This window comes from Candidatus Manganitrophaceae bacterium (assembly GCA_016200325.1).
Lineage (GTDB): Bacteria > Nitrospirota > Nitrospiria > SBBL01 > Manganitrophaceae > Manganitrophus.
In genome coordinates this window covers 402,017-459,687 of sequence record JACQEZ010000020.1, presented here as the reverse complement: position 1 = coordinate 459,687, position 57,671 = coordinate 402,017, and the positions used below count along the sequence as shown (strand labels likewise).

At 53.0% G+C, this 57,671-nt stretch carries 53 protein-coding genes (2 of these 53 running past the window's edge); 12 read left to right on the top strand and 41 right to left on the bottom strand.

Annotated elements, in window-relative coordinates:
* The 4 genes from kdpB to HY282_19225 form a co-directional block, all read right to left on the bottom strand.
* Positions 1-50: the beginning of a potassium-transporting ATPase subunit KdpB gene (kdpB, locus tag HY282_19240; protein MBI3805895.1), read on the bottom strand. The gene continues 2,035 nt to the left of window position 1, outside the view; only the first 50 of its 2,085 coding nucleotides appear in the window; its start codon is at positions 48-50; the stop codon falls past the left edge of the window.
* Between the two features lies 1 nt (position 51).
* Positions 52-1,854: a potassium-transporting ATPase subunit KdpA gene (gene kdpA / locus HY282_19235; GenBank protein ID MBI3805894.1), complete on the bottom strand. Its 1,803-nt coding sequence runs from the start codon at positions 1,852-1,854 to the stop codon at positions 52-54.
* The gene (gene kdpF, locus HY282_19230; protein MBI3805893.1) at positions 1,854-1,943 is read right to left on the bottom strand and encodes a K(+)-transporting ATPase subunit F; all 90 of its coding nucleotides are present in this window, start codon (positions 1,941-1,943) and stop codon (positions 1,854-1,856) included. Before kdpF ends, kdpA begins: the two co-directional genes overlap by 1 nt.
* Before the next feature lie 294 nt (positions 1,944-2,237).
* Positions 2,238-3,809: a peptide ABC transporter substrate-binding protein gene (locus HY282_19225; GenBank protein ID MBI3805892.1), complete on the bottom strand. Its 1,572-nt coding sequence runs from the start codon at positions 3,807-3,809 to the stop codon at positions 2,238-2,240.
* 623 nt (positions 3,810-4,432) lie between these two features.
* Between HY282_19225 and HY282_19220 the strand changes: the two genes are divergently transcribed.
* From HY282_19220 to HY282_19210, 3 genes are read left to right on the top strand one after another with little or no spacing between them, the layout of a single operon-like run.
* Complete coding sequence (locus HY282_19220; GenBank protein ID MBI3805891.1) at positions 4,433-5,392, top strand: D-glycerate dehydrogenase; 960 nt, start codon at positions 4,433-4,435, stop codon at positions 5,390-5,392.
* Between the two features lie 44 nt (positions 5,393-5,436).
* Positions 5,437-5,943: a hypothetical protein gene (locus HY282_19215; GenBank protein MBI3805890.1), complete on the top strand. Its 507-nt coding sequence runs from the start codon at positions 5,437-5,439 to the stop codon at positions 5,941-5,943.
* A gap of 5 nt (positions 5,944-5,948) precedes the next feature.
* A complete protein-coding gene (locus HY282_19210) occupies positions 5,949-7,883 on the top strand; it encodes an Ig-like domain-containing protein (GenBank protein ID MBI3805889.1) in 1,935 nt (644 codons plus the stop codon).
* A 91-nt stretch (positions 7,884-7,974) separates the two neighbouring features.
* Here the strand turns inward: HY282_19210 and HY282_19205 are convergent, their stop codons facing one another.
* From HY282_19205 to HY282_19135, 15 genes are all read right to left on the bottom strand, one after another.
* A complete protein-coding gene (locus HY282_19205) occupies positions 7,975-8,940 on the bottom strand; it encodes a metal ABC transporter permease (protein ID MBI3805888.1) in 966 nt (321 codons plus the stop codon).
* The gene (locus HY282_19200; protein MBI3805887.1) at positions 8,937-9,773 is read right to left on the bottom strand and encodes a metal ABC transporter ATP-binding protein; all 837 of its coding nucleotides are present in this window, start codon (positions 9,771-9,773) and stop codon (positions 8,937-8,939) included. Before HY282_19200 ends, HY282_19205 begins: the two co-directional genes overlap by 4 nt.
* A gap of 1 nt (position 9,774) precedes the next feature.
* The gene (gene nikR, locus HY282_19195) at positions 9,775-10,191 is read right to left on the bottom strand and encodes a nickel-responsive transcriptional regulator NikR (protein MBI3805886.1); all 417 of its coding nucleotides are present in this window, start codon (positions 10,189-10,191) and stop codon (positions 9,775-9,777) included.
* A gap of 80 nt (positions 10,192-10,271) precedes the next feature.
* Positions 10,272-11,309: a zinc ABC transporter substrate-binding protein gene (locus tag HY282_19190; protein ID MBI3805885.1), complete on the bottom strand. Its 1,038-nt coding sequence runs from the start codon at positions 11,307-11,309 to the stop codon at positions 10,272-10,274.
* Positions 11,310-12,169: 860 nt separating this feature from the next.
* Positions 12,170-12,466 (bottom strand): CooT family nickel-binding protein, encoded by a 297-nt coding sequence (locus HY282_19185; GenBank protein MBI3805884.1) that lies wholly within the window; start codon positions 12,464-12,466, stop codon positions 12,170-12,172.
* Between the two features lie 405 nt (positions 12,467-12,871).
* Entirely contained in the window at positions 12,872-14,902 is a 2,031-nt protein-coding gene (locus HY282_19180) for a TonB-dependent receptor (protein ID MBI3805883.1), read from the bottom strand.
* A 623-nt stretch (positions 14,903-15,525) separates the two neighbouring features.
* Complete coding sequence (locus HY282_19175) at positions 15,526-15,975, bottom strand: biopolymer transporter ExbD (GenBank protein MBI3805882.1); 450 nt, start codon at positions 15,973-15,975, stop codon at positions 15,526-15,528.
* Positions 15,976-15,977: 2 nt separating this feature from the next.
* Complete coding sequence (locus HY282_19170; GenBank protein ID MBI3805881.1) at positions 15,978-16,673, bottom strand: MotA/TolQ/ExbB proton channel family protein; 696 nt, start codon at positions 16,671-16,673, stop codon at positions 15,978-15,980.
* 18 nt (positions 16,674-16,691) lie between these two features.
* Positions 16,692-17,537, bottom strand: coding sequence for an energy transducer TonB (locus tag HY282_19165; GenBank protein ID MBI3805880.1), 846 nt, complete (start codon positions 17,535-17,537; stop codon positions 16,692-16,694).
* A 171-nt stretch (positions 17,538-17,708) separates the two neighbouring features.
* The gene (locus tag HY282_19160) at positions 17,709-21,623 is read right to left on the bottom strand and encodes a VCBS repeat-containing protein (protein MBI3805879.1); all 3,915 of its coding nucleotides are present in this window, start codon (positions 21,621-21,623) and stop codon (positions 17,709-17,711) included.
* Positions 21,624-21,629: 6 nt separating this feature from the next.
* Complete coding sequence (locus HY282_19155) at positions 21,630-23,243, bottom strand: hypothetical protein (protein MBI3805878.1); 1,614 nt, start codon at positions 23,241-23,243, stop codon at positions 21,630-21,632.
* A gap of 83 nt (positions 23,244-23,326) precedes the next feature.
* Entirely contained in the window at positions 23,327-26,656 is a 3,330-nt protein-coding gene (locus HY282_19150; protein ID MBI3805877.1) for a tetratricopeptide repeat protein, read from the bottom strand.
* A 121-nt stretch (positions 26,657-26,777) separates the two neighbouring features.
* Complete coding sequence (tsaD, locus tag HY282_19145; protein MBI3805876.1) at positions 26,778-27,791, bottom strand: tRNA (adenosine(37)-N6)-threonylcarbamoyltransferase complex transferase subunit TsaD; 1,014 nt, start codon at positions 27,789-27,791, stop codon at positions 26,778-26,780.
* The gene (locus HY282_19140; protein ID MBI3805875.1) at positions 27,792-28,598 is read right to left on the bottom strand and encodes a tetratricopeptide repeat protein; all 807 of its coding nucleotides are present in this window, start codon (positions 28,596-28,598) and stop codon (positions 27,792-27,794) included.
* Between the two features lie 107 nt (positions 28,599-28,705).
* Positions 28,706-31,135: an ATP-dependent Clp protease ATP-binding subunit gene (locus HY282_19135; GenBank protein MBI3805874.1), complete on the bottom strand. Its 2,430-nt coding sequence runs from the start codon at positions 31,133-31,135 to the stop codon at positions 28,706-28,708.
* 184 nt (positions 31,136-31,319) lie between these two features.
* Between HY282_19135 and bioF the strand changes: the two genes are divergently transcribed.
* The 3 genes from bioF to bioD are packed head-to-tail and all read left to right on the top strand — an operon-like array spanning position 31,320 to position 33,993.
* Entirely contained in the window at positions 31,320-32,486 is a 1,167-nt protein-coding gene (gene bioF, locus HY282_19130) for an 8-amino-7-oxononanoate synthase (GenBank protein MBI3805873.1), read from the top strand.
* Between the two features lie 3 nt (positions 32,487-32,489).
* Entirely contained in the window at positions 32,490-33,215 is a 726-nt protein-coding gene (locus HY282_19125; protein MBI3805872.1) for an SDR family NAD(P)-dependent oxidoreductase, read from the top strand.
* Positions 33,216-33,219: 4 nt separating this feature from the next.
* On the top strand, positions 33,220-33,993 hold the full coding sequence (gene bioD, locus HY282_19120; GenBank protein MBI3805871.1) for a dethiobiotin synthase: 774 nt from the start codon (positions 33,220-33,222) through the stop codon (positions 33,991-33,993).
* On the opposite strand, the gene HY282_19115 is transcribed toward bioD, so the two are convergent.
* The 18 genes from HY282_19115 to HY282_19030 all read right to left on the bottom strand — a co-directional run bounded on the left by HY282_19115 (position 33,947) and on the right by HY282_19030 (position 48,060).
* Positions 33,947-35,416 (bottom strand): response regulator, encoded by a 1,470-nt coding sequence (locus tag HY282_19115; protein MBI3805870.1) that lies wholly within the window; start codon positions 35,414-35,416, stop codon positions 33,947-33,949. The two genes, bioD and HY282_19115, sit on opposite strands and share 47 nt — an antisense overlap.
* Positions 35,417-35,466: 50 nt before the next feature.
* Entirely contained in the window at positions 35,467-35,682 is a 216-nt protein-coding gene (locus HY282_19110; GenBank protein MBI3805869.1) for a DUF3553 domain-containing protein, read from the bottom strand.
* Between the two features lie 45 nt (positions 35,683-35,727).
* Entirely contained in the window at positions 35,728-36,399 is a 672-nt protein-coding gene (gene thiE, locus HY282_19105; protein ID MBI3805868.1) for a thiamine phosphate synthase, read from the bottom strand.
* A gap of 3 nt (positions 36,400-36,402) precedes the next feature.
* A complete protein-coding gene (gene accC / locus HY282_19100) occupies positions 36,403-37,761 on the bottom strand; it encodes an acetyl-CoA carboxylase biotin carboxylase subunit (GenBank protein ID MBI3805867.1) in 1,359 nt (452 codons plus the stop codon).
* Positions 37,762-37,926: 165 nt separating this feature from the next.
* On the bottom strand, positions 37,927-38,373 hold the full coding sequence (accB, locus tag HY282_19095) for an acetyl-CoA carboxylase biotin carboxyl carrier protein (protein ID MBI3805866.1): 447 nt from the start codon (positions 38,371-38,373) through the stop codon (positions 37,927-37,929).
* A gap of 64 nt (positions 38,374-38,437) precedes the next feature.
* Positions 38,438-38,998, bottom strand: coding sequence for an elongation factor P (efp, locus tag HY282_19090; protein ID MBI3805865.1), 561 nt, complete (start codon positions 38,996-38,998; stop codon positions 38,438-38,440).
* Positions 38,995-39,474 (bottom strand): type II 3-dehydroquinate dehydratase, encoded by a 480-nt coding sequence (gene aroQ, locus HY282_19085; protein MBI3805864.1) that lies wholly within the window; start codon positions 39,472-39,474, stop codon positions 38,995-38,997. The genes efp and aroQ overlap by 4 nt, the downstream gene beginning before the upstream one ends.
* A complete protein-coding gene (locus tag HY282_19080; GenBank protein ID MBI3805863.1) occupies positions 39,474-39,833 on the bottom strand; it encodes a roadblock/LC7 domain-containing protein in 360 nt (119 codons plus the stop codon). The genes aroQ and HY282_19080 overlap by 1 nt, the downstream gene beginning before the upstream one ends.
* Entirely contained in the window at positions 39,830-41,032 is a 1,203-nt protein-coding gene (locus HY282_19075; protein ID MBI3805862.1) for a tetratricopeptide repeat protein, read from the bottom strand. The genes HY282_19080 and HY282_19075 overlap by 4 nt, the downstream gene beginning before the upstream one ends.
* Before the next feature lie 50 nt (positions 41,033-41,082).
* Entirely contained in the window at positions 41,083-42,279 is a 1,197-nt protein-coding gene (gene coaBC / locus HY282_19070; protein MBI3805861.1) for a bifunctional phosphopantothenoylcysteine decarboxylase/phosphopantothenate--cysteine ligase CoaBC, read from the bottom strand.
* A gap of 52 nt (positions 42,280-42,331) precedes the next feature.
* The gene (rpoZ, locus tag HY282_19065; GenBank protein ID MBI3805860.1) at positions 42,332-42,742 is read right to left on the bottom strand and encodes a DNA-directed RNA polymerase subunit omega; all 411 of its coding nucleotides are present in this window, start codon (positions 42,740-42,742) and stop codon (positions 42,332-42,334) included.
* Positions 42,743-42,777: 35 nt separating this feature from the next.
* Positions 42,778-43,407 (bottom strand): guanylate kinase, encoded by a 630-nt coding sequence (gene gmk, locus HY282_19060; GenBank protein MBI3805859.1) that lies wholly within the window; start codon positions 43,405-43,407, stop codon positions 42,778-42,780.
* A complete protein-coding gene (locus tag HY282_19055) occupies positions 43,400-43,732 on the bottom strand; it encodes a DUF370 domain-containing protein (protein ID MBI3805858.1) in 333 nt (110 codons plus the stop codon). The genes gmk and HY282_19055 overlap by 8 nt, the downstream gene beginning before the upstream one ends.
* A gap of 19 nt (positions 43,733-43,751) precedes the next feature.
* Positions 43,752-44,630, bottom strand: coding sequence for a YicC family protein (locus HY282_19050; protein ID MBI3805857.1), 879 nt, complete (start codon positions 44,628-44,630; stop codon positions 43,752-43,754).
* 144 nt (positions 44,631-44,774) lie between these two features.
* Positions 44,775-45,053: a Fe(2+)-trafficking protein gene (locus HY282_19045; protein ID MBI3805856.1), complete on the bottom strand. Its 279-nt coding sequence runs from the start codon at positions 45,051-45,053 to the stop codon at positions 44,775-44,777.
* Between the two features lie 12 nt (positions 45,054-45,065).
* Positions 45,066-45,917, bottom strand: a complete 852-nt coding sequence (locus HY282_19040) for an SHOCT domain-containing protein (GenBank protein ID MBI3805855.1) — start codon at positions 45,915-45,917, stop codon at positions 45,066-45,068.
* Entirely contained in the window at positions 45,914-46,534 is a 621-nt protein-coding gene (locus HY282_19035; GenBank protein MBI3805854.1) for a CoA pyrophosphatase, read from the bottom strand. The genes HY282_19040 and HY282_19035 overlap by 4 nt, the downstream gene beginning before the upstream one ends.
* On the bottom strand, positions 46,531-48,060 hold the full coding sequence (locus HY282_19030; protein MBI3805853.1) for a SagB/ThcOx family dehydrogenase: 1,530 nt from the start codon (positions 48,058-48,060) through the stop codon (positions 46,531-46,533). Before HY282_19030 ends, HY282_19035 begins: the two co-directional genes overlap by 4 nt.
* 193 nt (positions 48,061-48,253) lie before the next feature.
* Between HY282_19030 and serB the strand changes: the two genes are divergently transcribed.
* Positions 48,254-49,480, top strand: coding sequence for a phosphoserine phosphatase SerB (gene serB, locus HY282_19025; protein MBI3805852.1), 1,227 nt, complete (start codon positions 48,254-48,256; stop codon positions 49,478-49,480).
* A 128-nt stretch (positions 49,481-49,608) separates the two neighbouring features.
* Positions 49,609-49,956, top strand: a complete 348-nt coding sequence (locus tag HY282_19020) for a DUF2203 domain-containing protein (GenBank protein MBI3805851.1) — start codon at positions 49,609-49,611, stop codon at positions 49,954-49,956.
* Between the two features lie 12 nt (positions 49,957-49,968).
* Here the strand turns inward: HY282_19020 and HY282_19015 are convergent, their stop codons facing one another.
* From HY282_19015 to HY282_19000, 4 genes are all read right to left on the bottom strand, one after another.
* On the bottom strand, positions 49,969-50,913 hold the full coding sequence (locus HY282_19015; protein ID MBI3805850.1) for a histone deacetylase: 945 nt from the start codon (positions 50,911-50,913) through the stop codon (positions 49,969-49,971).
* Positions 50,910-51,104 (bottom strand): hypothetical protein, encoded by a 195-nt coding sequence (locus tag HY282_19010; GenBank protein MBI3805849.1) that lies wholly within the window; start codon positions 51,102-51,104, stop codon positions 50,910-50,912. Before HY282_19010 ends, HY282_19015 begins: the two co-directional genes overlap by 4 nt.
* 60 nt (positions 51,105-51,164) lie before the next feature.
* Complete coding sequence (locus HY282_19005; protein ID MBI3805848.1) at positions 51,165-51,788, bottom strand: MBL fold metallo-hydrolase; 624 nt, start codon at positions 51,786-51,788, stop codon at positions 51,165-51,167.
* 121 nt (positions 51,789-51,909) lie between these two features.
* The gene (locus HY282_19000) at positions 51,910-53,466 is read right to left on the bottom strand and encodes an FAD-dependent thymidylate synthase (protein ID MBI3805847.1); all 1,557 of its coding nucleotides are present in this window, start codon (positions 53,464-53,466) and stop codon (positions 51,910-51,912) included.
* A gap of 239 nt (positions 53,467-53,705) precedes the next feature.
* On the opposite strand from HY282_19000, the gene HY282_18995 reads away from it, so the two are divergent.
* The 4 genes from HY282_18995 to HY282_18980 form a co-directional block, all read left to right on the top strand.
* Positions 53,706-54,848 carry an NAD(P)/FAD-dependent oxidoreductase gene (locus tag HY282_18995; protein MBI3805846.1) on the top strand — a complete coding sequence of 381 codons (1,143 nt, stop codon included), beginning with the start codon at positions 53,706-53,708 and terminating at the stop codon, positions 54,846-54,848.
* Positions 54,845-55,696, top strand: a complete 852-nt coding sequence (locus HY282_18990; GenBank protein MBI3805845.1) for a squalene/phytoene synthase family protein — start codon at positions 54,845-54,847, stop codon at positions 55,694-55,696. Before HY282_18995 ends, HY282_18990 begins: the two co-directional genes overlap by 4 nt.
* A gap of 240 nt (positions 55,697-55,936) precedes the next feature.
* Positions 55,937-57,520: a glucose dehydrogenase gene (locus tag HY282_18985; GenBank protein MBI3805844.1), complete on the top strand. Its 1,584-nt coding sequence runs from the start codon at positions 55,937-55,939 to the stop codon at positions 57,518-57,520.
* Positions 57,521-57,561: 41 nt separating this feature from the next.
* Positions 57,562-57,671: the 5' end (the start) of a cytochrome c gene (locus HY282_18980; protein ID MBI3805843.1), read on the top strand. Its footprint extends 208 nt past the window's final position; only the first 110 of its 318 coding nucleotides appear in the window; it begins with the start codon at positions 57,562-57,564; the stop codon falls past the right edge of the window.

Genomic DNA, 57,671 nt, shown 5'->3' with positions numbered 1-57,671 from the left:
CGATCAAAGAGCGGTCGGCTTTTTTTGGTTTCCTTCAGGGTCGAATCCATTTTAAACCCCTCCTTGAAAATATTCTGCGATTGGGCCGAGCGCCAGGGCCGGGAAAAAGGTCAGCGCGCCAACGATGATCACGATCGCAACCAGCCAGGAGATGAAGAGCGGCGTATGGGTCGGAAGGGTCCCCGGGCCGACCGGCACCTTGTTCTTTCGGACGAGCGATCCGGCCAAGGCCAACGTCGGGACGGCGATCCAGAATCGCCCGATCAACATGACGAGCGCGCCGGTGAGATTGTAAAACGGCGTGTTCGCGTTGAGTCCGGCGAAGGCGCTGCCGTTGTTGTTTCCCATCGAGCTATAGGCATAAAGCGCCTCGCTGAAGCCGTGCGCGCCCGGATTGGCCATCGAAGAGACGCCGGCCGTCGTCACCGCCGCCATTGCCGTAAAGAGGAGGACGATGATCGGCATAACAAGGATCGCCAGCGACGCCATCTTCATCTCATACGCCTCGATCTTCTTGCCGAGATACTCGGGGGTCCGGCCGACCATGAGCCCTGCGATGAAAACGGCAATCACCGCAAAGATGAGCATCCCGTAGAGTCCGGAGCCGACCCCGCCGAAGATCACCTCTCCGAGTTGAATCAGCCAGAGAGGGATTAATCCCCCGAGGGGGGTGAAGGAGTCGTGCATCGCGTTGACCGAGCCGTTTGAAGCGGCGGTGGTCGCCGTGGCCCACAGCGCGGAGTTGATGATCCCGAATCGGACCTCTTTTCCCTCCATGTTGCCCCCCGCCTGCAGCGCGCCGGCGGCCTGGTCGACGCCGAGGGTTGCGAAAGCCGGATTGCCGTTCTGCTCGCTCCAGGCGCAGAGGAAGGTGAGCGGGATTAAGACGACCAGCATGGCGGTGAGCAGCGCCCAACCCTGCCGCGTGTCGCCGACCATCGCGCCGAAGGTATAGCAGAGGGCCGCCGGGATCAACAGAATCGCCAGCAGCTCCAGAAAATTGGTCAGCGGGGTCGGGTTCTCGAAGGGATGGGCTGAGTTGACGTTGAAAAAGCCGCCGCCGTTGGTGCCGAGCTGTTTGATCGCCAGTTGCGAGGCAACCGGCCCGACCGCCACCGACTGTTCGGTGAGAGAAACCTTCTCTGTCTTCGGCTGACCTTTTTCGTCGAGCACCGGCTTTCCGCTCGGATCGATCACCGGATTGTCGTAGCTCGTCGGCTGCAGCAGCTTCACGCTTTTATCGCTGCTAAACGTCTGAGGGACCCCTTGCCACACCAAGACCAACGCAAAAACGACGGAGAGCGGAAGGAGGAGATAAAGGGTCGACCGGGTCAGATCGACCCAGAAGTTGCCGAGCCCCTGGGCGGAACGGCGGGCAAAACCCCGCACAAGCGCGAGCAGGATCGCAATGCCGGTGGCCGCCGACATGAAATTGTGAACCGCCAACCCGAGCATCTGGGTCAGGTAGCTCATCGTCGACTCGCCGCCATATCCCTGCCAGTTTGTGTTGGTGGTAAAGCTGACCGCCGTGTTGAGGGCCGAGTCAGGTGACACCGCGCCCAGCTTTTGCGGGTTGAGCGGCAAGAGCCCTTGGAGTCGCTGCTGGAGATAGAGGACAATGAACCCGACGACGCTGAAGAGGAGCATCGCCACCGTGTAGCGCTGCCAGTTCATCTCCTCTTCCTCACGGACCCCGCAGAGCCGGTAGATCCGCCGCTCGATCGGTTGTAATAGACGGTTGAGGCCGGCCGGTTTCCCTTCAAACACCTGGGCCATGTACCACCCAAGCGGCTTGACCAGAGCGACCAAGGCCAAAAAATAAAGGGTGATTTGTAAAACGCCATTGGCTGTCATTAGAATTTCTCCGGTTTCAAAAGCGCATACAGGAGATAAACCAGCAGACCGATTGCAACGAGTCCGCCGATCAGATACATCGAATTCATCGCTTTCCTCCCCTTTTAAGGTCGCTTATAGCTTTTCCAAGCCGCGCAAGAGCGCCCCGGTCAGCCAAAAGAACAGGAGCGCGCTCATTAAATAAATTATGTCCCAGACGATTTCCATCGGGTCCTCCCCAGTGAATAGAACGATCTTAGCGAAGAAGGTATAAAAACGGGATAAAAGAGAGGGAGGTTCGTATAAAAATCTTATAAAAATGATGGAGTAATGAATTATGGAGGGTTTGGGTGTTTCAAGAAGGAGTTCAGAAGGAATTTAGATGGAATCGATCGGAGGAGATCCTATTTCGCCCGCTTCGCTTCCTTAAGGTAAAGGAGATCCATGGCATTGACCTGGAGCCCTTGAATTTCCGGCTTGATCAAGAGATTCTGCGCCGCGAAGAAAAGGGGGATCATCGGGGCCGCACGCTCGGTCAAGATCCGCTGTGTTTCATCATAGAGGTTGCGGCGCTTTGTTTCGTCCGGCTCGCTCGCCGCCTCCGAAATCAGCCGGTCATAATCGGCATTTTTCCAGTGGGAATAATTGTTTCCGCTCGTGGAGGTAAAGAGGTTCATGAAATTATCCGGGTCGGGATAGTCGGCCCCCCAACCGAGACGAAAAATCTGCGGCGTCTCTTCTTTCAGCCGCTTCAGGTAGACCTTCCACTCCATATTATCGAGTTCGATCGAGACGCCCAAATTCCGCTTCCACTGCGCCTGGATGTTCTCCGCGATCAGCCGGTTGGTTGGATCGGTGTTGAAGGCCAAGGTGATCGTCGGCAGCCCCGCCCCGCTGGGATGGCCCGCTTCCGCCAGGAGCGCTTTTGCTCTTTCCGGGTCGAAGCCGAGCCCGATCTTCGGATTGTATCCGAACATTCCCTCCGGAATCCAAGAGGTGGCGGGGATCTCTCCCCCTTTTAAAATTTTGGGAATTTCATTCCGGTCGATTGCCAGGGCGAACGCCCGTCGGACCCGAACGTCGTTGAAAGGGGCTCTCTCGATATTGAACCCATAATAATAGCCCCTCAAGAACGGCGCATGGATATAGTCGGGATGGTGTTGATAGCGGGGAATGGCGACCGGCGGGAGCGCCACCCGATCGAGGTGGTCGGTCTCATAGAGGGTCAGCGCGGTCGTCTCCTCCTCGACGACATAGAAGACCAGCCGATCGAGCGCCGGACGGCCGCCGTAATACCGATCGTTGGCATCGAGGGTCAACCGATACTCGTGCCGCCATTCATTGAGGCGGAACGGCCCGCAGGTGATCAGGTGCGCCGGCTCGGTCCATCGCTCTCCATATTGCTCGATCAGATCCCGCCGGAGAGGAAAGGTCGCCGTAAAGGTGGTGATCGAAGGGAAATAGACCGCCGGTTTTTTGAGATCGACCTGGAGGGTCTTCTCGTCGAGCGCTTTCACCCCGACCCGATCGGGATCTTTCGTCTCGCCGGCGTTGTATTCCGCCGCTCCCCGAAGGTCATATAAAAAATAAGCATATTCCGAGGCGGTTTTTGGATCGAGGAGGCGCTTCCACGAATATTCAAAATCGCCCGCAGTCACCCGCTTTCCGTCGGTCCAGAAAACATCCTCCCGAAGGTGAAAGAGATAGCGGAGCCCGTCGGGGGAAACCTCCCAGCTCTGGGCGATCGCCGGCCGGGGGCGAAGTTGCGGATCGTATTCCGCCAAGCCTTCCATTAAGTTTTCGATGACGCGGATCGAGACGTTATCGGTGGCGAGCGACCAGTCGAGGGTCGGCGGCTCCGAGGTGAGGTTCATCCGAAAGGTCGATTTTGGATCGGCTCTCTTTGCGGGGCCTCTCTCGAAGAAGAAAAGAATCGAGAAGAGAAGGAGCAATACCAAAGCGAAGATTTTCTTCATAAGGTTTTATGATAGGCAAATTCCATCGACATGTAAAGGGTTGATGAATGGCGGGGTCGATCTGATTTTAAAGTTCTGGAAGGCCCCTAAAACTGAATCGACGCGCGGAGAACCTCTGATTGCTTCACCTCGTACCGTTTTATTCTCCTCCTTTGCCTGCATCCCAGAGGGTGTAAGGAGGGGTAAGGGGAGGTAGAAGGATTAGAATTGAGAACATTGGAGCGGGGCTTCGCCCCACGCCCCACCGCGGGGGCTGCGTGCCCAGCCCCCTTCGGCTTCCCAGGGCACCGGGGGAGACCCCCGGACCCCACGGTCACAACTTGCACCACGCGCGGGAGTGCACCGCGGATGGTGCTTCGACAAGGTGACCTGCATTGGAAGGTAGTATGAGACGTCTGATTGGGGACGCGGGGTATAGCGGGCACAGCACGCCCTTGACGCGCAGTCGCTTACGACAAAATCAGATCAACAGCAATGAACTTGAAGCTTTTACCTCTTTAGCTGACTGCTGAGAGCTAAACGCTGATCGCTCTCTTTTCCCTCACTCCGCACTTCGCAATCCGCATTCCGCAATCGAAAGCCCCTTCTTGTCAAAGGTCATAAACTCCGCTATGATCTTTTTGATGATGCCGACTGTTTTTCTCACCCGGGTTCTTCCTGATTTGATCATGGAAAAGATCCGGCGTCATTTTCGCCTTCGATTCAACCGCGCCGACCGGCCCCTTTCGAAAAAGGAGATTCTCGCCGGAATAAAAATGGCCGATGGCTTGATCTCGATGTTGAGCGATCCGATTGACCGGGAGGTCATTGATGCCGCGCCCCGGCTTCGAATCATCGCCAACTACGCGGTCGGCTATAACAATATCGACCTAAAGGCGGCGGCCGAGCGGGGGATCGCCGTCACCAACACGCCGGGGGTCTTGACCGAGACGACCGCCGATCTGACCTGGGCGTTGATTTTTGCCGTCGCGCGGCGGCTTCCCGAAGCGGAGCGTCTCGCCCGGTCGGGAAAGTGGACCGGCTGGGCCCCGACCCAACTCCTCGGAAGCGACGTCTTTGGAAAGACCCTGGGGATCGTCGGGATCGGCCGGATCGGCCAGGCGGTCGCCCGGCGCGCCGCCGGCTTTTCGATGCGGCTCCTCTACCACAGCCGTAAGTCGCTGCCGCGCCGGGACGAAGCCGCGCTCAACGTCTCGTTCGTTCCGTTCTCCCGGCTTCTGAAAGAATCCGATTTCATCTCGCTCCATCTTCCCCTGACAAACGAATCGCACCACTTAATCGACCGAAGGGCGCTCGCGTCGATGAAGCCGACTGCCTTCCTCATCAACACCGCCCGGGGTCCGATTGTCGACGAAAAAGCATTGATTCGCGCCTTGCGGACGGGACATCTTGCCGGGGCCGGACTCGATGTGTTCGAAGACGAACCCTCTCTTTCGCCGGCGCTGCGGAAGCTCAACAATGTGGTCCTCCTCCCCCACGTCGGATCGGCCTCGCTGGAGACGCGGATTCGGATGGGAGAGCGGGTCTTGGAAAATCTGCTCGCCGGCCTCAGCGGGAAGCGGCCGCCGAATGTGATAGAATAAAGCGACTCTGATCTCGTGCATTTTTTAGGGAGGAAGCGTCGCCGATGAAAATTAAAGTTTTTCTTGAGATCTGTTCCGTCTCCATTTTCATCTTCCTTTTAGTGATTGCCCTGCCGGCCTGGGCGGTGAAGCCGCGTCCTCCGCTTCAACTCTCTCTGCAACAATCGTCTGTCTCGGAGCGGGAGAATCGGTTGACGATGGTCGCCAAGGCGAACGTCGATATCCGCGATGCGGTCCTCTCACTGGAACTCCCTTCCGGCCTCCGTCTGATCCAAGGGGCGGAGGATGGGTGGGAGGGATCCCTCAAAAAAGGGGAGATGCAGCAACTCGACTGGACCGTCCGAAGCGGCGATACGTTGCCCCGACAGGTGGTTGGAAAGGCGGTCATTCGACTGAATACCGGAGAAGAGTTCACCGAGAGAAGCGTCTTGACGCTCCACGAAGAAAAGAAAGACGAAAAGAAAGAAGAAGATAAAGACGAGCGGACCCGCTCCCCTTCCGTCAAGCGGAAACAAGGGGGAGAAAACATCCTCGAATTCAAAGGAAAATAACGAAGATGCTCGAACGTGTCTGCCTCGGGATCGTGCTGGGGCTCTCTCTTCTTTTGTCTTCCTGCGGCGGCGGAGGGGGCGGTTCAAAGACCATCGCACAGATCGAAATTACCCCGCAGCAGGGAAATGTCGTCCTGCAAACCACCCTCCCCTTTTCGGCGACCGCCAAGACCGCCTCCGGAGAGGTCGTCGACAATGTCTCGTTTGTTTGGCAGTCGCTCGATCCTTCCATCGCCAGCATCGATCCGAACAGCGGCGTGGCGACCGGACATGGGATCGGGGTCGCCACCCTCGTCGCGACGACGGGGACCTTCCAGGGAAGCGCTTCGATCGGCGTGGTGGCGGCCCAGTCGGGTCAGGGGAACCTTCACCTCTCCGGCACGGTCCGCTATGAGGACAAGCCCTATACCCTCAACGGGTTTACCGGCGAGATTCAACCGAAGGCCGTCCGCGGCGCCGCCATCAATGTGGTTGCCATCGATGGATTTACCACAATTTTTACCGGCGCCACCGATGCGGAGGGGAACTTCGATTTTACCGGCGTCAACAACACCGGCCGGCGAAGCGGGATCTACCTTCAGGTCTTGGCCAAGACCGAGCCGAACAATCCGACCCAGGTAGAAATCCGGAACAATCTAACCGATAAAGCCCTTTTCTCGCTCGCCTCCAATGCGATGGACGACAGCGGCGGAAGCGACTTTACCGGACTCGATGTGACCGCGGCCGCATCTTCCGGAGCGGGCGGCGCCTTTAATATCCTCGACGTCTTCTCGACCGCCAGCGAATTGATTCAGCGAAGCGGCGGCCCCTGTTCACCCCCTGCGACCGCCCCATGCGTCCCTCCCCTCCTCACCGCCTACTGGGAGCCGGGAAGCGCGCAAGGGACCTACTTCGACGATCAGCTTGATGCGATCTTTATCCTCGGCGGGGGCGACCCTCAAGGGGACACCGACGAGTACGACGATGCGGTGATCGCCCATGAGTATGGACACTTTGCGGTCCATCACTTCTCAAAAGACGACTCGCTCGGCGGGGAGCATTTCATCACCGACCATGATCAGGATGTTCGATTGGCCTGGTCGGAAGGATGGGGAAATTTTTTCTCGAGCGCCGTCCGGAAAAATCCGATTTATGTCGATACGGCATCCAAGGGGGCGACCTTCTCCTTTAATTTGGAGACGTATGCTTCACCCCAGACGTCGGCCTTGAAGAGCGCCGCCGTTTATACCACCAGCGAGATTGCGGTCGCGGGGGTGTTGTGGGATCTTTTCGACGATCCGACCCTGGCCGCCACGGTGACCGAACCGCACGACACGCTGGCGCTCGGGCTGGAACCGATCTGGCAGACCCTCCGCCGATTTACTTCCGGCATCCCCGCGACGATGGAATCGTTTGTGACCGAATTTACCGCGGTCGATCCCGGCTCCGCCGGCGGACTTCAAGCGATCCTTCAAGAACGAAAAATGGAGCTTTTACCCGACAGCTTCGAGTCGAATGAAGCGGCCACGTTTCTCGTCGCCAATGATGCGGACCGCCAGCTTCAGCATCACACCCTCTATCAAGCGGCTCCGGTCCCCCCGGAGAACGACGAAGATATCATCCCGTTCGATGTCGCCGGAGGGGTCCGGTACACGCTGGAGACGTTTACTTATAATGGCGCCGACACCCTCCTTTTCCTGAACGACCAGCCCGGCTCAGGCGCCCCGCTCAATGGCCTTCAGAACGACAACCGAGATGGCGGCGATTATCACAATTGCGGAATGAACACCTTGACGGGAAAGAGCAGCTGCCCCGACAACAATCGACTTACCCTCTCTTCTTCCCTCAGCTGGACCCCGACCGCTTCGGCGAGGCTCTATGCCCATGTGCAGCGCTCCCCCAATGCCCCGCCGTCGGCGGGACAATTCGGCTCGTATGACATTCGCCTGAGCAGCCCGTAAGAGGATGGATTTTAAATTTCGCCTTTGATGTTGCGCTAAGACGGCCGGCACAAGCGAGTGCCTCAGGGAATGCGCTGCAATTCAGCGCCGATCAGCGCGGCTCGGACGGTTCGCCTTTGTGGTGGGTCGTCGGTTCGGGGTGGGCATGTTCGTGGACATGATGGAGGCCGGCATGGTCATGCGGATGCTCATGCGTCGGCATCGGCTCGATCGGCGCGGAAACCTCTTCCCGGGCCGGCAGGCCGCTCTCCCGAGCGAGGTGATAAAGATAAGCAACCATGAAGAGCCCGGCGGCGACCAGGACGATCGTCGCGCCGGAGGAGACATTGAAATAGAAGCTGGCATACATGCCGATCACGCCGCAGAGGAGCCCGGTCAGCGTTGAGAGAAAGATCATCTTATTGAAGCTGTCGGTCACCAGGCGGGCGGCAACGGCGGGGATCACAATCGCCGCGGCGATCATCGTCACCCCCATCACCTGCATCGAGACGATGATCGTCGCCGCCAGGATCAGCGAGAAGAGCGATTCGACCCATCCCGACGGAACCCCGTAAATCCGCGCCACCTCGGCATCGAAGGTCGTGAAGAGAAACTGCCGATAGAAAATAAAGATCAGCAATCCGGAGATCACCGTCACCGCCCCGATCGCCCAGAGGTCCTGCGTCGAGACCCCCAGAATATTTCCGAAGAGCGCCGCCTCAAAATTCTTTGTAAAGCGGCGATACTGGCTGATGATCGCGACGCCGACGGCGAAGCTCGCCGTGGTCACGACACCGATGGCGGCGTCGGCGCCGATCTTCTTTTTCCGGGTGACGAAGTTGATCAACAGTGCCGAGAGAAATCCCCACAACCCGGCGCCGAGATAAAAATTCCAACTCATTACATAGCTGACGACCGCGCCGCCGAAGACGGCGTGGGAGAGACCATGACCGATATAGCTCATCCGCCTTAAAACAATGTAGACGCCGAGCAGGCCGCAGATCGCCCCAACCATCGAGGCGGCGATCAGGCCATGAACGAAGAATTCATATTGAAGGGGAGCCGTTAAGAAGTTCAATTCGATCCTTGCGTGGAAGAGGGGTGGAGATGCTTCTTGAAATGTAGGCCGGCCTTGGGGCTGTCGTCAACAAGGATGACCTCTCCTTGGCGAACCACCGACATCTCCGATTCGTAGGTGCGGGAAAGGGTGGCAGAGGTAAAAATCTCTTCGGGATGTCCTTGCGCGATGATGGTCTGATTGAAGCAGATCACCCAAGGAAGGTGCCGTGCGACCGCGTTCAAATCGTGCGTTGTCAATAAGATCGTCACCCCGCGCCGGTTTAATTCTCCGAGGAGGTGGAGGATCGCATGTTGGGTCTTCAGGTCGACGCCGGAGGTCGGCTCGTCCAGAATCAGAAGCTGCGGATTGCCGATCAACGCCCGCGCCAGGAAGACCCGCTGCTGCTCCCCGCCCGAGAGCGCTTTGATATGGCGCTGCGCATAATCGCCGATTCCCAGCTGATCGAGAAGGCCGCGGATTCGGGTTCGCTCCTCCCCGCTCAGCCAGGGAAGGCGCTTCGATTGGCGATAAAGCCCCATCGCCACCACCTGCTCGACCGTCACCGGGAAATCCCAATCGACCGTCTCGATTTGGGGGACGTAGCCGATCGAGGCGGGGGTCTCCTGAGAGACCTGGTTTCCGGAGACGATGACCTGTCCGGAGAGGGCCGGGACCACACCGAGGATCACCTTGAGGAGAGTCGATTTGCCGGTGCCGCTCGGGCCGACCAATCCGGCAAACTGGCCCGGATAAATCTGAAGGGAGAGGTTGCGGAAGACAACTTTCTTCTGATAACCGCAGGTGACCTGTTGAAGAGAAACCAGCGGTCTTTTTTCGGAGACAACCGCCATCTTAATCGAGGTCCTTCCCGGTCGTCGTGGCGGTCAGCTTCCCATGTTTGACCCCTTTGGTCGAAATCAACGAATCGGCGATTTTTTTGATCTCCCCGCTCCGCCCCCGGACCACCAGCACTTCGAGGCAGCGGTGCTCGTCGAGGTGGATGTGGAGGGTCGAGCGAATTAATTTCGAATAGTGATGCTGCAGGTCGGTGAGCTTCTCCATCAGCTCGTGGACCCCATGGTCGTAGACGATGGTGATCGTCCCGATCGTCTCTTTGTTTTCATCCCACTCCTGCTCGACGAGGTGATCGCGGATCAGATCGCGCAGCGCTTCGGAGCGGTTCGTGTACTTTTTCTCTTCGATCAAAACGTCAAATTGCTTTAAAAGCCCTTCGTCCATCGAAACGCCGAATCGGACCAATTTCGCCACGGAAAAACCCCCTTCAGAAAGATAACACCTTTTTTATAAGTGTGCTATAAGGCGTTTGAATTGTCAAGGTTTTTGATGCGCTAAGGGAGGTTTTTCGGGTCGATACCGGTCAACGCTTCGCCCTTTCCCCCCAAGACCGTCGCCATCGTCTTCACATCCTCTACCATCATCCCGATGTAGGTATGCTCGGGCGCTTCGGCGGCGCCGGGGAGGTCATCGTCACGGAGGGTGGAGACATACTTCACCCCGGCTTCTTTGCCGATCTGGTCGAGGATTTTGCTCGGAAAGACCTCAGATCCGAAGATTGCCGGGACCTTTTCGGCCTTCAGCTGATCGATCAGGCGGGCCATCTCCCGGGGGGAGGGCTCCGAGAAGCTCGACGGCTGGATGGCGCCGACCACTTTGCAGCCATAGCGGGGACAGAAATAGGCCCAGGAATCGTGGTAGGTCAGCAGCTTTCTATTTTGGGGCGGGATCGTTTCCATTGTCTTCAAGACCGCCTCATCCAACTTCTTCAGTCGCGCCAGATAGTCCGTCGTCCGCTGGTCGTAATACGGCTTGCCGGCGGGGTCGAGCGAGATCAGGGCGTCGCGGACCAGCTCCGCATACCGGATCGCGTGCGCCACACTCAGCCAGAGATGGGGATTGGGATTTCCATCCGACTCCGGAAAGCTGAAATCGAAGACCCACTCTTTCTTGCTGACCGTATTGTCGCCCAGCTTGAGGACCTTGGCTCCCTTCTTCCGGTTTGCTTTCGCCAACGTCTCCGTCGGCGTTTCCAAATTCAAGCCGTTGAAGATCAGCAGGTCGGCTTGGGAAAGGAATTTGATGTCCGACGGCGCCGGCTCGAAGGTGTGAGAGTCGGTCCCCTCCGGGATCACTCCATGCAGATCGATCCGGTTTCCGCCGACGTTCTTTACGATGTTGGTGAGGGGGGCCACGGTGGTCACGACTTTTAAGCTCCCCGCTGCTCGCGCCGCTGGTATAAATGCGATGTGTAAAATCAGCAGGAAGACAAAAAGAAGCCGGATCCGCTGTCTGCCTCGGCAACTGCGCCTTACCTTCGACGCCTTCGTCGTCGACGAACCGCTTTCAAAAGGGTTAGATCCCTTGGACATGGTTCCTCCCTCTATATAAATGAACTAAAATGACGATCTTCATCAGGCGGGCTTATTCTACCCTCTCTTTGCTTTTGAGGGAAGGGCCCTCCTTAAAAAGGAAAAAAATGATCTGGAGGTTCACTGGTCCAAGTTGGGGAAGGGTTTTAGGTCGTGCTCAGGAAGTGGTACGCGGCGTAGCGACACCTTTAATATGCTTTATGAGAGTTCCAATCCCTTTAGTGCATTTTTCTTTAGGACCGTTCGGACGGTCTCATGACAAATCGATTTTGCCAGACCTCGCTGTACCACCTCCTCCGCCAAAGCCGCAACGTCCAGCGGGGGTATCCCTGGGGCGCTGGAATTAGAGGCATACCTAACCTTCCTTCTATAAAGATCTCTTTAACTCCTAAGGTATCGTTTTAGGTTGCTTCGCCCTCTGGTATTCCTGGTGACAGGGTGGTACAATCTCACCTGAGGCAAAAAAGTCACCCACGACAAAAAAGCCAATTTAGAAAAACCGATCTCTCACACTTTACAAAGGAGAGTGACATGAAAGAGGATTCACATCAGCACAAGCCTTTAAAGCACAGTCATCCTCACAAACAGGATGAACATCATAAGCACGATCAAGAAAAGGGTGAGCATGCGCACGACCATGAACACAAGCCGGAGTCTCACAGCCACCCCCATGACCACAAAGAGGAACACCATCAACACTAATATAATAGCTGATTGAAGGAGACCCGGTTGCCGCTGGGTCTCCTTCTCTTCGCCCGGCAAGCCGACCCGCGCAGCCGGACGACCCGCCCCTACTGCAATTCAAATCGAAGTGCCAACTGAAAAAATCTTCTTCCTCGTCCGTAATTGAACGCTTGTTTCTATTTCATTTGAAGAATGAAACCGCTCTCCCGAAGGGTCACCCGGGTCCATTCGGTCTGAAGAATCAGGCGCTCTCCTAGGACGGTTTGAAAGAGGATCTTCCCTTCTCGGAATTCAATTCCGGTAACCCCTTCTAACAGAATTTTCTCTCTGCCGTCGTTCTCCAGCCAGATCTCGGTTCCGACAAGACGATGGGGACCCGACCAGATTTCGTCGGAGACCGTCTTGCCTTTGGGTTGGAAAATCGCGCCGATTTTATTTTGAAGACCTTTCTGGATATGTTGATCAGATGACATATCAACCTCCCCAAAAGAAAAAAGCCGCAACGGGAGAGAGGTCACTCTCCTCGTCGCGGCTTTTTTGTCTTAAACGACTTCTTTGCCTGCTTCGAGTTATCTCGATACTATACCGCCGCCCGTTCCGGACAGTACCGCAGCGGCACGATTAGCCACTGCTTACACTTCGGACACTTCGCAACGGTTCTCTTTGTCTTGAGATCCGTTTTAATGACGGCCGCCTTAATGACGGCCGAAGTCCCCTCTTCCAAAACATGGATTTGGTATCGACAAAAAGAGCAACGGCCTTGCGGGGTTAATGCCGCAGCATTTCCCTCCGGACCTATCAAACGATCTATCAACTGACCGGCCTCAATATCTCTTTTTGTGTCCCCTCTTAACCTTTGTTTCGCATCCCGGACGGCGCTAGAATCGGGCGGTTAAGGTGACCCGGAATTCACGCGGGTTCATCGGATGTAAATGGATATCATTGTATCCGCCATCATCCGAGCCGGGCGCTTCTCCTTGAAGCCGGGAGGGATAATAATATTCAATGTCACTTACCTTGGAATTGAACACGTTGAACACATCCAGTGCCAGCACCCAGTCTTTGGTGAATTCATATCCGACTCGGGTATCGACCGTCGTCGCAGAATCCGATCGGATGTTATTGTCTTCCGTCAGTGGACGGGGTCCGAAGTAGCGTAGCCGTGCCCCTCCCATAAATCCGGCCAAGTTATTGACAAAAATTCCGGCCGATGCAATTCCTTCAGGAGATTCCGGAATGTAGTGGCCGCCGGGATTATCGACAAAATATGACCAAGAGTAAGCAAAGTCGGCATCGAGAGTGAGCCACGGAGTCGGGGTATAATAATTTGCAAACTCGACCCCTCTTCGGTGACTCGGAGGACCTGCTTCCGTCCCGCCCGCATCTCCGACGAACGTCAATTCGGAGTCGAGGTTTAACACCCAGATCGTCAGCTCGGTCTGCAAGTGGGGAATAATCGCCGTGCGCGTTCCGATTTCGGCTCCCTTCGCGCGGACTAACCCATCGACTTTTTTAGCCGGTTCCCCTGTCGACGGATCAACGGAAATCGTGGTGCCCCGCCCGTCGTTGCTATGAAATCCATAACCGGCATTGACATAAAACTCTGTTTTTGCCCAGGGACCAACGATCATGCTCAGCTTGGGACTGACGATGGAGTCGCTGGCATTACCGGAATTCAACTCATTGTTGCTGATGACATGCCATTGATAAAAATCGGCCCGGACCCCGGCAATGGTCCGTAACTTTTCCATCCACTGGAATCGGTTCTGGAAGTAAACCGCTTCGCTCGTTTGCCGGACATGATCCTGGGAGACGGTGTCGAGGATCTGTCGCGCCACGGTGTGATAAAGTCCTACCTTGGCGATGTTGTCATTGCGGAGTTGAAGACCGATCGTATTGTCCATTTCATGATCGCCGATCTTCCCAAACCAGGTTTGGCTCGTTCTCAGGCCGGTGACCATTCGTCGGTCGGATTGCTGGATTTGATCGCCATTGATCGGGTCATTTAGAAAGTAGGTGAAATCGGACCAGAGATCCAAGCCGTAATCAATTGCATAGAGGTTGGCTCGGGTCACCGAGTTTCCTGCGGTTCGCTGCCACTCGCCCGCGGCACTGTATCGATAAGACTTTCCACCGTCGCTCGGATCCAGCGAGCCGAAGCGATCGATCAACGCGCATCCCCCGACGATACGGCATTGGACGGTGCCGATCGCCCGCTTGGCAATCTGATCGGTCGAATCCCAGTTTCCATGGTATCCCATCACAGTCATCGCAAACTGATTTTCCGCTCCCCCCCAGCTATAACGGAGCAGCCCATTGAGCTTTCGATAGTTGTCCGGATGTTCCCAAGGCCCATCATTGTAGAACCCTTCGAATGCGTAGAGGAGATCGCCCCTTCCGACATGAACAGAACCGGCCAGAAGGGCACGGCGATAGCCATCGGTCCCTGCTTCAAGCTTGAAAATCTGTTTTGGAAACACATTTGCACAAGGCATATTGGCCGCGCCGGCGGCGGAAAAGTCCCCGTTCTCCGCATAATAAGGACCTTTCATATATTGGATGCCGCTAATGACTTCCGGGATCATAAAGTTTAGATCGGAGTAGCCTTGGCCGTGGGCATGCGTCGGCATATTGACCGGCTCGCCACAAACGGTGGTGGCAAAGTCGGTTCCATGGTCAAGTTGAAAACCTCGCAGATAATATTGATTCGCCTTTCCTTCGCCGCTGTGCTGACTGACCTCCAGACCGGGAACCAGCTCCAAGACCTCTCCCGTGCGAGAGAAGGGGCGCTCTTCTATTTGCTTGGGAGTGATGGTCCCCTCGTTCGACGAGTCGGCACTGCCGACCAGATTCTCGGCGGAGTCTGTAACCTCTACCGTGTCCAGCGTCTGCACCCCACCGGCAAACACTTCCGGTACAAATGGATTACCTGCAAAAATCGAGACTCCAGTTACCAATTGGAGGAGGATTCTTTTTATTTTTTTAGCGGATGTAGCATTGCGTGACAAGAGTGTGTCTCCTTATCAGAATGTTTTTATTTTAAGTGCCTGGGTGGAACGCTCTAACTTCTCCGTTCCTTTTCCTTCTTTTCAGTTTCTATTGGATTGTCTCCGCTCAATGGATGGAGTGCGTTGTGGGAGACGGGGTGTTCATGTTCAATCGCCTCATGGGTATATTCATGTGCATGCTCACCCGGTTCTCGGAGTGAGCAGGGTGGTGGTGCATGTCTTTCGTGTGAGGATGGCTGTGTGTGATCTTTTTGTGAAAATGCCGGTGGTATGCTTCGTCACAGGCCATCATTATCCGCAATTTTGTATAATATTTAGGTGTTACTTGAAAAAATTTATTATCTGAATTGTATTACTTTTTTTAAAATAATAACACGATCAGATAAAAAGTCAAACTAAAAAATTAATCTATGGATTTATTGATACAGATAATTATCAGACGAAATCGAAGTGGGTCCTGGAGCGACATGGTCGCTTACTAGAAATGAGGGCACATTAAAAAGCTGGATTAAGTACGGGTGACATCAGGGAGTTGAAAGGGAAGCTGCGGATGTCTCTTCTCCCTTGGCAGGTTCTGTGACAAATGAAATTTTGGTTATACCGGTATTCTGGATCAACGCCATCAGCCGTACAACATGCTGATACGCCAGATCCCCATCCGCGCGCAGTTCCACGGTAGGCGGCTCCCCTCGTGATACTTGCTGTCGCAAGGCAAATTCCAGCTCGTGCCGAGTGATACTTTTACCGTCCAAATAAATTTCTGCGTCTCGAGCGAGACTAATCTTGATTGGATTTTGGATGCTTGATGCCGTGGTCTGTGCTTTAGGCAGGTTTATTTTTACATTGTGCGTTAACAAAGGGGCTGTGACAATGAAGATGATCAACAAGACCAGCATGACATCGACTAAGGGTGTCATGTTGATTTCACTCATTGGCTGGGGAGACCCTCCGCGCTCCAACTGACCAAATGCCATGGCTATCTCCTCTCCGCCGAGACGAGCGATCTCTCGGCAGCTTCGGAAGAAAGACGGATCAATACGTCATGGGCAAATCCATCCATTCCATTTCCAAGTACGCGAAGACGACGAACAAAACTGTTATAAGCGATGACTGCAGGAATCGCACAGGCAAGGCCGGCGGCAGTGGCAATGAGCGCCTCTCCAATCGGGCCTGCAACCACATCTAAACCGGCTGCCCCACTCTGAGAAATCCCTTTTAGGGCCGACATAATTCCGACGACGGTACCAAACAATCCGATAAAAGGAGCTGTATTCCCGACCGTTGCAAGGAGCCCGATCCCCGACTCCAAGCGTGTTGTACAATCTTGGATCGATTGACGTAACACCCGGGTCAATACGTCAGATAAAGATCCCTTAATTTCAGAAGGTCCATCAGGGTATTTTTGATAGTGCTGCAGTGCCTCCAAACCCTTTGCGGTAATAAATGCGAAGGGACCCCCCGCGTCGGATATCTTATTCCCCTCTTTCAAAATATCAAAGTCATCTTGCCAAAACTGCTGCGCATAGAGCTTATTTGCACGGCCCGCCCGCCAAAGCTCTAATGCCTTATAGATGATGATGGACCATGTGAGAACCGATAATGCGACCAGGAGATATAAAACACCGAGGACCAGCGGATCGGAATGCTGTAGACTTTCAAACCATTGAGACATTGCTATTCCTTATCTAAATTAATTAAGCCGAAATCGAATCGGCACGTCGACCCAGGCCGATACCGGCTTACTTCCTTCTCTTGCCGGCACGAAGGACCAGTCTTTAACCGCTTTCAGTGCGGCACCATCCAAAACCGATGCCCCGGAGCTTTGTGCAAGCTGAATAATTTCAGGCTTGCCTTGGGAATTAACCAGTACTCTGACAATAACGGTTCCTTGCAATTTTAACTTCCGGGCAGCCGATGGATAGGGAGGGATCGGATTCTTCAGGTAGTCTGCATCAAAAATAGGACCGGTCAGTTCTCCAGCATTTCCTTGGACCAGACTCGATACCGTATTACTTGATGCATTACCCGAATGTTCGCTCGGGACCCCTTGAGTAGAAGGTTCTGCAGCCGTTCCTTCTTTATTGGGACTAATAAATGGACCTGTCTCCTCCGACTGGGGAAAAAGAGGAACCGACTGAGAGGACTTGGTTTTGGCCTCCTCGATCTCGGCCGGCTTCACAGGCTCTCTCATTGTTTCCGGTTTCGGCGCCTCCTGTGGTTTTACTGTTGGTTTGGGCGCAGGCGCTTCTTTGACGGCGACTTTTGGCTTCGGCTGGGGAGAAATCGTACGCGGAACGGGTGAAATGGGAAGCGGTTGTGGCGGTGTGACTATTGGTTCCGGCGGCTTAACAAGATTGAACTCAAGAGGCCGTCGTGGAACATGGATCTTAATATCTCTTATGATTTGCAAGGCATACCAGCCTAAAACCAGATGGATAGAGAGTGAAGATAGAAGCGCTGCCAAAACAAAAGGATTTCTTTTGATCTGGCCCCCATCGGCACTGGCCAAGCTATTTTCGTATAAGGAAAAGCTCATTTGTTAACACATATTTTTTATTGTGATGCAGAAGGTAATATCTTTTTAAAAAAGATAGCACTACCTGATTCCTCTGTCAAGAAATAAATGAAGACCTGGATAAAAGATACTTTACATGTAATTTCAATTATTTAGCTTAGGTGTGAATGGGATAAATGACGTGATGATGGACTACCTTGAAAGATCCCAGAATAGCCTGATGATATACTCCCCGTTCGCATCGACGTTGAACGAATAATTCCCTGTCATTCTGTCAGACCTTGTTTGAACATCCATACCCAAGAGTTGAATATTCACTAATCCGACAGGAACACCGGCAGGTGGAGGACCGACCGGATCGTAGGTGACGCCGCTGATCGGGATGAAGAACGGTTGTAGCGAGATGCTTCTCAATTTTGTGTATGAGACCGCATCCGCATAGACGTCCACGATGCTATTCCCGGAGCCGCCGCCGGTACTTCGTACGATGAGTATTCCCGGCGGGACATTAAGGATCATAAACTTGCCATTCGACGTGGTGGTCGTTGCGTTGGGTAGGACGTGGCCTCCGGCGTCGAGATAACGGACTGTCCCCACCCGCGTTCCCTCCAAATCTCTCGCCTCTACACTAACACCCCCCGTCGAATTTTCTCGCCCCAACAGGTTTGCTACGTGTGAGCCGATAACCGTCAGATCAAAAAATCCGTCCCGATCCAGATCAGAGATCATCACGGCTTGAGGTGCGGTAAAATTAACTTCCCGGGTACCATCTCCATCGGTATCCCCGAGCAGAAGCGGCGTGGCCGCTGTGAATGTTCCATCCCCATTTCCAAAGAGAGGGAGCAGGGTACTGTCCCCTTGATTTACAACCGCTAAATCGATCCTCCCATCCCCATTAAATTCACCGATACTAATACTGGAGGGGTTGTTTCCAACAGGAATAGAAGGAATCGAATTGTGATTTGCATCCGTGAGCCGATCGAAACCACCGCTGGTATTTCCTGCTAATATCGTCAGGCTATTCTGAGATTTATTTAATACGGCCAGGTCCAAGCGTCCGTCCGAATTAAAGTCAGCCAATGTCATCGCCTCGGGATCCGTTCCTGCAGCAATAACGAGGGGCGATCCGGTGTTCGGGTCACTCAATGGCTGAAATGTTCCATCGGTGCTCCCCAACAAGACAGTAATCGTGCCGCTCCCTGAATTGGAAATGGCCATATCGAGACGTTGATCTTGATTAAAATCTCCGGCGACGATTGCCTTGGGCGAGCTTTCCACCCCATGTCGAACGATGCTGCTGTTCTGATAGATTGGATGGAATGATCCATTCCCATTTCCCAAAAGGACGATGACGGAGTTGTCTCCTTCATTGACGATGGCAAGGTCGGCAATATTATCGGAATCAAAAAATCCAACGGCCAATGCAACAGGATTATTCAGGGGGCTTGGGGCAAGTGGCTGCGGTTGTGGATCTGCATTTACAATGGGGGAAGCAACCGGTGTAAAGTTTCCATTCTTATCCCCAAGAAAAATGGCCAGCATCGGATCGTTCACATTACCTCCTTGGTAGACCACGGCCAAGTCGGCACTGCCGTTTCCATCGAAATCACCCACAGCAATCCCGGTCGGATTTCCCCCTATCGTTAATGGAGGCTTGGTATTCACAAAACTACCGTTTTCATCTCCGACTCCGAACAAAAGAGTCACCGTTCCAGCTGTTTTATTGGTCACGGCCACATCGACAAAGGTGTCTTTATTAAAGTATCCGAGGGCCGCCGCGTGCGTATCTGTTGCGAGACAGGTGCCGCAGATCTTTTGCATAAAGCTGCTTCGAACGGTGGTACCCGTAATGATCCCCTTCGTCCGGTCAAGGCTGACCCCGGTCTCCGCCGCGGCTGTATCAGTTTGACTGCGCGATACCGAGAAAAGGTCGAGGCTCGTCAGCGTATTAATCACACCGGAACGCGGAAAGAAATTATAGGTGTCATGGAATCCCTCTTTCTCCGCCTTAATAATAAATCGTCCGAATGTCTCCAGATTTCCTTGGTATGTCCCATTCCCGGCTACAGAGACAACGTCATTTCTTCCTAGAATTTTTAACCGAGACTGGTCGACCGAAGCGGCTGCCAGATCTGTTACGCTCCCCGACACCGAGATTTGAGCCGGAATCACCTTCGTCATACCGAACTCCAGATAAGTGACGCCGTTTTCAAAGACCTGAACCGTTGTATTCCCAGAGTCATCACCGGAGACGACTGAAAGGTTGATAATCCCTTTCGGAAGGTTAGAAACCCTAAACGTCCCGTCTGCTGAAGTGACTTCACCGCCCGCAAGTGGATTACCATTGAGATCGGTTACCCGCAATGTCACGTTCTGGGCTGTTTGTCCCGTCGTCTGATCGGTCAGTATTCCAAAGACCTCCCCCTTGCTGGAATCTGTGATGCCGGAGGTCGAAAGAATTAAAAGATTCTGTTTGGTCTCTTTATCAAGCATATTTACAATTTGATAGGTATCCGGAAATCCGGCTTTTGATAACTTAACCCGATATGGTATTCCTCCAATTAGAGGATAGCGATCATTGCTGTCCGAATTTTGAGGAATAGTATATTTTGCCGACGAATCACTTTTGGCGTCACTAACAAGGTCAAACGTGTTCTGTCCGTTCTGATTATATGGATATGTTCGAGGAGGGACACCTAGAAAGGTCAACCGTACATCTGTGGACTGATGATCACCTTCATCCGTAACGATGCCAGAGAGTGCCTGAGAAAGTCCGCTTCCTGTATTGAAGATATCTTGGACAAAAACAACACCGGGGAAAGAAGGCGCGACCACCCCTCCGCTGGAAACGCTGACCGTCGCACCCGCTCCGGTGGCAACGCTGCTGAGATAATTGACGGAGAGCTCTCCCTCGGGGAGGTTATATATGAAAAAAAGACCATTCGTGGCGGTCTGGTTCTTATCCGTTGGATCGGCGCAACTTCCCCGTGAACCGTCGACGTAAACGAGAACCGCTCCACCGGAAGCCACGAGGTCGTTTCCATTTCTATCTCTTACAGAAATTTTGGCGCAATGTTGCGGTGTTCCGTCTCCTGCCTTGATCCGTCCGGTGATAATGCCGAGATTCGGATTCACCGAAACTCCTCCACGCGAGCCAATTTCGGCCACATAACTACTGGAGTAACTCTCAACCGTCCGTGTGACATCCTGAATATTGCTCGCCGCCTGAAAAGGGGTGGTATTCAACGATTGGTAAGAGTCCCAATGGCCTGCTTTGCTGACTTTTATGAGGTAGTTGCCATTGGTGCCGATGGAGACGAGGGAGTAGAGTCCATTTGCATCGCTGGTTGTTCTTAATCCGGGGTCGTTGGTGCCCAAGATGGTTAAGGTCGCCTGGGGTACGGCAGTCGATTCATCCTTGGCTTCAATCACGCTTCCAGTCACACCGGCGGTCGAGATCGAAATGGGAACCACTTGAAGTTTTCCAACAGAAATCTTATCTGCAAAAACTTTGATCCGGCCATTTCCTCGGCCGCCGCGAGAAGCCCAGAGGTAAACATCTCCCGGGGGGAGATTGAAGACCGTATATGACCCCGCCACCGAGGTACCCTTATTATTCGAAAAATCCGGAACACCGCCCGGGCTGTTATAATAGATGCTCCCTTTAATACAAATATTATCAAGCGAGACACTCTCCGCCGGACAGACCAGACCATCCGGAAGGACCAGGTTATTGCCGACCCTCTTCCCTTCCATCCGAATGGCCAGGAGGTTCCCCGCTGCATCGGTTATTTTTAATGCGACATCTTGGACCGGGCTTCCATTGAATAATATTTGACCGCTGATAACACCGAGGCCGAGCCGCTGACTGTCTTGGGCGGCAGCCAGGAGGGTGAGCAGATCTGCTGAGGAGATAATTTGAAGATTTCCATCTGGATTGTCCCTTGTAATCGGTCCTGCGCCGGTCTTAAAGTCGAAAAGGTAAGTTTCTGAGAATGGAACATCCCTGACACCGCTTGAACTGGGCCCCCCCGGAAAAGTCTGGGAATTACAACCAGTAAAAAATAGCAGTAAAAGGACTGCGATATATACAACCGACTTCCTCATATAATTTCAGAAGCTGTAGGTTACATCCCAGAAGATGCGATCATTGTTATCGAAGAAGCCGACAAAATGAAATTCGCCTGGGAGACCCGTTCCTATTTTCCCTTCAAAAATGTCGACTCCAAATGAGACACGAAGGCGATCGGTAATGTTATAAATAGTTTTGGGCCTGATAAGCCAATCTTTATCGTTTAAAAAATAGAGGAGAAGCAGATTCGCAGACCAGACGTTATGAATAAATTCTTTGCGAACGAAAAGTGCCCCGACGGTATCTATCTTGTCTTGAATAATTTCATTTTGATAACCGAGGATATACTGTTGGATGGCAGCAGGAGAAACATCCATCCCTAAAAAATAGAGATCCATTCCAACCGCATACTTAACATAGTCTCTCTGCACCTCTCCTTCATTTGTTAATACGCCATCTCCGAGCCGAGCCCCAAAAACCTTACCGCTCACATAAGCGGCCTCCGCATTTAAAACAAACCCAGGGAATGTCTTAGAAAAAGTGGTTCCATAGATACGAAGACGGTTATACTTTGGCCTAAAATCGACGGAAGGCGAAAGCGCAAACTCTCCAGATCCTGCAATGGATCGGAATGAAGATGGAAAATCATCCCAGGTATAAAAATAACTGGCTGAGAGCTCAAAACCTGAGAACACACGCGTATATTTCAGTGCAACCTCGGTATTTTCAATGTTTTTCGGAAAATCGCTATAAGGCTGTTTCGGTTTTTCTAGGTCGGGAAGAAATCTAAACTGCTCCCATTCACTGGCGCGGGGTGCTGGACGATGCCCTCGCACCTCTGGAATGATGATCCCCTCGAACGTATTCGATCCTAAATAAAGATCTCCTTTAATCATAAAAAGAGGAATATATCGGTCATCGATGTCTCTTAATATCAATTCATAGAAATCGAGTGGGTTAATTTCATCTGTAACACGGGCTCCCTCAACGACGCCCCAGCGGACAATCTGCCTTCCGATGCGGAGGTCGAAGTTTTGAAAATTCATATCGAGATAGAGTTCCTTCAGCTCAACTCGATCCTTGACAATTTCAACGTCTCGAACGTTGTTGCTGTCCAGTTTGGAGACTTGCTCAGGGGACAATTGATCAAGCAAGATCGTCTCGGGCCCCTTTCTAGGACTAACGACGTCGACACTTTCTACGTCATATACCGCGTCGTAAAACGCGCGAATCCTTCCGGAAAGTTGGATTTTGGGAGCAATGCGATAGTGTCCTTCCAAGTGGAGAATGTTCAAAATCTTATCGAAGCCGGTGGGGGTCACGACCCGGAAGGCCGTCTCATTGCGCAGATACCCTCCCCATGTTAGATCACTGTTTAAATTTTCCCAAATTCGATTAAAAAGGGGGGAAGGCGGAGCGGGTTTATTTTCCGGGCCAGGTTGAACTTCGTGTTCCTTCCTGGGTGAGGGAGTTTCCTTCTGTTCAGGGGTTTTGATACTTGGGAAGATATCCTCCACATCCTGCCCAAATGCTGCTCCGTAAGACAGAATTATCAAGGATAGAAAACAAGCGTAAAAAAGTGAGCTTACATGGATGGAATCGTCCTGCCGGGTTGTCTTGGGATAGAATTCTTTTCCTAATGGCGAGAAGGGCATTTTTCACTCGAGGGTATACTTCAAAGGTATCAGACGACTTAAATGCTGTCAACATTTTAAGCCCTTGTTATTATTGGCTAATTTCAAAATGACCAATTCAAAAAGAGATTAATCAGTCTCTGGCTATAATCACCTAGAGAAGAGGCTTGTCCGGATAGCCTTTGCTCTACGGTTACCGCCCCCGATGTCAGATTTGAATAATTTCTCTGTTCTGTGTAACTTGCACCAATGGTCAGGTCGCTTTGTAGAGAATAGGACAGACTTAGATTTAAGCTATGAAAGAAGTTTTCGCGATGAATGAACTTCCCTTGTAATAACAATGCAAGTGAGTCAGGATTCGTGAATTGAACCCGCTCCAGATTGTACGAGACAGTCCCCCTTACATTGGATGTGAAGCTTCGATTATAAGAGATTCCCAGACCATGGGTGCTTGACGCCTGGTCCTTCAGCCTTGCATCATTACTGAGAAATCGATACGATAATGTAGAGCTGCTTATTCCCCAATCCTGTGTCATACCTAAACGGATACTTTGTCTAATCGCATTGAAGTTTTGATTTCCATACGATGCGAAATCATCATAGCTGTAGTCGAAACTCATCGTCGACGGAAAACTCCCTCTCTTAACAAGGTTGAAAAGGACCACTTGATCTAAACCGGTCGGACCACCCCGCGCAACTCCGAGGCTGGCATTGTAACCAAAAGAGAGAGAATACGGTAATCGATGAGAGACCGAAGTGATCGAAAAGGTTTCGTTGCTATAGATCGTATTCGATCGATAGAAAAAAGTGTTTTGGGTGCTTAACCCAATCGGCAATTGGTACCGTTGATCTTTCTTTAAATAATAGGTTAGAGAAACGCCCAGGTTTGATGAGAGGTCTCCCTGAGGCTTTGACGATCCGGCCGGATTGCTATTATAGCTAAGGACCACTTGGTTCAAGACGACATAGAGCCGTTTTGCGAGGGGGGTCAGCCGTTCCTTTATCCAGATCGACTCTGGAGAATCTTCCTTTCCGAGCAAGGATAGGCTTCCTTGGTAGATTCCTATCGCAACTTCGGTCTCTCCCATTTTCTCGTAAACCAACCCGAGGTGTTGGTTCGCTTGGATATGGGACGGGTTGATTTCTAAAACCCGTTTATAATATCGAAGCGCTTCTTTTTCATTTCCAAGATTTTCATAAGAATAACCGATCAAATAAAGGCTATTTATGTCGGATGGGTAAAAGCGGATGACTCTTTCCAACGATTCAATCGCCGCATTGTAATCCTGTTCGGCCATGTAGCGGGTGCCTCGGTTAAAATATCTTTTTGAATCCTTTTCATTTCGCATTTTTAATTTGACCCGTTCCAATTCGGACTGCGCATTTAGTCGAAGGGGGTCCGGAAGGGTATTTGTGGCCATTGCTGATTCAAATGCTTTTTTTGCATCCTCCCATTGGGAGGCAGAAGAATAGAGAAAACCCAATCGATATTGTGCCTCGCCATCCTCGGGATCTTGCAAAGAGATCGTGTTAAATTCAGCAAATGCCTCCGTCGTATCCCCGTTTTTCACGTAAAGAACACCGAGCCTCATTCGTATCTGAGTATTATCGGGTGCCAAGGAAAGCGCTTGCTTTAAGAGGTCGATCGCAGCCATCCATCGACCACTTTCTGTTTCCTTGTCCCCCTTTTTTATAATGGGAGTTGTCTTTTGTTCAATGCCAAAAATCTTCTCAGAAAGTTGCTTAAGCTGATCTCGAATCTCTTCGGTTGGATGGAGCGCATCTGCCTGTTTCAACCTTTTAAAAGCTTGATAGAGGTATCCCCTTTCCTCATATAGTAAACCGAGACGTTGATGAGCCAGTGCAAACTTGGAATCAAATTCAATGGTCCCAAGTAGCTCATTGATGGCCAAATCGATTTTACTGTTTTGATAGTACAATTCACTCAGACGATAATGTAATTCAGACTTCTCTGGATAAATGGCCACCGCTTGTTGTAGAAAAGAAAGCGCTTCCTCATTCTTCCCTTCATTTAAAGAGATCTGACTCCGCCGGTAGGCCTCTTCAGCATTAGATTGCGCTACGCTTTCAATCTGTCCTGCTCTGAAAATCAACTGCTCAAGCTCTCTACGAAACGGATCTCCTTTACCTAAAAGATCCCTGGCTTTTTCATACTCCGTTTTCGCGCGGCTGTAGTAACGGATCAGCTCATAAATCTGGCCAAGCCGTTGATGTGCCGCCGCATAATTTGGATCATTCTCAATTGCCTTTTTAAAAGAGATTTCGGCCAGATCCAGTCGATTCTTTTGTGCCCAGAGATTGCCCAAATTAAAATAAGCAAGACGCTGATTGGGATTGAGTTTAATCAATCCTTGAAGCGCTATAATGGCCGCATCAATGTTATTCTTTTCCATTTCTTTAAGACTTCTCTCCAGAAATGGTTTTTCTTCCAACTGATCTTCGACGGCATTTAGCTTTTCTTCGAGAGATTGCGCCTCCGATCCCTCTCTGTCCTCCAGAAAAAAAAGGGCCCTTTCCAACTCCGTTCTCGCTTCTGGGAGATCTCCTTTTAATTGATAAAGTTCTGCAAGTCGAATACGAGAATCGGTCAGACCCGGTTTAATGCGAAGCGATTCTTTAAAACTGTTTGTCGCTTCATCGAAGCGATTCTGAATCCCCAACACAACACCGAGTAAGTTGTATGTTTGTGCGTTGTTTGGTTCTATCGAAAGCATCTCTCGAAATGCGGCCTCCGCCTCTAAAAAGCTGCCTTTCCGAAGCGCCGACATTCCCCTCTCTGAACTCTCTTTGAAGAGGAGTGTATTTTCGAGATTTTCAATCCGTGTTTGAATTGTCCTCTCTTGATTCGGATAATTATTCGACAGATAGAGATAGGCCTCTTCGTATTCATTAATGGCCTCGATTAAATTGCCCTGACCCTCGTAAATTTCCGCCAGGCGAAGATGTGCCGCCACCAAATCAGGCTTGAGTTCCACTGCGATATTCAGCGTGCGGATTGCCAGATCCACTCTCCGCGTTGTCGCAAAGATACTTCCCAAGTTAAAATAAGCAAATGGATTCTCACGGTCATCTTTTAATACCGCACGGAAAAGGTCTTCTGCTGTCTTGAGGTCCCCTCTCTGCAAGGCTTCCACGCCTTTCCCAAACAGATCGGGAGAGAGCTCTTCCGAATAGCAGTTAGCTTGTAAAATAGGAGCGAGGGAACATAAAATTGAAAGGAAATATGGCAGGCAAAATAGAACTCTTTTACTCACATGCAAGACCCAATTTATATTGCCCTCCGGATGGCTTATTACAAGTGTGATGATCTCCCGGACCTTCAATATGATGAACTGACTTAAGATATTGAGATTTTCTTTGACTGATAATATTCCGAGTTTCAATACAGTTAGAATCAGCCTATCATAAGGCATGAAAATGTCAACGAGAGCGCCACTTTCTCGACGAAAGGATACCCTGATTAGATAGTCGATGTCGGAATCTTGGTTTTATGTATGAATTAAAATAAAGGAGAGAAAAACAGGCAGGGTGTTTCTAACTTGTTAATTCCCAATTCGGTTTCGGATTTAAACCAAACGTAGCGAAATGCTCTTGTTCCAGATGAATGAGACCCGCCATTGCAATCATGGCCCCATTATCAGTGCAATAACGAGCGGCTGGAATATAGGTCGCTACGCCCTCTTGTTTTCCAATCTCGGCAAATCGCTTTCTCAATAGAGTGTTCGCTGCAACACCCCCTACAAGCATCATACTTTTTGCCTTTTCATTCCTCACCGCTGAAAGCGTCTTTTCAATCAAGGCGCCCACAATGGCTGCTTGATATCCTGCAGCAATATCGGGATGCAGATGGACATACTCTTCAGGAGTTCTGCCCAACTTTGAGAGTGTATGCATCAGCGATGTTTTAAGGCCGCTGAAACTAAAGTCTAAATTGGCGGAGGACCGGTAGGGTCGGGGAAAAGAGATATGATTCGGATCTCCTTTCTGAGACAGACGGTCAATGATCGGTCCGCCGGGATATGAATATCCCAGCATTCTGGCTCCCTTATCTAAGACTTCCCCTGCCGCATCATCGATCGTCTTTCCAATCAATCGATAATTGCCTCGCTGAGGCATAAAGTAAAGATTCGTGTGGCCACCCGACACCACCAAAGCAACACATGGAAATTCTATATGAGGATGCTCAATAAAAGTAGAAGAGATATGTCCTTCCAAATGGTGTACGGCAAGAAGTGGAACCTTTAAAGCGTAAGAGAGAGATTTTGCAATTGAAACACCGACCAACAATGCTCCGACCAAACCGGGTCCTGCCGTAACCGCGATCGCGTTCACCTGCCCATATGAACAGCCGGATTTTTGAATGGCTTCGCGGATCAATGGTCCAATTGTTTCGACATGTTTCCGACAGGCCAGTTCCGGTACCACTCCTCCATACTTACGATGGAAGTCCACCTGAGATGAGAGCAAATCGGAGAGGATGACACCGTCATCTTTAATGAGTGCGACCGCCGTCTCATCGCAAGAAGTTTCAATTCCTAAAATAATCAATCAAAGACCTCGGAGTTCTTTCAGGCGGGATCGGACTTGAGGAACAAGGTCGCTCTGGGCTTCACCTTGTAGATCGATAAAAAGTTGATATTCCTTACGAGCCGTTGAAAAGTCACCCTTTCGCTCTAACAATGTCGCATAATTAAGATGAAATGCCGCAATCTCCGGCTTGATTTTTATTGCTTTTTTATAATGAATGATGGCCTCGTCAATGAAACCCATTTGATCATGAATGAGACCGATATTATTCTCAGCTTCTGCATATTTCGAATCGAGATGGATCGCCTCTTGATAATGACTTAAGGCTTCCTTTGGTTTTCCTTGTTGCCGAATGACCAATCCTAAGTTATTGTGCGCAATCGGAGAAGATGGAATTAATTCAACTGCTTTTTGGAATGCTTCATACGCATGATCAAATTCTCCCTTTCGGTAAAAATTTATTCCATTCTTTAACGCTCTTTCGCCGTTTGCATTTTCCGTTTTAATCTTGATCTGACCTTCTTCTGCTTGCAATACCGTTGCAGAAGTATTTTGTTGAGAGCGCTTTTTCTCAAAATCGATTTGAGACGGCGATATCGCAACACTAGGCCCGCTCTTATCGGGAGGTCGCGACACGTTGATTGCCTTATATTGATAGGCGAAGAGAAAAGATAATAAAGCGAGAAAGGAGACTCCAATGGAGATCCAAAAATATGGACGCGACTGCGGTGTGGAAATCGTCAGGTGAAGTACCCGTGGCGTCGACTCTTGTTTCTCTGCTTCCCCTTCAGTCGCCGCTTTCTTTAAAGCCTCATGAATCAGGCTCATTGAGCGTCTCCAGATACCTGCACCACTCCAGGGCCTATAAAAGAATACGGTATCGAAATCTCTCTCGATACCGTATTCCACGACCCATTATTATCAATCAAGTAGTATTACACCCCAGCCATCGCTTCTTCTTCAACGAAGGAAGGCGCATTATCCTTAAGAACGACCTTAATTCTCTTGGCATCCTTAATGTGTCCCTTGATGATCTCCTCAGAAAGAAGATCTTCAATATTCTTCTGGATGCAACGACGCATTGGGCGAGCGCCATAAGCCGGCTCGTATCCTTCATGAATCAACCACTGTTTCACCTCTTCCGTCAGGTCGAGGTGGATGGCCTTCTCAGCCAATTTCTGGTTCAACTCATTGATCTGGATATCGACAATTTTCTCAAGGTGTTTCTTCTCAAGCGGATGGAAAATGACGATATCGTCGATCCGGTTTAAAAACTCCGGATTAAAAGCGCGCTTTAGCTCGGTATGAATGGCGTCTTTCATCCTAGAAAGCAGATTTCCATCCGACGTTCTCTGAAAGCCAAGTGTTCCTGTTTTATCTACCATCCGGGTCCCTAGATTGGAGGTCATGATCAAAACAGTATTCTTGAAATCAATCTTACGTCCCAAGCTATCTGTAAGACACCCATCATCGAGCACCTGAAGCAGCAGGTTAAACATATCCGGGTGTGCCTTTTCAATCTCATCGAAAAGAACCACGGAATATGGTCTCCTTCTCACTTTTTCGGTAAGCTGCCCACCTTCTTCATAACCGACATATCCCGGAGGGGCTCCGACCAATCTCGAACTTGAGAATTTTTCCATATACTCGGACATATCAATTCGGATTAACGCATCATCGCTATCAAATAGAAATTCAGCGAGCGCTCGAGCCAATTCCGTTTTTCCAACACCGGTCGGTCCAAGAAAAATGAATGAACCAATTGGCCGACGGTTACCCTTCAAGCCGGCCCGAGATCTCCGAATCGCCCTTGCCATTACCGAGATTGCTTCTTCCTGTCCCACGATTCTCTTATGGAGTTCATCCTCCATATTGAGCAATTTCTTTGATTCTTCTTCTTCCATCCGGAAGAGAGGAATCCCGGTCATTTTTGAGACGACATAAGCAACTTCTTCTCGGCTAATGCTCGGCTTATTCTTCTCTTGATTCTTCTTCCACTCTCTCTTTGTTTCCTCGACGAGCTTTTTCAGCCGTTCTTCTTCTTCTCGGAACTTTACCGCTTCTTCAAAATTCTGCAGACGGATGGCAAGATCTTTCTCCCGTGAAACTTTCTTTGCCTCTTGCTCAAGAGATCTTAGATCTTCCGGACGTGAGTACGCCATAAGCTTCGCCCGCGAGCCAGCTTCATCAATCACATCAATCGCCTTATCGGGAAGGAACCGATCTGAAATGTAACGGTCAGACAAGCGGACTGCTTCTTCCACCGCATCGTCGGTGATAGAGACGCCATGGTGTTCTTCATACCGATCTTTGAGTCCCTTAATAATCTGAATGGTCTCTTCCGGCGAGGGAGGCTGAACAAAAATCGGCTGGAACCGACGCTTAAGAGCAGAGTCCTTTTCAATATGTTTTCGGTACTCATCAAGGGTGGTGGCGCCAATACACTGAATCTCGCCCCTGGAGAGGGCCGGCTTCAACATGTTGGAGGCATCAATGGAGCCCTCCGCCGCGCCGGCACCAACCAAAGTATGGAGTTCGTCAATGAAGATAATAATATTCCCCGCGGTCACAATTTCTTTCATGACCACTTTGAGGCGCTCTTCGAATTGCCCACGATACTTTGTACCTGCAACCAGGGAACCAAGATCAAGCGCAATCACCCGCTTATTCAAGAGCGTATCGGGAACATCCATTGTGACAATCTTCTGTGCCAGTCCTTCAACGATGGCGGTCTTACCGACACCCGATTCCCCGATTAAAACCGGATTGTTTTTCGTCCGACGGCTTAGAATTTGAAGCACTCGTTCAATTTCGTCGTGACGGCCGATGACTGGATCTAAAGTACCCTCCGCCGCAAGTTGGGTTAGGTCGCGACCAAACTCATCCAGTGCGGGGGTATTGCTCTTTTTATCTTTTTCGCGGGGTGTTGTCTTACGAAGAAGGTTAATCGTCAGCTGCCGTGCTGTTAGAAGGTTGCCGCCTAAGCTCCGGACAATTTTTCCGCCGATTCCCTCTTCTTCTCTTAACAGCCCCAACAAAAGATGCTCACTGCCGATATAGTTATGGCCGAGAAGCTTTGCCTCTTCTACGGCATATTCAATGACCTTCTTAACACGCGGAGTAAACGGAATTTCACCAAAGGTCATGGTGTTGCTCCCGCTCGGCAGATTTCGCTCAATCTCTAAACGAATCTGCTCGACCGACAGCCCCATTTTTTTGATTACGGCAAGAGCAATTCCGTCCCCTTCTCGCAACAGGGCCAAGACGAGGTGTTCTGTTCCCAGGTAGTCATTCTGATGTCGCTCAGCTTCTTCACGGGCAAGAATGATGATTTTTCTACCTCTATCCGTAAATTTCTCGAACATCCCTCCTCCTTCTCACCTGAGCTTTTTTCGAGCTTTTTTCAAGGACTTATTAAGACTTGTAACGACTATAACCTTACGAATTCATTCTAACCCGCTAGCCCTGGGTTGTCAAGGGATTTCTGGGAAACGAGGTTGACAAAACCCCTTGGATCGATTAACAATGGCGGCAAAAAGAGACTCCTAAATGCTTCACTTCGAAAAAGAAATTTCCATCCTCGAGCAAGAGCATCTTCTTCGGAGCCTACTTCCGATTGATTCGTTCTCCCCGACAACAATTGATCAAAACGGGAGACGACTCCTTCTTTTTTCTTCAAATGATTATCTTGGATTAACCACTCACCCCGCTCTGAAATCAGCCGGGATCGAGGCGATCCAAAAATGGGGAACCGGTGGAGGGGCGTCCCGCTTGATTTCAGGAAATCTCCGCCTCTATACGGAACTGGAACAGCGCCTCGCGAGACTGAAATCAACGGAATCGGCCCTTGTCTTCCCCACCGGATATACAACAAATCTAGGTGCACTGGGGGCCTTTATTCAAAAAACCGATCTCATCCTCTCCGATCGATTAAACCATGCGAGTCTCATAGACGGCGCGCGTCTGTCAGGCGGCACATTCCGTGTTTATCGACACAAAGATACTGAACAGTTACGAAAATTGCTGAGCCAACGAAAATCGACACAGCGATCATTCATCGTAACGGACGGTGTCTTTAGTATGGACGGAGACATCGCTCCCCTGCCTGAGCTTGCCACTCTGGCGGAAGAATTCGACGCCCTGATTTATTTAGATGACGCCCATGGAACCGGGGTATTGGGACCCCATGGGGGGGGGACCTGCGACCATTTCCAAGTTTCAAATCGTCGGATCATTCAAATGGGGACGCTCAGCAAAGCCCTCGGTGGACTCGGTGGCTTTATCGCAGCGGACCGTCTTTCAATCCAATATCTGATCAACAAGGCGCGTCCATTCATTTTTACCACAGCCCTTCCACCTTCTGTTGTAGCCGTCGCCATCGCTGCCCTCGACTTGATTGAGCAAGCGCCGGGAATTCGCCAGCGACTCTGGAAGTTGGCAAACCACTTTCGTTATCAAGCTCAGCAACTCGGTTTTAATATTTGCGGCAGTGAGACACCGATCATTCCTATTCTCATCGGGAAGGCAGAGACGGCTCTTGTCTTTTCTCAAAAATTGCTGGGTGAGGGAATATACCTTCCTGCTATTCGCCCGCCGACCGTTCCGGAAGAAGGCAGCCGCCTCCGGGTCTCTATTATGGCAATCCATACGGAAGAACAAATTCAAACGCTGCTGAGCGGGCTCGAAAAAATCGGCAAAGAACTCCGAGTCATCTAAATCATGTCAACTTCCGTTACCCTTATTACAGGTGGATCCGGCGGCCTTGGTCAAGCCCTCTGCCACTCGCTTTGCGGCGTCGGACCTATCGGCATTCATGTTCACTCCAATATCGAGAGGGGAGAAGAGAGCCTCCGACTCCTAAAAGCGGCAGGGACCGAATCGACACTCTTTACGGCCGATCTACGCGATTCTAAATCTGTTAAGAAAATGTTCGACGACCTCTTGATGAAATGGCAACGTCTCGATCTGCTGATCAACAGCGCCGGGGTCATTGACGACCACCTCTATGCAACATTGAATGAAGCAGCCTGGGATCATGTATTGGACATTAATTTAACGGGGGTCTTCTACTGCCTTCGGGAGGCCGGACGGATCATGAAAACGCAGGGGGGTGGACATATTGTCAATGTCGCTTCGCAGAGCGCTTTTACAGGGCGGATCGGCCAGGCCGCCTACACTGCGTCGAAGCGGGGCCTCATCGCACTGACCCACTCTGCAGCAAGAGAATGGGGAGCCTATGGAATTCAGGTCAACGCCGTTCTGCCCGGCCTCCTTGAGACCAGCATGAGCGCTTCTCTAACTCCCGCTCAAAAGGAAAAAATTGTAAATGAGAATCTATTAAAAAGGCCTTCCACCCTGCCGGAGGTCTCAGGATTTATTCGCCACCTTGCCCAAATGAAGCATGTATCCGGTCAGATATTTAATCTCGATAGCAGGATCTACTAGTCTCATGGAAGAGGGAATTTTTATTGCCGGAACGGATACGGGCGTCGGAAAAACGGTCATTGCCGGGGCGATTGCCCGTGCACTTTCCTTGACCGGTGTAGATGTCGGAGTCATGAAACCGGTTGAAACCGGATGCCAGAAGAAAAATGGAAAGCTGGTTCCATCCGATGCAACCTATCTGAAGGCCGCCGCCCGCACAAGGGATCCGATTAAATGGATCACTCCTTACCGCTTCCAGTCCGCGCTGTCGCCCCGCGCCGCCGCTCTCCAAGAAAAAAAAGAGATCAAGTTGGAAGAGGTGCTCCGGGCCTATGATCAACTCCGCCGGCGTCACGCTTTCATCATCGTTGAGGGAGCAGGCGGACTCCTGGTCCCCTTAACGGCTCATCTCGATCTTCTCGACCTCATCACGTTGCTAAATCTCCCTGTTCTCCTCGTCGGCAGGAGCGGGCTCGGAACGCTGAATCACACGCTGTTGACACTCCGCTGTGGATCAACGGCGGGAATTCGATTTACAGGAATCATCTTCAATCAAATCACCCCATCCCGCTCCCTGGCCGACGAGACCAATCCAGCCAGCTTGGCCGAGCGGACCGATATCCCTCTGCTGGGTGTCCTCCCTTATTTCAAAAAAAGCGGAAAGAAAGAAAGGGAAATTGAAAGATCCGAGAAGTTACTCATGGCAAATCAGCTGTTGAAGAGGACGGTGCTTGGCTGGACGTACAATCGTTCTAGCGACTCTGGTGAGAGTGGGACCGGAGTTGGTCTTCTTGAATAATCTGAATCAGGGTTTCAACGATTTTCGGGTCAAACTGACTTCCGGTGCATCGGCGTAATTCGGCGAAAGCGATCTCCATCGGCAAGGCTTTTCGATACGGACGATCTGAAGTCATGGCATCGAATGTGTCTAGAATCGCGATAATCCGAGCGCCGATCGGAATTTCTTCCCCGGAGAGTCCCTCCGGATAACCCTTCCCATCAAAGCGTTCCTGGTGGTAATAGATAATTGGAACGACCGGATTCAGGAAATCGACCCCTTTAATGATTTCGGCGCCCAACATCGGATGGTCTTTCATGACTTCATACTCTTTATCTGTTAATTTACCCGACTTGTTCAAAATCAATTCATGAATACCGATTTTACCGATATCATGAAGGGCCGCGCCATAGCCGAGATGCCGTTTCTCTTCTGTAGAGAGTCCCAATCGCTCGGCGATCGCAAGCGCATACTGGACCATCCGATCGCAGTGTCCACGTGTATAAAGATCTTTTGCCTCTATCGCCTGGGCCAAGGCCTTCATCGATTCAAAGTGCGATCTCTCCAATTGATCGAACAGCTTAGCATTCTCGATGGCAATGACCGCTTGCCCAGAGAGGATAGAGATCAATTCCATATCACTCTGGTTGTATGAAACATTTCCTGCATGTTTAAAAAGACTTAAAACCGCAGATATTTTTCCTTGATAAGTCAGTGGAACTGAAATAGACGATGAGAATCCCGACCTCATTAACAAAGCGCCCATTTCGAAATCGAAACCTTCTCCTTCCGTACAGACGATCGCCTCCATCCCCTCCGCTGTTCGTCGTCCGATCTCCTTAATTAAGTGGACAACCTCTCCAGGAGAACCCAGCTGAGGGAAAGAAGCCCGGATATCAAGCGTGCCGGTCTCATCGTCTTTTGACAGGAGAACCGCCAGATCCGACTTCGTCTCCCTAAAAGCAACTTGGACGATCTGCTCGAAAAGGGCGGCGGGATTCACCTCCAACAAGAGATTCTGACTGATGTCGAACAATGGCATCAAGAGCTTGAGTCGGAGATTTTCCTTCATCAAACGATTCTTTTCCAGCGTTTCCTGAATCGCCTGTAAAAGTTCTTGTTGAGTGAAAGGTTTAACGATGAAGGCCTGGGCGCCGACATGAAGGGAGTGAATGGCTTGATCGAGGCGCCCATGTCCGGTGATGATAATGGCGGGGAGGTCCTGCTGAAATTCTCTAATCGACTGAAGAAGCTGAAGACCGTCCATCTCCGGCATCGAGATGTCGGTCATCAAGAGATCGAACGTCTCATTCTCGATGGCTCGCAGCGCCCTGCTGGGGCTGTCGACACAGGTTGGTTGGTAATCATGTCTCGTTAAGATCTCTTCACATAACAGGCGGATATTCGCTTCATCGTCCACCACCAAGATCTTTTCTTTTGCCATCTGTATCTCAGCGTTGATGAGTGAAGTCAAAGAAATCTATGGAAAGGAACCTACGAAAGACGAATACCGGCGTAGTAACAACAGTTGTGGTCGTCCAAATTATTGATAAAGGAGCGCTCCTTCCCATCTTTGAAAAGGATTCGAACCATGCAGAGCCCTCCCGACACCTCAGAGTTCCGTTCTTCTACGACCATGCCTCCTCCCCATTCGGGGAACTGGCCATGGACGACCCGATCTCCCACTTTCAAATAGAGTCTGCGTACCATGACCTTCAACCTTTAAAGGAAGGTTATCCCCTCCTCTTTTGTTTGTCAAGATAAAGCTTTTCCAAAGCGTCTAAAGAGGCCGAGCCACTCTTCCACATTGGACTGGAGCTTCCCGGCAACCGCCGAGATCACTGCAACCCCGTCGGCTCCGGCCAGGATCAGCTTAGAGAGGTGGGCTCGTTCAATTCCCCCGATCGCATAAACCGGAACCCGAATTTTTTGTTTGATCGCCGTGATCGCCTCCACTCCGACCGGCGTCCGGATGTCGCTTTTTGTTTTGGTTTTAAAAATCGGTCCGAAGCCGATGTAGTCGGCCCCTTCCTCCTCTGCACTCACCGCTTCGTCCAACGTATGGGTGGAGATGCCGATGATCGCTTCATTCCCTAAGATTTTTCTCGCAACCCAGAGCGGAAGGTCCTCTTGTCCCAAATGAACTCCGTCCGCGCCGACCGCCAACGCCAGGTCGATCTGATCATTAATAATCAACGTCGCCCCGTATTCCAAAGTGATCCTTCGAAGCTGTTTAGCCGTCTCATACATTTCACTCCGCGGGCTCTTTTTATCTCGGTACTGAATCAGGCGCGCCCCTCCTGACAGGGCCTGCCCGACCGCTTCTAAAAGGAGCTTCCGAGCTTCTGTACCGGTTGGAAAAGGCCGAGAGATCTCTGTCGATTTGGGATAAAGGATCGGATCTGTAATGAGGTATAACGGAAACATCGTTTACTTCAAAGGAAGGGGAAGAGAGGAGAGAAACCGCTCCACAAAATTGGTTGAAAATCGTCCTTTGATGAAGGCGGGATCTTCAAAAATCCGCCTGTGGAGCGGGAGGGTCGTTCGGATTCCTTCAATCATAAACTCGGAAAGCGCTCCGCGCATTTTTGCGATCGCTTCATCGCGGGTTTCGGCATGGACGATCAGCTTCGCAATCAAAGAGTCATAAAACGGTGAGACCACCCCGTTCATATAGATCGCCGAATCGACACGCACTCCCGGTCCTCCCGGAAGGTGAAAAGAGGTAATCGTCCCAGGAGAGGGGGTGAATTTTTCGGGATCTTCCGCGTTGATTCGGCATTCAAAACTGTGGCCGCGCATCTTAATCTGGCTCTGCTTATATTCAAGCGGACGCCCCGCTGCAATTTTAATCTGCTCTTTAACGATATCAATCCCGCTGACCATCTCAGTAATCGGGTGTTCAACTTGAATACGCGTGTTCATTTCAATGAAGTAGAAGTTATGATCTTTGTCGAGAAGGAACTCGACCGTTCCCGCGTTGACATAGTGAGACGCGGCCACCGCCTCGAGCGCCGCCCGTCCGAGTTCTCGCCTCAATCGATCATCGACCACAGGAGAGGGGCATTCCTCGATGAGCTTTTGATGTCTCCGTTGGATCGAACAGTCTCTCTCTCCGAGATGGATCACCCTCCCCTTCTCGTCGGCCAAGACCTGCACTTCAATATGGCGGGGATCGATAAAATATTTTTCGATGTAGACGCCATCATCCCCGAAAGCGGTCTTCGCTTCCAACTGGGCGGTCTGCAGTGATTTGCCGAGCTCTTCTTGTTTATGAACCACCCGCATTCCCCGCCCACCGCCGCCTGCAACCGCCTTGATGATCACCGGGTAACCGATCTTTTTTGCGACCTCGATCGCTTCTTTTTCGTTTGTGATCTTTCCTTCACTCCCGGGGATAACCGGAACCCCCTTGCGGATCATCGTTTCGCGCGCCTTCGCTTTGTCCCCCATCAGGCTGATACATTCTGGAAAAGGACCGATGAATTTAATTCCTGCCGATTCGCAGACCTCCGCAAAATGGCTGTTCTCTGCAAGAAATCCATATCCGGGATGAATCGCTTCTGCTCCGGAGATCTCCGCCGCACTGAGGATATTCGGAATATTTCGATAGGAAAGAGCGGCGTCCGCCGGGCCGATGCAGACGCTTTCATCTGCAAAACGGACATGCAGGGAATGGGCATCGGCGTCCGAATGAATGGCCACGGTTTGGATGCCGAGCTCTCGGCAGGCACGAATCACTCGGAGGGCAATTTCTCCCCGATTGGCGATTAATATCTTTTTGAACACCGCAGTTTACCTATGAAAAAGGACATTGGAGATCGGAGCACCCGAATGGGTCGTTCATAATGCATCTGCGTGAGCGGTCTTTGCGGACGTCGGATCATCATGCGATATAAGGTAAGAAGAGAGTGGCGAATCCGATAGAACGCGTCTATCAACGACCGTTAAAACTCAGAGAGGTTCAATTCGAAAGAGTGGTTTTCCATATTCCACAGCCGTTCCATCTTCCACGCAGATCTCAACGACTTTCCCGTCGACGTCTGATTCAATCTCATTCATCAACTTCATCGCTTCCACAATACAAAGAATTTGTCCCTTTTTTACCGTGTCCCCGATTTCCACATAGGGATCGGCATCCGGAGAGGCCGCTTTATAAAACGTCCCGACAATCGGGGAGCGAATCACGGTATACCGCCCGGTCTCCCCTTTCGAATCGGTTTCCGCAATCGGCTCTCTTTCCAAATGCATGGGGGCCGGAGCGACTGAATCCCGTTCCCTTGATGGGAAGAGGGCTTCCTTGCGGAGGCGGATTCTTTTCCCCCCCTCTTCCAACTCAATCTCCGTCAATGCCATTTCGGACATGAGGTCGGCCAGTTTTTTTATCTCACTCAGATCCATTCCACTCTCATCCAGGCCCTAGAGTCGAACCCAGGTCTCCTCTCATCAGGCATCGCATCCACGACTATTTAACCCGTTCGACGTAGGTGCCGGTCCGCGTATCGACCTTGATCATCGTTCCTTCCTCGATATAGAGAGGCACCTTCACCGTTCCACCTGTTTCCAATCTGGCCAGTTTGGTTCCGCCGGTCGCCGTATCCCCTCGAATGCCGGGAGGGGTTTCAATCACCTTCAACTCAACGAACAGAGGAAGATCAACCCCCAGCGGCTTTCCTTGATAAAAAAGGATTTTCACCACCATATTCTCTTTTAAAAAGTCTTTCGTTGTGCCCAAAAACTCCTCGGTAATAAAGAGCTGCTCGTATGTGTTGGCATCCATGAAATGATACTCATTTCCCTGGGCATAAAGAAACTGCATTTCTCGCTCAAGGAGATCGGGTATATCGAACTTCTCTCCCGACCGAAATGTCCGCTCCAATATATTGCCCGTTTTTAGGCTTTTCATCTTGGTTCGAACGAAGCCCCCTCCCTTTCCCGGCTTGACATGTTGAAACTCTACTATAATAAAGGGCTCTCCATCAATCTCAAGCTTGGTTCCGTTTCTAAAGTCACTCGTTGTGATCACTTCCCTTCCCCTTTCTTTTTGCTCTCACGGACTGAGGCCGGCCCTCGCAGATACGTAATGGCCCCGAGGAGTCCCAGCAGATAGCTTTGCGGACCGAATCCGGACACCTGACCGATAACCACATCGGATATAAGAGAGGTCTTCCTAAACGATTCCCTGGCGTGAATGTTCGAGAGATGCACCTCGACCGTCGGGATACCGACGGAAAGCAGCGCATCCCGAATCGCAATACTGGTATGGGTATAGGCGGCCGGATTGATCACGATGGCATCAAACTTTTGGAATGCTTCCTGGATTCGATCCACCAACGCCCCTTCGGAGTTGGATTGAAAAATCTCAACATCCACCCCTTCCTTTTGGGCGAGCGTCGTAATTTCATGGTCGATTTCAGTGAGGCGAAGGGTTCCGTAATGCTCCGGCTCACGGACGCCCAGCAGATTGAGATTGGGGCCGTGTAACACCAGGATGCGGGCCACTACGAAAGCTCCTCCACCAGGGAAGCGGCTTCCATTTTGAGGAGAAAACGCCCTTTTCCAAAGTTCTTTTCCGAGCCGACAACCAATAAAAGAAAATAGTCCGGATTGATTTTTTTAACAAGCAAGATCGCCTTTTCGGTCATGATCGTCATCTCTTGGCTGGAACCGAGCTCAACCGACTGTCCCGCCTTGTCGACAGACCTCCAAAGCGCACCATATTCGGCGGCAAGCGGGCCGAGGTCAAAGGAAGGATCAATCCGAACCTCTTCGACCACGATGCCGTCCATCCCGGAGATGGCAATTCCGATCAAATCGTCAATTTTTTCGGAGAGCTTCTGAAGGTTGTCTTTAAAATTCATTCTTTTTTCCTTATCGTCTCGAGCCAGGCCTGAAGGCGCTGCGTCTTCCGCCGTTTTTCATCGCCCGGTTCGGCCGGCTTGGCCGGCTTGGAATGAGCTGCGGGGAGTTCCTCCGCCTCGTAACGCGGAGGAGAGAGATGCTGAAGCGCTTTCTCTAAACCCAGCCGACTCTCCTCATCGGAAGGATCTCCCACCAAGAGTTTTTCGTACAGTTCCACCGCCTCTTTATAATGCCCTTGGCTCATGTAGAGGGAGGCGAGGGTCGGAGAGATGACCTCATCGTTCTCTCTACTCTCCCGGGAGAGCCCAATCTCCATCGGAGAAGAGGAGAGGATCTCTTCCGGGGGCGGAATCTGAAACCCTGCGACTACCGTTTTCTCTTCGGCCCACGGTTCTTCTATCTTTACAGGAGAGATTTCTTCCGGTAGAGGCGCTGCGGATAGCTTCACTTCTAGGCCCATCTCCGGAGCCGATTCGGACGGGGCTAAATCCTCCACCTTTTCTTCAAAGGCCGATGGAAGCGCAGCCGGCTCTTGAACCTCGTTTGATCCATCGTGCGGTCTGTCCTGTGAGACGATCTGCTCTACCAATGTCGCGAGGGCCGGGTCAATCATCCCATCCTCGGCGACGGCCTCAACGGGAACGTCAGGCGAAATATCAGACTGAACTTCCTCTGGAGTGAGCGGAGTCGGTTCCGGCGCGACCGCACTCGCCTCGGACGCTTCGATGTGTGCGGTCTCCTCTTTTAACTCGCCCGCTGGCGTCGGTTCGAGGGGAGCGGCGGCCGCTTCCTCTTCCAGCAGGGCGATCAGTCCCTTAGCTTCTTTGTCGGACGGGTCGATCGCCAAAGCCTTTCTGCACGACTCCAGGGCTTGTTGGGGCGAGCCTTTCTTTTGATAAATCTGCGCCAGCTTTTTATGAGCGAGGATGTTTTCGGGATGGATCGTGATCACCTGCTCAAATTCGGCCTCGGCCTCCGGAATTTGGTTCTTTTGCAGGTAAATTTTGCCAAGCATCACCCGCGCTCCGACATAGGTCGGATGGTTCTTGATTCCATCGACGAGGACCGCGGCGGCTTCTTCAGCCAGATCGCACTTGAGGTATTCCTCCGCCAGCGGAACGAAAAGACGCGACGTCGGATTGGCGGAGATTTTCTCCATCAGCTTTAGGATTTCCGGAGAGAGTGCTTTGTCCGACATCTTTGCCCCCAGGAATGATTCTGAAGATCATAACAAATCAGGGGAAAAAGTCAAGAAACGCCCGCTTTGAGCTTGATGACTTCCTCCAGGATATACCGTGCAAGTACCTCTTTCGGCATCTTGGGAAGAGAGGTGATCCGCCCCTTCGAGTCGATCATTTTTACAATATTTGTATCGACCTCGAAGCCGGCCCCTTCCTGGGTGATGTCATTCGCTACAATCAAATCGAGTCCCTTTTTAAAGAGTTTCTTTTCCGCGTTCTCAACCAGACCTTCCGTCTCTGCGGAAAACCCGACCAAAAACTTCTTCCCCTTTCGGGCGCCCAGGCTGGCCAAGATATCTTCGGTCTCATTTAAACGGATCGAAGTTGGACCGCCTGTTTTTTTTACCTTCCTCTGGGAAACCGTTTCGAGTCGATAGTCGCCCACCGCCGCGGCCATCAAAACAAGGGTCGCTTCTGGAAAATGGAGATCGACCTCTTTTTTCATCTCTTCCGCGGTTCGAACCGAGTGACGCTCGACGCCCGGCGGAGCGAGGAGGTGAGTCGGCCCGCTGACGAGGATGACGCGCGCCCCCCACTCTCGGGCGACGCGGGCCAGGGCATATCCCATCTTCCCGGAAGATCGATTGGAAATAAAGCGGACCGGATCGATCGCCTCCTGTGTCGGCCCCGCAGTGACGAGAACGACCTCCCCCGTCAGATCGGTTCTTCTGGTAAGGAATGAGACGACCCTCTCAACGATGCTCTTTTCCGCCGCCAGTCGCCCCTTTCCTTCCTTGCCGGAAGCCAGAGGACCATGCTCGGGCTCGATGAGCTGAACCCCTCTTTCTTGCAGAAGGGCCACATTCTTTTGAACGGCAGGGTGTTCCCACATCCCAAGATCCATGGCCGGTGCGATGAAAACAGGCGCGGATGCCGCCAAGAGCAGGTTCCCGAGGAGATCATCGGCCAGTCCGGTCGCCATCTTGGCGATAAAGTGTGCGGTCGCCGGCGCGATCAGAATCAGGTCGGCCTTTTCGGCCAGGGTCAAATGAATTACTTCATCATGGAGATCGAACAGATCGGTGAAAACAGGTCTTCCGGAGAAGATCTGGAGGGTCAAGGATGGAACGAACCGATGGGCCGCCGGGGTCAGAACGACCTGCACGTCCGCACCCGCCGATCTGAGGTCGCGGACGATCTGGAGCGATTTGTAGGCCGCGATGCTTCCGGTAATCCCGAGCAGAATTTTTTTCCCAGAGAGCATCTGTCATCCTACAGCGGTATTTGGGCGATGCCAAACCTGAAGCGGGAGGCGCCTACTCTTCTTTGTCCGGCTCCGCGGTCTCTGCAGTGCCGGCCGGCTCTGCGGGCTCCGGGGCAATCTCTTCCCGGCGCTTTGATTCTTCCAGATAGACGCTGAGATCCTTACGAATCTCACTCGCCAATTCTTCCTCGCGTTCGGTCAGCAGCTGCCGACTCCGCATCTCCTCACGGAGCCGCTTGGCCTCGCGCTGCGCCAGTTTCGCATCTTTTCCATAAAGGACTTCCAGCTCTCCTTCAAGGACTTCTTCAAGCGCAATGGTACTTGCCTTGGTATGGCGGGTCTGGAGGATCGGACGAACCCCTTCCATCAGCTGCCTTGCGCGCTGAGAGGCGATAATCACCAATCGATACTTCGAATCGACCTTCGTGTAATCGACTTCAATCGGAAGAGAAATGATTTCCATGGTGTCTCCTTTCTGTGAGACGGAATATTCCGCTATTAGATTTCTTTGCTCATCTGTTTAATAAAGGTCTCCTCAATCCAGGAGAGCGTCATCTGCTTCATTTTAATTCGCTCGGCAATGATCACCGCCTCCAGCTCTTTCAATGCCTTGTGGAACTCGGAGTTTACGATCAAATAGTAATACTGACGATAATTCCAGATCTCCTCCCGCGCCTTCTGAAGCCGGCGCGCGATCTCTTCATGAGAATCCGATTTGCGGTCGATCAGCCGTTGCCGCAAGATTTCGAATGACGGAGGAAGGATATAAATATAAACGCCGTCATTATGCTTTTTCTTAAGCGTCATCGCCCCTTGGGAGTCGATATCCAAAACGACATCGATTCCGCGATTGATCCAATCGGTCATCAATTCACGAGAGGTACCGTATAGATTACCATGGACTTCGGCCCACTCGATAAAGTCATTCCGGTCGGCCATATTCCGGAAGGTCGCTTCATCGACAAAAAAGTAGTCTTTTCCGTGGACCTCCGTCGGCCTGGGAGCCCGTGTCGTATAGGAGATCGAATATTGAATATTGGGAACCAATTTGGTAACTTCCCTGCAAAGAGACGTTTTCCCGGCGCCGGACGGGGCCGACACCACGAATATAATTCCTTTTCTATCCATCGATCTCCATCCGCGAAGGTGAATTGACGCGCCTCCGTTTTCTCTTCGGCTCCTCGAGAGAGAGCGAGGCGGCAAGACCGTCTTCATCTGAAGCGAATCGCTGCGCAATCGTTTCCGGTTGAATGGCGGAGAGGATGACATGTCCGCTGTCGGTGACAATGACCGTCCGCGTCTTTCTTCCCTGGGAAGCATCGACCAGCTTCCCCCCTTTTCTCGCTTCTTCTTTGAGGCGTCTCATTGGAGAAGAGCTTGACGCCACCACGGCGACAATCCGAGAGGCGGGAACGACATTCCCAAACCCAATGTTAACCAGTCTGAACGCCATGCGTCCTCACCCCTGCGGCTTACTCGACATTTTGAACCTGCTCTCGCATCTTTTCCATTACGCTCTTCATCGACACCACCTGGAGAGATATGGAGACATCGCTTGCCTTCGAACCGATGGTATTGACCTCTCGATTCATTTCTTGGATCAAAAATTCAATCGTTCGTCCAACCGCTTCTTCCTTCTGAAGCATCTTTTGGAACTGCTCCAGGTGGGTTTTCAGACGGGCGATCTCCTCGCTGATATCGCTTCGATCGGCAAGGATGGCGACCTCCTGGGCCAGGCGCGTCGCGTCGACCGGAATGCCCTGGGTCAACTCCGCCACCCTTTTTTGGAGACGCTCATGATAGGCCTGGATCGCCTTCTTCTCCTGCTGCTTAATGAGGCCGAGCATCCGGTCCAACGCTCCCAGATGATCGATCAAATCATTGCCGAGCGCTTTCCCCTCTTCAGCCCGCATCTTCTCAAGCGCCCGCATCGACCGCTCCAAGATCCGATCGATAAATCGGGCCAACGGCGCCAATTCTTCGGTCGGCTCGGCGACCGTAATGATCTCTTTGAAATGGGTGAGAAGGGAGAGATCGATCTCTCCAGGGAGGCGAAGGGCCCCCTTCAGCTTTTTTAAAATATGAAAGTAGGCTTCCGCCGACTCCTCATCGAGCTTGAACTGCTTCGGGGCGCTTGCGCCGCCGTTGAAGCTGATGGAGAGCTCAATGTGTCCTCGGGTAAATCGCGACTGAACTTTCTTCTTAAGGGACTCCTCTACCGAGGAGAGCATTTTGGGAAGCCGGATGACGACATCGCAATAACGATGATTCACCGAGCGAAGCTCGACGACAACCGAGCGCCCCTTGTAGCTTCCTTCAGCCCTACCGTAGCCGGTCATGCTCCGGATCATGCGTCATTCCACCTCATCTAATGGGGCGCCTGATTATAGCGGTTGCCCTTACCCTTGTCAATGCGGGATGCCTGTTTTCGCGGAGCTTATCAGCCTCATCCCGGGTCCATCGCAGAGGGAGAAGATCCGTCGATACGCCCCCTTTTAATGGGTCGGAGGCTCCCCGATTCGGATTCCATTTTCCTTCGGGGGTTCCTGCATTTTGAAGAAAATCCGCATTTGGGTGGCAAGAAACTCCCGCGCCGCCGGCTCTCGGAGATTCAGCCGGTATTCGTTGATAATTTTGACCGACATATCATACCACTCCTTCCAGCAGACATTACACACTTTCGCTTTCAGCTCTTCTCCGACTTTTCCTCCATACGGCATCCCTTCGATTTCCCCGCGCGTTTGGCCGCATCGGATACAGGTGACATCCGCCATTCGATCTACCTCCTATTTGACATCGAGTGATTTCAGCAATTCGGCCTTTTTATCCTTGTATTCCTCCTCGGTAATCAGCCCCTCTTCTTTCCATTTTTTTAAAAGACGGAGCGGACCTTCCAGTCGCACACTTTCCCGCGCACCTTCGTTCGCGTCGGGTGAAACGGTTGACGGCGCGACCGATTTCTTCTCTTCCACCTTTGTCTCAACAGCAGAAGAGGCCGGTATCGGCTCCATCGCCGACGCGGTCAGGTCGACCGCCACCGCCTGAACGCCGTGCCCTACTCCTTCCGAAATTTTTCGCTGATGCGGCTGGAGAATCAGCTCAAAATTTCCCGGCTCGTAGGGATGAAGCGGATTCTCTTTCGGAATATAGGGATGATGATCATTTGAAAGGGCGGTATGATCATTCGCAAACATCAACTGGAGCGCTTTGTCCTTCATGTACACGACGCCGGAGGTGACCTCCGTCGTCAGGCTGTCTCTCCGAGTCGTCAGAAAAAAAGCGACCCATTCCTCGGGGGTCGCTTTCGCGAGAGCGTCCTTCAGCCGGCCGCTCAACAAGGCTGCTTCCTCCGGCGTAAAGGCTGGGCTTTTTAGCTCCTTCTGCTGCGTCAGAAGCCGGTTTAAAAAAGAGATCTCGTGGCGGACCATCAATGATCCGAGCGCACCCCGAATCGCCTCCGGATCGACTTCGGCGGGATGGTCGTATCGGGTCGAATCGGGTGCGCGATCGAGTCGGACCAGGTGATGCTCTCCCTCGTCTAGGTAGCGTGGCGGCTCTTTCGGACCGAAACAACCGGCCAAAATAAAGACCGACAAGAACGCGACGCCGAAACCCACGCTTCGATCAATTCTCTTCATCGTCTCCCACTCCATTGCGCTGTCACTCGAAAACGGGAGACGAGACCGTGGATGATCTCCGCCGTCGCTCCCCAAATGTCGTTTCCGTTATAAAGATAAGATCGAACCGTCCGGTTGTTTCCGCGGAACAAAATCGTCCGCTCGCGACCCTGGCCGGGGTCTGTTAAGAAATAGAATGGGACCTCGATCAGCGCGGTCACCTCTCGGAGATCAAGCCGAAATGAATAGGGATAGGAGATCCGGGCGACGAAAGGAGTTACCGAGAAACCGCTGACCGTTTCATGGTCGTCCAGACGACCAATCAGCCGAACGGCCTTCGGCTCAAGGCCGATCTCTTCCCGACCCTCTCGCAGCGCGGTCTCGAATAAATCGGCGTCGGCCGGCTCCAGGCACCCTCCCGGAAAAGCAATCTCCCCCGGATGCCGCTGCACCCCGCCGCTCCGTTTGGTCAGGAGGAGAAAAGGCGCGCCCTCCTTTTCAAAAAAAGGAATCAAGACGGCGGCAGGTCGGAGGGTCGGCTTCTGCAGGACAAGGCCCTTTCGGGCCTCCACGGAGCGGGTCAAAACATCCCAAAACTGTTCCAGGGCGGGCGTCCGCCGAGGTCCCTCCCCCTTCATGAAGGACGGGGCCTTCCCAATGCGGTAATGTAGACGACGATTTCGTCGAGGGACAATCCCAGCAGGGCATTGACCTCATCATCGTAAAAACCGCCGATTCCGCTGACCCCCAGACCGAGCCGGATTGCCGCCAAATTTAATCGCTCTCCGACCTGTCCCGCATCGAGGTGAAGATAGCGGTAGGCGCGGTCTCCATATTTCTCAATCGCCTTCTTCAGGTGAGCGATATGGATGACAATCGCCGCCGCATCCCGGGCCAACTCCTGACCGAGACAAAAATGCCAGGTCTGCTCGCGGAAATCACCCGCGGTCAGAAGCCGCAGCTCATTCTTCTGAGGCACCAGATAGTAGACCCCTTCCTGCAACCCGACCACCCGCTGCACGACGATATAGGTTTCGAGCAGCGACGGATCGAAAAGCGGGACCGGAACCCCCTCGAGAGGGGAATAGGCATATTCCAAAATCGGCGCGAGCTCTTCTTTTAAAAAACCTTCTCCCGAAAAACCGCGCGTGGAGCGGCGCAGCAGGATCGTCTGTCCGACCCCCTCTCCCCACTGCATCGGAATTTCCGGCAATGGGACCGCCTCTTTAAATTTATATTTCGAATCGAACACCTCCAAATCGGGGGGCTGGCGAACGGTCGAGAGATCGGTCTTCTCCCCCGGTAGAATAGACGAGACCCGATGGAGTTGCAGCTGAAGCATTTTCAAATCGTTTTCCCCCTTCGGTATCGGCTGGGAGGCGACCGCCGAGGTCGGGCGGATCGCTTCCGGATCGACCTTTTCGCTCTGGGGAAGCGCCGCGACGACGAGCACCCCTTCCTCCGAGTCATCCAGAAAGAGGAGACGATTTAAAGAGGTGTCGAGAAAGCCGCCGATCGGATAGGCGGTAAACCCCTCCTCTTTGGCATAGACGACCAGGTTGCCGAGGACGTGTCCGGTATCGAGAAGAATCCGGCGATAGGCCCGCTCCTGATACCGCCAAGCGCTTCGCTGATAGACGGCGGTCATGATCAGGAGGAGGTTTGATTCGGCGACCGCCTCGTGGCGCATACAGTAGCGCTCGATCTGCTCCCAAAAATTTCCCTCCCAGACCAAAACGAGTGAATGGTCTTTCACTTGAAAATTGTAAATGCCGTCGTCGATATTTGAGAGACCCCGGAGGGCGACATAGATCTCGGTCGGATAGAGCCCCCCCGCCGTCGGCGCCGCGCGGAGGGTCAATGTCTGACCGGTGGGATACTGAAGAATGCCGGTCACACCATTTGTAAAATAGAGGAGGCGAGAGATCTCGCCGATGCCGAAGGGATAGCCCCCCTGCTCTTTGGGCGGCGGCAGCGGCTCTCCGGTAAAGGGGTTATTCTGAAAGGGAAGGTAAGGGACAAGATCGATCTTTTTCTCACTATGATATTCTTTATAGGGAGAAGGCTGCGCCCCCCAATCGAGCGGCCGCTGGAACTTCCCCATTCGCGCCTCATGGTACTTCGTCTCTTCATGGTAAATCTCGGCAAGGGCTTTTTTTTCCATTTATTTTTCCTAAAAGGCGAGGCGCGATGACAATACTTTTCAATAAAACACCCTAATCTAATATAGAAAAAGAGTGGTGTCAATTAGAGGATGGAAATTACGATGCCTGCCTTGCCGACCGAGCGACTAAAAATACTTGCCTTCGGTCCCGCTTATCTTGTATAACTGGAAATCTTTCTTGAGAAGGAATCTCATGGCAAAGAAAAAAGCGCTCCTTCTGACGGTCACCGGACCCGATCAACCCGGAATCACGGCGGCGCTGATGGCGCTCTTGGCCGAATCGGACGTTCGGCTTCTCGACGTTGAGCAGGTCGTCACCCGCTCCCTTCTCACTCTGTCGATACTCATTGAGGTCGCCCCGACCGAAACGTCGGAGAAACCGCTCCTGCGCGATCTCCTCTTCTGCGCCCATGAGTTCGGCCTTTCTCTCGATTTTAAGGTCATCCGTCCGGCCGAGGTTTTAAAAAAGCCGGCCGCCCAGAATTATGTCGTTACCTGCCTGGGGTCTGCGGTGACGATGCAGGTCATCGCCAAGCTCGCCGCCCTTCTATCGAAAGAGCGGGTGAATATCCAGAAGATCCACACGCTCGCCCGAAAAGAGCTCGAATGTATTGAAATGACCCTCTCGGCGACCCGGCCGATCGATCCCCGTCTTCTCACACGAAAGCTTCTTCATCTGAACGCCGAGTTCGGGGTCGATATCGCCGTCCAGGAAGAAAACCTCTTCCGCCGCGCCAAACGGCTGATCGTGATGGACATGGACTCGACGCTGGTGCAGATCGAGGGGATTGATGAGCTCGCCAAGGAGGCCGGCGTCGGCGAAAAGGTCATTGCGATCACTCACCGGGCAATGAATGGAGAGCTCTCCTTTCCGGAAGCGCTTCGTGAGCGGGTCCGCCTCCTGAAGGGCCTTCCGGTCGGCGCGCTGCAACGGGTCTATAAACGGATGCCGTTTACGCCGGGGGCGAAAGAGCTGGTTTCCGTTCTCAAAAAATTGGGCTATCGAACGGCCGTCCTCTCGGGAGGCTTCGATTATTTCAGCTCCCGGGTCAAGGAATCGCTTGGACTCGACTATGCCTACTCCAACAGCTTAGAGATTAAGGAGGGGGTGGTCACCGGCGAGATCGTCGGTGAGATCGTCGATGGAAAAAAGAAGGCGGCGCTGATGGAAGAGATCGCCCGGAAAGAAAAGATCACCCTCGATCAGGTGATCGCGATCGGAGACGGCGCGAACGACCTTCCGATGATCACCCGGGCCGGTCTTGGAATCGCATTCAATGCCAAGCCGCGCGTGCGCGCGGAGGCCCATTACAGCATTACCCAGAAGAACCTCGACGCAATCCTCTACCTCCTGGGAATCACGGAGAAGGATCTCGCCGAGATGAAACAGAAGCGCCGTCGCAGCTCCACCATGTTGTAATCACTGATTCAACAGCGATATAATCAAGCTAAGATATTGCCGAAAGAAGCGGCCATCTGTTCCGGCTGCCGAACGCGGCCCGTCTTTATTTTATCTTTATGTTTGACATCATCCGGAGTGATGTAACCATGTCGGAATATAAAAAGAAGCGGATTTTTACATACGATGACGCGTTGACCCTCCTTCCCCAAATTCAGAAGGTCACGACGGGAGCGGTCCAGGAGATCACCGTGTTGGCGGCCCAGATCTATGCCCTTCGCGATGAGGAACAGAAGAAGCGGTATGAGAAGCGGCAGGCGATGGTCGTGAACAACTGGGTTCAGGACATCGAACAGCTCGGATGTGAAGTAAAAGGACTCTGGCTGGTCGATTTCGACAATGGCGAGGGTTATTACTGCTGGCAGTATCCGGAGCCGAACCTCGAATATTTCCACGGTTATACCGAGGGATTCGCCGGTCGCAGCAAACTCTTTTAAATTGAACCGACGCTACCGGGATAAGACCGTGAGGTGCTCCCCGACCGACCGGGCCAATGCAGCGAGGTTGTATCCTCCTTCCAAGCAGGAAACGACCCTCCCCTGACAATGCGTCTCCGCGAGAGACCGAACGATCTCGGTCATCTCCGCAAATCCCCTCGCCGTCACCGCCAAACTCGCCAGCGGATCGTCCCGATGCGCATCGAAACCGGCCGAGATCAAGATGAAGTCGGGATTGAATGCGGAGAGCGTCGGCGCCAGCACCTTCTCGAATCGCTCCAACATCTCCCGATCCCCGTCCCCTGATGCCATCGGCACGTTGAGGGTGAACCCTTCGCCCGCGCCCGCTCCCCGCTCCCTTTCCGAGCCGGTCCCCGGATAAAAAGGATATTGGTGTGTGCTGAAATAAAAGACGGTCGGATCGGCGTAGAAGATATGCTGCGTTCCGTTTCCGTGGTGGACATCCCAATCAAGAATGAAGACCTTCGGCAGCCGATACTTTTTCTGGAGATACCGTGCGCCGATCGCGACATTATTGAGCAGACAGAACCCCATCGCGCGGTCCGCCTCGGCATGGTGTCCCGGCGGCCGGACGGCGCAGAACGCGTTTTGGACATTCCCCGACATCACCCGGTCGATCGCGGTCAGGACGCCGGCCACCGCCTTCTCCGCCGCCGGAAGCGACATCGGCGCAAAGGGGGTATCGGGATCGAGGTAGACCCGTTGACGATCGGGAACCAACTTTTGGAGCGTCTGATAATAGGTCGGCTGATGCACCGCGCCAATCCAATCGGCCAAGTCCGGATAGGTGGCCGGCGCGATTTCAATAAGCTCCGAAATCAGACCGGTCTTGACGAGATGTCCTTCAATCGAAGCAAGCCGCTGCGGCGACTCCGGATGAGAAGGGCCGGTATCATGTTGGCGATAGATCGGATGAGAGACAAAACCGGTCTTCATTTTTTCTGCCTCACCCCCCATTCGGCATTCGACTTCGTATAGGCGACGATCATTTTTCCACAGACGGTACAGGGGCTCTCTTCGGTCACTTCCACCTCACTGTCACCGGGGCCGGGAGGAGGGGTGTCGGGGACCTGAACAAAGGCCTTTTTCTGACAGTAGGGGCAGATAACGCCGTAAAGGGTGCTCAATCTCTTCCTCCTTTATTCATCCTTCAAAAGTATCCTCACGAGTCCGATACCGCGTTCGACTCAGATGAGAAAAGGGTTGCTCTTCCGTTCCTTTCCAATGGTCGTCCGCCCTCCATGGCCGGGATAAACGACCGTGTCGTCCGGAAACGAGAGCAGCTGTCGCTCGATCGATGAAATCAATGTCGGATGGGACCCTCCCCACAGATCGGTCCGGCCGATGCTCCCGGCGAAAAGGGTGTCGCCGGTGAGAAGGCCGGTGCCCGGAATAAAAAAGCTGATGCTCCCCGGCGTGTGGCCGGGGGTATGAATCACTTCGACCCGCTCTTTTCCGAAGCTAAAGCGATCGCCATGTTTGAGGAAGTGGTCGATCGGCGGGGTCGGGGGGGTCGGCAGCCCAAAGAGCGCCGCCTGGATATGAAGATTTTCGCAGAGGATCATGTCGTCTTCATGAAGCCCGGTGGCGGCGCCGGTTTTCTTTCTCACCGCATCGGTGGCGCCGACATGGTCGAGATGGGCATGGGTATGAAAAAGAAAGATCGCATTCAACTCCAGTCGCGCGAGCGACGCGAGAATCCGGTCGGCCTCTTCTCCCGGATCGAAGACGACCGCGCTGCGCGTCTCCTCACAGGCGAGGAGGATGCAGTTACACTGAAACGGCCCGACCGCGAAAGACTCGAAGATCACTTCTTACAGACTCCAAGGAAGACAACTTATACTAACAAGCTGATTCAGGCCTGTCAATAAATATGGCTAAGGGGCTAGATGAGAACTCGTAAATGTATTTTTGAGTGAGGGGCCTGAATACTTAGATGATTCTCTGATACTCCGACAGGTCGAGCCGCCAGACTTTGACGCCGCAGTAGCGCTCCCCTTCCGGGCAGACCGGCCGGGTGCCGGCCATGTTTCGAAGGGTGCAGGGGGGAAGAAGATAGCCGCCGATCGCCGGGTTAACCTCTTTAATCTGTTGCGCTTCGTCGAGCGAGGCGCGCCAGATCTCCTCCTGCGCATTGTAGCAGAGGCGCATCGCATGCTTGTGATGCAGGTTGAGCAGATCGGAGGATTCAGTGAACCGGACCGAGAGGGCGTTCGGCAAGAGGTAGAGCGCATACTCGAGCGGAACGCCGAGCCGCTTGAGCCGGGTAAACCGCTCCCAGGAACGCTCCATCACCTCTTGATAGTAGGCTTCCACTTTCGAATCGACCTGGATCAACGCCGGGGTGATGTAGTCGGGCCGATCGCTCACATGCGCGGCGAGGATCGGCCGCGACGCCGGGGTCATCCGATGACGCTGATCTTGAGAATCGGCGGTGTGCGAAAGTTTTTTCCGGAAGGTGTAGGAGGGATGGAAGAGGGTCCGGCTCAGTTTGGACAAGGTCGTTAAATTGAGCGACTCTCCCAACAGCCGGTTCTCCCCCGGATCGAGCGCCAGGCGCACCGCCGCCGCATCGTCGAGGAGCGCGCGCGGGACCCCCAAGACCTCCCGGACCGACTGCGCCAGGACCGCCTCCTGGTTCATCTTATAATCGACCAGCTTCGAGGTTCGGCCTTCAAGAGAGGCATCGAATTCGTCTAGAAATTGATCGGTCGTATGGGCCGTCCGGATTTCGAGATGATTTTGGTAAAACTGATACTCCGGCGTCGACTCGATCGGAAGAGGTTGCTCCAAAATCTTTTCATATTCCGGATCGAACTCGATGAGAAGCTGGACCATCTTCTCCACCACCTGGCGCTGCTCCAGCGGGGCATCGTACTGTTGGCAGAGACGATAATAGCGGAGGAGGGTGATTCCGGAGATCGTATGATAGAGATAGGCAAACGCGCCGATCGGAACGACATAGCGGGCGATCTCCTGCGACTTCTTCTTCACATCGCGATTAAAATTCCGTCGCTGCCGCGGGAAGAGCCGCGCATACTCCGCATCGACCAGCGGGTGGAGCAGCTCATTGAGCTTTTGATACGCCCCCATCTGCGTCTGGACGCCGGCGAGGTAGAGATCGAGCGCCTCGCCCGAAAGCGGTGGAATCGAAACGCTCTCCGGTTTGATCGCGACATAGCGCTGACTCACCTGCTCGGAGTTATAAAAGGGATGGCTATGCAGGAAAGACCAGATGAACTGGCGGGAGACGTTCGTGAGCGAGAACTGAAAATGGGCATGTTGGAGCGTCGTATGATGACCGGCTTGGTAGATGCTCTGTGCCAGGAGATCGTACCCCTCTCCCAGATCTTTTTCCCGGATGACTCCTTTGCTCGAGTAGCAGGTCTTCGCCGTCGCGACAAAATTCTTAAACGGCTGCATAAAGGCTTTTTCTAAAACGACCAGCGGCTCGGGGGAGAGAAAACGATCCTTTATAGACAACTCCATAGACAACTCCAAAAATTCACTTTCAGCGTTCAGCCCCTGCGCTCCGTTAGAATTAAGAAAAAGCGCACTCCCTTCCATTTCAGAAGGGATCTTGTTTTCTTTCGCCGGCGGTAGAACGCGGAGGGCTGACCGCATTCTACCCTGTTTGACAGCCGGTAGTATATCCGATAAAATCCCTGCCGGTAAAGTGAAAAGAGCGCCTCGAAAGTCGCCGCAAGGAACCATAAGGAATAGACCGGATGGTCAGAGAGAGCGGGAGAAAAATCAAGATCGCAGGGGCCGGCCCGTCGGGTCTGACGGCGGCGATCGCCCTGGCGCGCGCCGGATATGAGGTCGAGCTTTTTGAAGCGCGCGAAGCGGTCGGCGCCCGCTTTATCGGCGATTTCCAGGTGATCGAAAATATGAGCCGCGCCGAAGATGTAACGGAGATGCTCAAGCGATTCGGCCTCGCCGTCAATTTCTATCTCAGGCCGACCCAGAACGCCACCTTTTTCGACGATCGGCTCCATTCCCAGGCGGTGACGAGCCGCCGTCCCTATGCCTATTTCATTCGTCGCGGCAGCGAAGGAGAGACGCTCGACCGCGGCCTCCTCGCCCAGGCGCTCGCGGCGGGAGCGAAAATCCACTATAAAACGCGGATCAAACCGGAGGAGGCAACGATCGTCGCCACCGGTCCGGCGACCCCCGACGGCCTTGCGAAAGAGATGACCTTCACCACCTCGCTCCCCGACACCGTCTGGGTCCTCTTCGACATGAACCTCTCCCCCGGCGGCTATGCCTATCTCTTCGTCCTCGAGGGCGCAGCGACCTTCGGCTGCGCGATCACCCGCGACTTCTCCCGGATCAACGACTACTTCGATCGATCGTTCCGCCGGTTTCAAGAGCTGGCGACCTTTCCGATCCGGGATGAAAAAACCGGCTACTCTTTTATGAACTTCAGCCTGAAGGAATCGGCGGAGGCGGACGGCCGCCGCTTCGTCGGGGAAGCGGGCGGGTTTCAAGATTATCTCTTCGGGCTTGGCATCCGCTATGCGCTCACGACCGGATTTTTGGCGGCGGAGAGTGTGATCAAACAGACCCCTTACGACCGCCTCTGGAAAGAGGCGCTCGGGCCGGCCCAGGAGGTCAGCTTGGTGAATCGATTTCTTTATGAGCTCGGCGGAAACACCGGCCTTCGGATCTTCATCCAGCAATCGGGCCGGGGCGACTTACAAGATTATCTCGGCAAATGGCATCAGTCACCATGGTGGAAGCGGCTGCTCCTCCCGGCGATCAAGTGGGGCTGGCGCGGGCGGGGACGCTGCGTCCACCGGCTCTCCCCCCACTGGTGTCGAGAAAAACCCCCTTCCACTACGCCCGAGTTGGGCCCGATCAAGCCATGACCTCGGTTGAATCAGCCTACGACTACTGTCGCCGCCTGACCCATCGCTGCGGACCGCACTTCTCGGTCGGCTTCCGCTTTCTTCCCCTCCCGAAACGGAATGCGATCTATGCCGTTTATGCCTTCTGCCGCTATGCCGACGACCTCGTCGATGAAAAGCAGGCGGCCCCGCTGGAAGAATTGCTCAAAGCCTGGCAGGAGGAGTTGGATCGATGCTACGACCAGCGGCCGACCCATCCGATTACGATTGCCCTCGCCGATGCATTAAAACGTTATCCAATTCCGAAGAAAGGCTTCGAGGGATTGATCGAAGGGTGCCGGATGGACCTCCTCTACAACCGCTATCCGACGTTCGATTCGCTCCTGGTCTACTGCGACCTCGTCGCCACGACGATTCGCGACCTCTCCCTCCCCGTCTTCGGCTACCGCGATCCGCGCGGCGTCGAATATGGACGGGCCCTCTCGACGGCGCTCCAGCTGACGAACATCCTCCGCGACATCGGAGAAGATTTAGGCCGCGGGCGGATTTACCTGCCGCTGGAGGAGATCGAAGCGGCCGGCTATTCGGAGGGGGAGCTGACGGCCCGGGTGAAAAATGAGGCCTTTCTTCGACTGATGACCTTTCAAATCGGCCGGGTCCGGGGCTACTTCAACGAATCAGAGAAGTTGATCCCTTGCATCGAAGAGGATGCGCGGCTCGCCGTCTCGCTGATGCGAAATGTTTATGTTGCGATGATCGACCGGATCGACCGGGATCCTTTGGTCGTCCTCGACCGGCAGATCCGACTCTCCTGGTGGGCCCGCAGCCGGGTCATCGCCGAAACCCTCGCCGGAAAGTTTCAGCGCTAATTTTTTCTCATCCGATTTCCTTATTCATCGGATCAATGCTCTCTTCTTCATTTTCCGCCCGGAACGAAGGGGGCTGCGACTCTTCTGCACTCCTTTTCACCCATTTCCTAAATACCTCTTTGAAACCGCTCCTTCTCAGGTATGCAGGTTGCACCCTCTCCCATCGGCTACAAAATCGCCTTGGTCGGCCAACTTACATTCAACACGCTAAACCGAGAAGAAATCCTGCCGGAGTCAGAGATGCCTGTGGACATTCAGCGAAGTCAGATCGACCCGGTCCGAGCTCCATCCGGGGCAAAGGTCATTCCACTCATCATCATATTCGGGCTCCTCTTTACCGGATGCTACACATTGCGAACGTCCGAAGGGGGAGGGCAGACCGTCTTCCATCCGCCGCGACAAGTCTCCCCCTCCAGCGTTGCCCTTTCGGGCGGATATGAGATCGAGGCGGTCGCCACCGGGTTGACCTTTCCGACCGGCGTTGCTTTCGATGATGCGGGCGTTCCTTATGTCGTGGAGTCGGGTTACTCCTACGGCGAGGTCTGGACGATCCCGCGTCTCCTTCGGATCGAGTCGGACGGAACAACGCGCGTGATCGCATCGGGAGAAAAAAACGGCCCCTGGACCGGCGTCGCTTTTTACCAAGGGGATTTCTATGTGGCGGAGGGAGGAGAGCTGCTGGGCGGGCGGCTCCTCCGGATCACCCCCGACGGAACGATCCATCCGCTGATCGATCACCTCCCGAGCACCGGCGACCACCATACGAACGGGCCGGTGATCGGTCCCGACGGCGCGATCTACTTCGCCATCGGAACGTATACCAATGCCGGCATCGTCGGCGAGGACAATGCCCACTTCGGCTGGCTTCTGCGCAACCCGGTGGGACATGACATTCCGTGTAAAGATGTGACGCTGAAGGGGGAGAACTACACCTCCAGAGATCCGCGCAAAGACCCAAGGCACCCCGGCGCGGATCAACCGGTCGTTACCGGCGCCTTCTCTCCCTTCGGCACCCCCACCCAAGCGGGCCAGGTGATCTCCGGGCAGGTTCCCTGTAGCGGTGCGATCTTCCGACTCGGAAAAGAGGGAGAACCACCGGAGCTGGTCGCGTGGGGATTTAGAAACCCATTTGGGCTGGCCCTCTCCCCGGCCGGGGAACTTTATGTCACCGACAACGCTTATGACGACCGGGGGAGCCGGCCGGTCCACGGGGCGGGCGATCTCCTCTGGAAGATCACGCCGGGCACCTGGTACGGCTGGCCCGACTATCATGGCGCCCGTCCTCTCAACACAGGAGACCATTATCTCCCGCCCGGCAAGGAGCGGCCGCGCCTGCTTCTCTCCGAGCCCCCGAATGATCCACCGAAACCGGCCGCCGTCCTGGAGGTTCACTCTTCCTCCAACGGATTCGACTTCTCCCGCAATACCGACTTCGGCTATATCGGCGAGGCCTTCATCGCCCAATTCGGCGATCAAGCGCCGGCCACCGGGAAGGTTTTCGCGCCGGTCGGATTCAAGGTGGTCCGGGTCGATCCGGGCACCGGGATCATCAATGACTTCGCCGTAAATCGCGGACCGACGAACGGCCCCGCCTCTCGGATCGGCGGCGGGGGGCTGGAGCGGCCGGTGGCAGCCCGGTTTAATCCGAAAGGGACCGCCCTCTATGTCGTCGATTTTGGAGTCTTGACGATGGGCGAGAAGATGAAAAAACCACCCGGCGCGTCGGAGCCGATGGCGAAGGAGCAGCCATATCAAGGAACCGGCGTTCTCTGGCGGATCGTTCGGAAGATCCCATCGCCCCCAATGAAAGGAGCGTCGCGGTGACCCCCCGACCCGGCGCGGCCGATCGGCTTCGGTTCTTTTTTATTTTGGCCGGGTTGCTTTTGTCGGCCGGGTGCGGATCGGCCCGACGGAGCGAGCCGATCACCTCGCCCTTGTCGGTCGCCTCGCCTTCCGTGCAAAGAGGTCAAGCGCT

Coding starts and splice junctions, on each gene's coding strand:
- HY282_19040 (MBI3805855.1), bottom strand. CDS start 45,917: ATGAAGAGAATTGATCGAAGCGTGGGTTTCGGCGTCGCGTTCTTGTCG.
- HY282_19050 (MBI3805857.1), bottom strand. CDS start 44,630: ATGATCCGGAGCATGACCGGCTACGGTAGGGCTGAAGGAAGCTACAAG.
- HY282_18985 (MBI3805844.1), top strand. CDS start 55,937: ATGCCTGTGGACATTCAGCGAAGTCAGATCGACCCGGTCCGAGCTCCA.
- HY282_19115 (MBI3805870.1), bottom strand. CDS start 35,416: ATGGCAAAAGAAAAGATCTTGGTGGTGGACGATGAAGCGAATATCCGC.
- serB (MBI3805852.1), top strand. CDS start 48,254: ATGGCAAAGAAAAAAGCGCTCCTTCTGACGGTCACCGGACCCGATCAA.
- kdpF (MBI3805893.1), bottom strand. CDS start 1,943: ATGAATTCGATGTATCTGATCGGCGGACTCGTTGCAATCGGTCTGCTG.
- coaBC (MBI3805861.1), bottom strand. CDS start 42,279: ATGCTCTCTGGGAAAAAAATTCTGCTCGGGATTACCGGAAGCATCGCG.
- HY282_19080 (MBI3805863.1), bottom strand. CDS start 39,833: ATGAATTTTAAAGACAACCTTCAGAAGCTCTCCGAAAAAATTGACGAT.
- HY282_19110 (MBI3805869.1), bottom strand. CDS start 35,682: ATGGTACGCAGACTCTATTTGAAAGTGGGAGATCGGGTCGTCCATGGC.
- HY282_19155 (MBI3805878.1), bottom strand. CDS start 23,243: ATGCCCTTCTCGCCATTAGGAAAAGAATTCTATCCCAAGACAACCCGG.
- HY282_19210 (MBI3805889.1), top strand. CDS start 5,949: ATGCTCGAACGTGTCTGCCTCGGGATCGTGCTGGGGCTCTCTCTTCTT.
- HY282_19045 (MBI3805856.1), bottom strand. CDS start 45,053: ATGGCGGATGTCACCTGTATCCGATGCGGCCAAACGCGCGGGGAAATC.
- HY282_19125 (MBI3805872.1), top strand. CDS start 32,490: ATGTCAACTTCCGTTACCCTTATTACAGGTGGATCCGGCGGCCTTGGT.
- kdpA (MBI3805894.1), bottom strand. CDS start 1,854: ATGACAGCCAATGGCGTTTTACAAATCACCCTTTATTTTTTGGCCTTG.
- HY282_19030 (MBI3805853.1), bottom strand. CDS start 48,060: ATGGAAAAAAAAGCCCTTGCCGAGATTTACCATGAAGAGACGAAGTAC.
- HY282_19225 (MBI3805892.1), bottom strand. CDS start 3,809: ATGAAGAAAATCTTCGCTTTGGTATTGCTCCTTCTCTTCTCGATTCTT.
- HY282_19000 (MBI3805847.1), bottom strand. CDS start 53,466: ATGGAGTTGTCTATAAAGGATCGTTTTCTCTCCCCCGAGCCGCTGGTC.
- bioD (MBI3805871.1), top strand. CDS start 33,220: ATGGAAGAGGGAATTTTTATTGCCGGAACGGATACGGGCGTCGGAAAA.
- HY282_19015 (MBI3805850.1), bottom strand. CDS start 50,913: ATGAAGACCGGTTTTGTCTCTCATCCGATCTATCGCCAACATGATACC.
- HY282_19170 (MBI3805881.1), bottom strand. CDS start 16,673: ATGTCTCAATGGTTTGAAAGTCTACAGCATTCCGATCCGCTGGTCCTC.
- bioF (MBI3805873.1), top strand. CDS start 31,320: ATGCTTCACTTCGAAAAAGAAATTTCCATCCTCGAGCAAGAGCATCTT.
- gmk (MBI3805859.1), bottom strand. CDS start 43,407: ATGGATAGAAAAGGAATTATATTCGTGGTGTCGGCCCCGTCCGGCGCC.
- HY282_19185 (MBI3805884.1), bottom strand. CDS start 12,466: ATGTCATCTGATCAACATATCCAGAAAGGTCTTCAAAATAAAATCGGC.
- HY282_19075 (MBI3805862.1), bottom strand. CDS start 41,032: ATGTCGGACAAAGCACTCTCTCCGGAAATCCTAAAGCTGATGGAGAAA.
- rpoZ (MBI3805860.1), bottom strand. CDS start 42,742: ATGGAAATCATTTCTCTTCCGATTGAAGTCGATTACACGAAGGTCGAT.
- HY282_19035 (MBI3805854.1), bottom strand. CDS start 46,534: ATGAAGGGGGAGGGACCTCGGCGGACGCCCGCCCTGGAACAGTTTTGG.
- HY282_19200 (MBI3805887.1), bottom strand. CDS start 9,773: ATGGCGGTTGTCTCCGAAAAAAGACCGCTGGTTTCTCTTCAACAGGTC.
- accB (MBI3805866.1), bottom strand. CDS start 38,373: ATGGATCTGAGTGAGATAAAAAAACTGGCCGACCTCATGTCCGAAATG.
- HY282_18990 (MBI3805845.1), top strand. CDS start 54,845: ATGACCTCGGTTGAATCAGCCTACGACTACTGTCGCCGCCTGACCCAT.
- HY282_19150 (MBI3805877.1), bottom strand. CDS start 26,656: ATGCCTTATGATAGGCTGATTCTAACTGTATTGAAACTCGGAATATTA.
- HY282_19140 (MBI3805875.1), bottom strand. CDS start 28,598: ATGAGCCTGATTCATGAGGCTTTAAAGAAAGCGGCGACTGAAGGGGAA.
- HY282_19020 (MBI3805851.1), top strand. CDS start 49,609: ATGTCGGAATATAAAAAGAAGCGGATTTTTACATACGATGACGCGTTG.
- HY282_18995 (MBI3805846.1), top strand. CDS start 53,706: ATGGTCAGAGAGAGCGGGAGAAAAATCAAGATCGCAGGGGCCGGCCCG.
- HY282_19220 (MBI3805891.1), top strand. CDS start 4,433: ATGATGCCGACTGTTTTTCTCACCCGGGTTCTTCCTGATTTGATCATG.
- HY282_19165 (MBI3805880.1), bottom strand. CDS start 17,537: ATGAGCTTTTCCTTATACGAAAATAGCTTGGCCAGTGCCGATGGGGGC.
- HY282_19160 (MBI3805879.1), bottom strand. CDS start 21,623: ATGAGGAAGTCGGTTGTATATATCGCAGTCCTTTTACTGCTATTTTTT.
- thiE (MBI3805868.1), bottom strand. CDS start 36,399: ATGTTTCCGTTATACCTCATTACAGATCCGATCCTTTATCCCAAATCG.
- HY282_19175 (MBI3805882.1), bottom strand. CDS start 15,975: ATGGCATTTGGTCAGTTGGAGCGCGGAGGGTCTCCCCAGCCAATGAGT.
- HY282_19055 (MBI3805858.1), bottom strand. CDS start 43,732: ATGGCGTTCAGACTGGTTAACATTGGGTTTGGGAATGTCGTTCCCGCC.
- HY282_19135 (MBI3805874.1), bottom strand. CDS start 31,135: ATGTTCGAGAAATTTACGGATAGAGGTAGAAAAATCATCATTCTTGCC.
- HY282_19215 (MBI3805890.1), top strand. CDS start 5,437: ATGAAAATTAAAGTTTTTCTTGAGATCTGTTCCGTCTCCATTTTCATC.
- HY282_19190 (MBI3805885.1), bottom strand. CDS start 11,309: ATGTCCAAGGGATCTAACCCTTTTGAAAGCGGTTCGTCGACGACGAAG.